The 56,340-nt window shown below is 68.0% G+C and carries 54 protein-coding genes, 2 tRNA genes and 1 riboswitch (1 of these 57 only partly in view); of the genes, 19 read left to right on the top strand and 37 right to left on the bottom strand.

What is annotated here, in order from left to right:
* On the top strand, positions 1-1,033 hold the 3' portion of the coding sequence (locus ACH413_RS43055; protein WP_360048543.1) for an acyltransferase. Its footprint begins 134 nt before the window's first position; only the last 1,033 of its 1,167 coding nucleotides appear in the window; its start codon lies beyond the left edge, outside the window; it ends in the stop codon at positions 1,031-1,033.
* On the opposite strand, the gene ACH413_RS43050 is transcribed toward ACH413_RS43055, so the two are convergent.
* Positions 955-1,770, bottom strand: a complete 816-nt coding sequence (locus ACH413_RS43050) for a hypothetical protein (protein ID WP_360048545.1) — start codon at positions 1,768-1,770, stop codon at positions 955-957. The two genes, ACH413_RS43055 and ACH413_RS43050, sit on opposite strands and share 79 nt — an antisense overlap.
* Entirely contained in the window at positions 1,710-2,486 is a 777-nt protein-coding gene (locus ACH413_RS43045) for a hypothetical protein (protein WP_360048547.1), read from the bottom strand. Before ACH413_RS43045 ends, ACH413_RS43050 begins: the two co-directional genes overlap by 61 nt.
* A 479-nt stretch (positions 2,487-2,965) precedes the next feature.
* On the opposite strand from ACH413_RS43045, the gene ACH413_RS43040 reads away from it, so the two are divergent.
* Positions 2,966-5,248 (top strand): RNA degradosome polyphosphate kinase, encoded by a 2,283-nt coding sequence (locus tag ACH413_RS43040; protein ID WP_360048548.1) that lies wholly within the window; start codon positions 2,966-2,968, stop codon positions 5,246-5,248.
* Entirely contained in the window at positions 5,248-6,165 is a 918-nt protein-coding gene (locus ACH413_RS43035; RefSeq protein ID WP_360048575.1) for an NUDIX hydrolase, read from the top strand. The genes ACH413_RS43040 and ACH413_RS43035 overlap by 1 nt, the downstream gene beginning before the upstream one ends.
* A gap of 598 nt (positions 6,166-6,763) precedes the next feature.
* Here the strand turns inward: ACH413_RS43035 and ACH413_RS43030 are convergent.
* From ACH413_RS43030 to leuC, 3 genes are all read right to left on the bottom strand, one after another.
* Positions 6,764-7,420, bottom strand: coding sequence for an HU family DNA-binding protein (locus ACH413_RS43030; protein WP_093593159.1), 657 nt, complete (start codon positions 7,418-7,420; stop codon positions 6,764-6,766).
* A gap of 187 nt (positions 7,421-7,607) precedes the next feature.
* Positions 7,608-8,210 carry a 3-isopropylmalate dehydratase small subunit gene (gene leuD / locus ACH413_RS43025; RefSeq protein WP_093593157.1) on the bottom strand — a complete coding sequence of 201 codons (603 nt, stop codon included), beginning with the start codon at positions 8,208-8,210 and terminating at the stop codon, positions 7,608-7,610.
* Between the two features lie 2 nt (positions 8,211-8,212).
* Positions 8,213-9,619, bottom strand: a complete 1,407-nt coding sequence (leuC, locus tag ACH413_RS43020; RefSeq protein ID WP_360048549.1) for a 3-isopropylmalate dehydratase large subunit — start codon at positions 9,617-9,619, stop codon at positions 8,213-8,215.
* Between the two features lie 73 nt (positions 9,620-9,692).
* Here leuC and ACH413_RS43015 point away from each other — a divergent pair, with 73 nt between their 5' ends.
* Positions 9,693-10,394 (top strand): IclR family transcriptional regulator, encoded by a 702-nt coding sequence (locus tag ACH413_RS43015; protein ID WP_053736944.1) that lies wholly within the window; start codon positions 9,693-9,695, stop codon positions 10,392-10,394.
* A 518-nt stretch (positions 10,395-10,912) separates the two neighbouring features.
* Here ACH413_RS43015 and ACH413_RS43010 read toward each other — a convergent pair.
* The 3 genes from ACH413_RS43010 to ACH413_RS43000 form a co-directional block, all read right to left on the bottom strand.
* Positions 10,913-10,985, bottom strand: a tRNA-Glu gene (locus tag ACH413_RS43010).
* Between the two features lie 142 nt (positions 10,986-11,127).
* Positions 11,128-11,199, bottom strand: a tRNA-Gln gene (locus tag ACH413_RS43005).
* Positions 11,200-11,349: 150 nt separating this feature from the next.
* Entirely contained in the window at positions 11,350-12,087 is a 738-nt protein-coding gene (locus ACH413_RS43000; RefSeq protein ID WP_360048551.1) for an HAD family hydrolase, read from the bottom strand.
* A 380-nt stretch (positions 12,088-12,467) separates the two neighbouring features.
* Between ACH413_RS43000 and ACH413_RS42995 the strand changes: the two genes are divergently transcribed.
* Positions 12,468-13,724: an FAD-dependent oxidoreductase gene (locus ACH413_RS42995; RefSeq protein WP_360048553.1), complete on the top strand. Its 1,257-nt coding sequence runs from the start codon at positions 12,468-12,470 to the stop codon at positions 13,722-13,724.
* On the opposite strand, the gene ACH413_RS42990 is transcribed toward ACH413_RS42995, so the two are convergent.
* The 6 genes from ACH413_RS42990 to ACH413_RS42965 form a co-directional block, all read right to left on the bottom strand.
* Positions 13,714-14,373, bottom strand: coding sequence for a response regulator transcription factor (locus tag ACH413_RS42990; RefSeq protein WP_093593145.1), 660 nt, complete (start codon positions 14,371-14,373; stop codon positions 13,714-13,716). The genes ACH413_RS42995 and ACH413_RS42990 overlap by 11 nt on opposite strands.
* A 67-nt stretch (positions 14,374-14,440) precedes the next feature.
* Positions 14,441-15,199, bottom strand: a complete 759-nt coding sequence (locus ACH413_RS42985; protein WP_360048555.1) for a fumarylacetoacetate hydrolase family protein — start codon at positions 15,197-15,199, stop codon at positions 14,441-14,443.
* A 17-nt stretch (positions 15,200-15,216) separates the two neighbouring features.
* The gene (cimA, locus tag ACH413_RS42980; RefSeq protein WP_360048557.1) at positions 15,217-16,800 is read right to left on the bottom strand and encodes a citramalate synthase; all 1,584 of its coding nucleotides are present in this window, start codon (positions 16,798-16,800) and stop codon (positions 15,217-15,219) included.
* Between the two features lie 660 nt (positions 16,801-17,460).
* Positions 17,461-18,438 (bottom strand): ABC transporter substrate-binding protein, encoded by a 978-nt coding sequence (locus tag ACH413_RS42975; protein WP_360048558.1) that lies wholly within the window; start codon positions 18,436-18,438, stop codon positions 17,461-17,463.
* The gene (locus ACH413_RS42970; protein ID WP_360048560.1) at positions 18,435-19,175 is read right to left on the bottom strand and encodes an ABC transporter ATP-binding protein; all 741 of its coding nucleotides are present in this window, start codon (positions 19,173-19,175) and stop codon (positions 18,435-18,437) included. The genes ACH413_RS42975 and ACH413_RS42970 overlap by 4 nt, the downstream gene beginning before the upstream one ends.
* On the bottom strand, positions 19,175-20,197 hold the full coding sequence (locus ACH413_RS42965) for an iron ABC transporter permease (protein ID WP_360048562.1): 1,023 nt from the start codon (positions 20,195-20,197) through the stop codon (positions 19,175-19,177). The genes ACH413_RS42970 and ACH413_RS42965 overlap by 1 nt, the downstream gene beginning before the upstream one ends.
* Positions 20,198-20,229: 32 nt before the next feature.
* Positions 20,230-20,362: riboswitch (cobalamin riboswitch) on the bottom strand.
* Positions 20,363-20,456: 94 nt separating this feature from the next.
* Between ACH413_RS42965 and ACH413_RS42960 the strand changes: the two genes are divergently transcribed.
* Positions 20,457-20,876, top strand: a complete 420-nt coding sequence (locus tag ACH413_RS42960; protein ID WP_360048563.1) for a YciI family protein — start codon at positions 20,457-20,459, stop codon at positions 20,874-20,876.
* A 71-nt stretch (positions 20,877-20,947) separates the two neighbouring features.
* On the opposite strand, the gene ACH413_RS42955 is transcribed toward ACH413_RS42960, so the two are convergent.
* The 3 genes from ACH413_RS42955 to serA all read right to left on the bottom strand — a co-directional run bounded on the left by ACH413_RS42955 (position 20,948) and on the right by serA (position 27,374).
* Entirely contained in the window at positions 20,948-21,985 is a 1,038-nt protein-coding gene (locus ACH413_RS42955; protein WP_191301032.1) for a 3-isopropylmalate dehydrogenase, read from the bottom strand.
* A gap of 276 nt (positions 21,986-22,261) precedes the next feature.
* On the bottom strand, positions 22,262-25,537 hold the full coding sequence (locus ACH413_RS42950; RefSeq protein ID WP_396425917.1) for a S8 family serine peptidase: 3,276 nt from the start codon (positions 25,535-25,537) through the stop codon (positions 22,262-22,264).
* Between the two features lie 241 nt (positions 25,538-25,778).
* Positions 25,779-27,374 (bottom strand): phosphoglycerate dehydrogenase, encoded by a 1,596-nt coding sequence (gene serA, locus ACH413_RS42945; RefSeq protein ID WP_396425894.1) that lies wholly within the window; start codon positions 27,372-27,374, stop codon positions 25,779-25,781.
* 995 nt (positions 27,375-28,369) lie between these two features.
* On the opposite strand from serA, the gene ACH413_RS42940 reads away from it, so the two are divergent.
* Positions 28,370-28,945: an AAA family ATPase gene (locus tag ACH413_RS42940; protein ID WP_360049111.1), complete on the top strand. Its 576-nt coding sequence runs from the start codon at positions 28,370-28,372 to the stop codon at positions 28,943-28,945.
* Here the strand turns inward: ACH413_RS42940 and ACH413_RS42935 are convergent.
* From ACH413_RS42935 to ACH413_RS42920, 4 genes are all read right to left on the bottom strand, one after another.
* A complete protein-coding gene (locus tag ACH413_RS42935; protein ID WP_089925599.1) occupies positions 28,878-29,141 on the bottom strand; it encodes a DUF397 domain-containing protein in 264 nt (87 codons plus the stop codon). The genes ACH413_RS42940 and ACH413_RS42935 overlap by 68 nt on opposite strands.
* 79 nt (positions 29,142-29,220) lie before the next feature.
* Entirely contained in the window at positions 29,221-30,234 is a 1,014-nt protein-coding gene (gene ilvC, locus ACH413_RS42930) for a ketol-acid reductoisomerase (RefSeq protein WP_360049109.1), read from the bottom strand.
* A gap of 23 nt (positions 30,235-30,257) precedes the next feature.
* A complete protein-coding gene (ilvN, locus tag ACH413_RS42925) occupies positions 30,258-30,764 on the bottom strand; it encodes an acetolactate synthase small subunit (RefSeq protein ID WP_030479767.1) in 507 nt (168 codons plus the stop codon).
* Complete coding sequence (locus ACH413_RS42920) at positions 30,764-32,596, bottom strand: acetolactate synthase large subunit (RefSeq protein WP_360049108.1); 1,833 nt, start codon at positions 32,594-32,596, stop codon at positions 30,764-30,766. The genes ilvN and ACH413_RS42920 overlap by 1 nt, the downstream gene beginning before the upstream one ends.
* Before the next feature lie 232 nt (positions 32,597-32,828).
* Between ACH413_RS42920 and ACH413_RS42915 the strand changes: the two genes are divergently transcribed.
* From ACH413_RS42915 to ilvD, 3 genes are all read left to right on the top strand, one after another.
* Positions 32,829-33,266, top strand: a complete 438-nt coding sequence (locus ACH413_RS42915; protein ID WP_360049106.1) for a PH domain-containing protein — start codon at positions 32,829-32,831, stop codon at positions 33,264-33,266.
* Entirely contained in the window at positions 33,263-33,688 is a 426-nt protein-coding gene (locus ACH413_RS42910; protein WP_360049104.1) for a vitamin K epoxide reductase family protein, read from the top strand. Before ACH413_RS42915 ends, ACH413_RS42910 begins: the two co-directional genes overlap by 4 nt.
* 77 nt (positions 33,689-33,765) lie before the next feature.
* On the top strand, positions 33,766-35,610 hold the full coding sequence (ilvD, locus tag ACH413_RS42905) for a dihydroxy-acid dehydratase (protein ID WP_360049103.1): 1,845 nt from the start codon (positions 33,766-33,768) through the stop codon (positions 35,608-35,610).
* Positions 35,611-35,639: 29 nt separating this feature from the next.
* Here ilvD and ACH413_RS42900 read toward each other — a convergent pair whose 3' ends face one another.
* The 4 genes from ACH413_RS42900 to ACH413_RS42885 all read right to left on the bottom strand — a co-directional run bounded on the left by ACH413_RS42900 (position 35,640) and on the right by ACH413_RS42885 (position 38,783).
* Positions 35,640-36,692 (bottom strand): hypothetical protein, encoded by a 1,053-nt coding sequence (locus ACH413_RS42900; RefSeq protein ID WP_360049101.1) that lies wholly within the window; start codon positions 36,690-36,692, stop codon positions 35,640-35,642.
* 84 nt (positions 36,693-36,776) lie between these two features.
* Positions 36,777-37,019, bottom strand: a complete 243-nt coding sequence (locus ACH413_RS42895; protein ID WP_360049100.1) for a hypothetical protein — start codon at positions 37,017-37,019, stop codon at positions 36,777-36,779.
* A gap of 10 nt (positions 37,020-37,029) precedes the next feature.
* Positions 37,030-37,758, bottom strand: a complete 729-nt coding sequence (locus tag ACH413_RS42890; protein ID WP_360049098.1) for a DoxX family protein — start codon at positions 37,756-37,758, stop codon at positions 37,030-37,032.
* An 80-nt stretch (positions 37,759-37,838) separates the two neighbouring features.
* Positions 37,839-38,783, bottom strand: a complete 945-nt coding sequence (locus tag ACH413_RS42885; RefSeq protein ID WP_360049097.1) for a 2-hydroxyacid dehydrogenase — start codon at positions 38,781-38,783, stop codon at positions 37,839-37,841.
* On the opposite strand from ACH413_RS42885, the gene ACH413_RS42880 reads away from it, so the two are divergent.
* Complete coding sequence (locus ACH413_RS42880) at positions 38,782-39,684, top strand: alpha/beta hydrolase (protein WP_360049095.1); 903 nt, start codon at positions 38,782-38,784, stop codon at positions 39,682-39,684. The two genes, ACH413_RS42885 and ACH413_RS42880, sit on opposite strands and share 2 nt — an antisense overlap.
* 10 nt (positions 39,685-39,694) lie before the next feature.
* The gene (locus ACH413_RS42875) at positions 39,695-40,855 is read left to right on the top strand and encodes a PQQ-dependent sugar dehydrogenase (protein WP_360049093.1); all 1,161 of its coding nucleotides are present in this window, start codon (positions 39,695-39,697) and stop codon (positions 40,853-40,855) included.
* Here the strand turns inward: ACH413_RS42875 and ACH413_RS42870 are convergent.
* Positions 40,845-41,792, bottom strand: a complete 948-nt coding sequence (locus ACH413_RS42870; RefSeq protein WP_360049091.1) for a LysR family transcriptional regulator — start codon at positions 41,790-41,792, stop codon at positions 40,845-40,847. The two genes, ACH413_RS42875 and ACH413_RS42870, sit on opposite strands and share 11 nt — an antisense overlap.
* Before the next feature lie 146 nt (positions 41,793-41,938).
* On the opposite strand from ACH413_RS42870, the gene ACH413_RS42865 reads away from it, so the two are divergent.
* The 3 genes from ACH413_RS42865 to ACH413_RS42855 are packed head-to-tail and all read left to right on the top strand — an operon-like array spanning position 41,939 to position 43,187.
* On the top strand, positions 41,939-42,463 hold the full coding sequence (locus ACH413_RS42865) for a hypothetical protein (protein WP_360049089.1): 525 nt from the start codon (positions 41,939-41,941) through the stop codon (positions 42,461-42,463).
* A complete protein-coding gene (locus tag ACH413_RS42860; protein WP_360049087.1) occupies positions 42,460-42,828 on the top strand; it encodes an SgcJ/EcaC family oxidoreductase in 369 nt (122 codons plus the stop codon). Before ACH413_RS42865 ends, ACH413_RS42860 begins: the two co-directional genes overlap by 4 nt.
* On the top strand, positions 42,825-43,187 hold the full coding sequence (locus ACH413_RS42855; protein ID WP_360049085.1) for a VOC family protein: 363 nt from the start codon (positions 42,825-42,827) through the stop codon (positions 43,185-43,187). The genes ACH413_RS42860 and ACH413_RS42855 overlap by 4 nt, the downstream gene beginning before the upstream one ends.
* A gap of 95 nt (positions 43,188-43,282) precedes the next feature.
* On the opposite strand, the gene ACH413_RS42850 is transcribed toward ACH413_RS42855, so the two are convergent.
* From ACH413_RS42850 to gatC, 7 genes are all read right to left on the bottom strand, one after another.
* Positions 43,283-45,784: a M14 family zinc carboxypeptidase gene (locus ACH413_RS42850; RefSeq protein WP_360049084.1), complete on the bottom strand. Its 2,502-nt coding sequence runs from the start codon at positions 45,782-45,784 to the stop codon at positions 43,283-43,285.
* Between the two features lie 210 nt (positions 45,785-45,994).
* Positions 45,995-48,529, bottom strand: coding sequence for a CHAT domain-containing protein (locus tag ACH413_RS42845; protein ID WP_360049083.1), 2,535 nt, complete (start codon positions 48,527-48,529; stop codon positions 45,995-45,997).
* Between the two features lie 120 nt (positions 48,530-48,649).
* Entirely contained in the window at positions 48,650-48,850 is a 201-nt protein-coding gene (locus ACH413_RS42840; protein WP_360049082.1) for a hypothetical protein, read from the bottom strand.
* Positions 48,851-49,056: 206 nt separating this feature from the next.
* Positions 49,057-50,559, bottom strand: a complete 1,503-nt coding sequence (gene gatB / locus ACH413_RS42835; RefSeq protein ID WP_360049081.1) for an Asp-tRNA(Asn)/Glu-tRNA(Gln) amidotransferase subunit GatB — start codon at positions 50,557-50,559, stop codon at positions 49,057-49,059.
* A complete protein-coding gene (locus tag ACH413_RS42830; protein WP_319977675.1) occupies positions 50,556-50,753 on the bottom strand; it encodes a hypothetical protein in 198 nt (65 codons plus the stop codon). Before ACH413_RS42830 ends, gatB begins: the two co-directional genes overlap by 4 nt.
* Positions 50,750-52,234 (bottom strand): Asp-tRNA(Asn)/Glu-tRNA(Gln) amidotransferase subunit GatA, encoded by a 1,485-nt coding sequence (gene gatA / locus ACH413_RS42825; protein ID WP_360049080.1) that lies wholly within the window; start codon positions 52,232-52,234, stop codon positions 50,750-50,752. Before gatA ends, ACH413_RS42830 begins: the two co-directional genes overlap by 4 nt.
* Entirely contained in the window at positions 52,231-52,530 is a 300-nt protein-coding gene (gene gatC / locus ACH413_RS42820) for an Asp-tRNA(Asn)/Glu-tRNA(Gln) amidotransferase subunit GatC (protein ID WP_030467875.1), read from the bottom strand. The genes gatA and gatC overlap by 4 nt, the downstream gene beginning before the upstream one ends.
* Positions 52,531-52,760: 230 nt before the next feature.
* On the opposite strand from gatC, the gene ACH413_RS42815 reads away from it, so the two are divergent.
* Entirely contained in the window at positions 52,761-53,414 is a 654-nt protein-coding gene (locus tag ACH413_RS42815; protein WP_177320452.1) for an ACT domain-containing protein, read from the top strand.
* On the opposite strand, the gene ACH413_RS42810 is transcribed toward ACH413_RS42815, so the two are convergent.
* Positions 53,411-54,094 (bottom strand): 3-keto-5-aminohexanoate cleavage protein, encoded by a 684-nt coding sequence (locus ACH413_RS42810; RefSeq protein ID WP_360049079.1) that lies wholly within the window; start codon positions 54,092-54,094, stop codon positions 53,411-53,413. The genes ACH413_RS42815 and ACH413_RS42810 overlap by 4 nt on opposite strands.
* Positions 54,095-54,154: 60 nt before the next feature.
* Here ACH413_RS42810 and ACH413_RS42805 point away from each other — a divergent pair, with 60 nt between their 5' ends.
* A complete protein-coding gene (locus ACH413_RS42805; RefSeq protein ID WP_360049078.1) occupies positions 54,155-54,277 on the top strand; it encodes a hypothetical protein in 123 nt (40 codons plus the stop codon).
* Between the two features lie 72 nt (positions 54,278-54,349).
* The gene (locus ACH413_RS42800; RefSeq protein WP_360049077.1) at positions 54,350-54,574 is read left to right on the top strand and encodes a hypothetical protein; all 225 of its coding nucleotides are present in this window, start codon (positions 54,350-54,352) and stop codon (positions 54,572-54,574) included.
* On the opposite strand, the gene ACH413_RS42795 is transcribed toward ACH413_RS42800, so the two are convergent.
* Positions 54,571-55,005, bottom strand: coding sequence for a GNAT family N-acetyltransferase (locus ACH413_RS42795; protein WP_360049076.1), 435 nt, complete (start codon positions 55,003-55,005; stop codon positions 54,571-54,573). The genes ACH413_RS42800 and ACH413_RS42795 overlap by 4 nt on opposite strands.
* 38 nt (positions 55,006-55,043) lie before the next feature.
* Here ACH413_RS42795 and ACH413_RS42790 point away from each other — a divergent pair, with 38 nt between their 5' ends.
* A complete protein-coding gene (locus ACH413_RS42790) occupies positions 55,044-55,460 on the top strand; it encodes a hypothetical protein (RefSeq protein WP_360049075.1) in 417 nt (138 codons plus the stop codon).
* Here the strand turns inward: ACH413_RS42790 and ACH413_RS42785 are convergent.
* Positions 55,449-55,640 (bottom strand): hypothetical protein, encoded by a 192-nt coding sequence (locus tag ACH413_RS42785; RefSeq protein WP_360049073.1) that lies wholly within the window; start codon positions 55,638-55,640, stop codon positions 55,449-55,451. The two genes, ACH413_RS42790 and ACH413_RS42785, sit on opposite strands and share 12 nt — an antisense overlap.
* Before the next feature lie 34 nt (positions 55,641-55,674).
* A complete protein-coding gene (locus tag ACH413_RS42780; RefSeq protein ID WP_360049072.1) occupies positions 55,675-55,980 on the bottom strand; it encodes a hypothetical protein in 306 nt (101 codons plus the stop codon).
* Positions 55,981-56,340 lie beyond the last annotated feature (360 nt).

Raw genomic sequence — 56,340 nt, 5'->3', positions numbered from 1 at the left:
TGTCCAGATGTTCTTCGTCCTCAGCGGATTCCTGATCACCACGCTGATGCTGCGCGAGGAGCACCGGACCGGCGAGATCTCGCTCGGTGAGTTCTACCTGCGGCGGGCGTTCCGGATTCTGCCTGTCTACTTCGTGATCCTGCTCGTGACGGTCGCCGCCTCGGCGCTCTACGGCACGTTCGTCAGCAACGGGATCGGCTCCGCGCTCAAGTACTTCCTCACGTTCACCAACGAGTTCGCCGGCGGCAGCCCGTACGGGCAGTCCTGGTCGCTGGGCATCGAGCAGAAGTTCTACCTGGTCTGGCCACTGGTGGCGATCGCGCTGGGCACCGTCGTGCTGCGCCGCCGCGCCGGTGCCGCCGTCCTGGGCATGCTGCTCGCGCTCGTGGTCGTGAACTTCACCGCGTCGCACAGCAACCCCGGCTGGCCGCTGCACTACTTCTCGATCCTGACCGGCGTGCTGCTCGCGATCGCGCTGCACAGCCCGCGTGGGTTCGCCCTGCTGCGCCCGCTCACGAACCGGGTCGCGCAGGTGATCGTCGCGATCGGATTCGTCGCGGTGCACCTGAGCGTGAAGCCGATCGCCGCCTTCCTCGACGGGATCAACGGAATTCCCGGTCACGTGCTGGTCATCCCGGTGTACGCGCTCGCGACGGCGGTGCTGCTGACCGCGATGATCGCGCCGGGACCGGCCACGACCTTCCTGTCCACGAAGCCGATGCAGTTCGTCGGCGAGCGTTCGTACTCGCTCTACCTGGTGCAGACGATCGCCGCGACGATCATCGCGTTCTTCTGGCCCGCGTTGTCCGGTCTCGGCCAGTCCGTCGTGGTCACGGCGCTGGGGCTGGCGCTGGCGAGTGTCCTCTACGCGACCGTGGAGATCCCGATGATCAACCTCGGCCGCCGCGTGATCACCCGCCAGCGCGCGAAAGCCGCCGTCGAGGCAGGTCTTGCTCAGCAGGGTGCGCCGCAGGCTCCCACTCCGCAGTCCGAGTCGTCGCGGCTCGCGACCATCGGGCAGGCCCAGCCGTAGAACGGGTTCGGGGCGAGCGGCACGGGTTCCCGGTCGCTCTCCCTGGCCAGTTCCCTGGCGTGGTGGGCGGTCAGCGTCACGGGAGTGCCGCTCGCCTGCGCCTCGTAGGCGCCCTTCTCCAGCTGCAGGATCTCGACGCCGCGCGAGATGTCCGCGACGAACACGGTGTCGCGGTGCCAGTACGGCGCCCACGAGGTCGCGGTGTCCGGCCGCCAGTACCCGATCTGGATCGGCTTGGCGGGGTTGGAGATGTCGAGGAACCTCGTGCCCTGGTTGTACCAGGAGTAGGCGACGATCCTCTTCTGCACGTCGAAGTAGTGCGCGGAACACGTGACGTCGCCGGGGATCGTGCCCTCCTGGTCGTCCGGGCTCCAGATGCCGACGGTCCTCATCTCCTTGGGCTGCTCGCCCCAGCCCTCACCGTTGTGCGTGCCCTGCAGCGAGGAGATGACGAACCGGCCCTCGGTCTTGCAGGTCGGCGAACCGAACGCCTCCTCGGTGTGCAGCAGCAGTGAACCGGCAGGGTTCTCCCGCGTCGGCTGCGGTCCATCGCTCAGAGTCCGGCCGATCGGGCGGAACGAGTTGTGCGTGAACGAGGTCGGCATGTCCGCCTTCGGCACCGTGCCGCCCGCGTACGCGACGGGATCCCACGCCTTCGCCTCGCGGTACTTGCCGCTCAACGGGTCCCGGTGCCAGCCCTGCGTGTAGTAGCCGCGGGTGCCGTCGTCGCCCGCCACCCAGGCGATTCCCTGCGCGTCGACCTGGACGTCGTGCGTGATCTTCCCCTCGCCGGCCTTGCCACGGACGTCGACGGAGACCGGAAGTTCCTTCGGGTCTTCGGATCGCGGATGTCGGTGACGAAGATCCGCCCGGTCTTGGCGTCCGACCGGTCGAGTCCCGCCGTCCAGAGGAACTGGCAGTCGTTGACGCAGGTGCTCGTGTGGCCGGTGTTCTGCCGGTGAAAACTGAGGATCTTGAGGTCGGCGGGGTCCACAGCGGACACGATGTAGTTGCCGGTCGGGCGGTCGCCGGGCAGTGCGCGCCCGAACGAGTTGACCTCGCGCGCCAGGAACGCGAGCTTGCGCTTGGGGTCGACGTTGATGTCCTCGTTCTCCCAGAAGCGCTTCGTCGGGTCGTCGCCCGGCAGCGCCATCTCCTCCTTGGTGAGGTGGTCGAGGAGCTTGGGCTTGTCGAGGTCGGTGACGTCGAACGTCTTGAGCCCGGTCTCCATGCTCACGAACGCCACGTCGCGCTTGCCGTACTGGGCGAACGCGATCGAGATGGCCCGTTCGGTACCGGGAAGTGAGGCTTTCAGGCGGACGTTCTTCGCCGCCGCCTGGAGTCGTGGTTTGTCCACCTGGGGAGTTCTGGGTTCGGCTGAGGCAGCCGAAGCCAGTCCTGCCGTGGTGAAGGCCAGCAGGGTCGCCGCGGTGATCGTGGCCATAACCTTCATGGATCGACCCTGGCAGCGGCGCGAATGAGACGTGTAGGTCCGAACGTCTGGTGCTGTGCCCGCTAACCCTTGCCGTACGCATTCGACGCTCAGACGGGTGCATCGCGTTACCGACCCCCGCCCCCCATATCGGGCATATGGGGGGCGGGGGTCGGTGGCGCGAGGTGCCCTGCTGAGTGCCGGATGCGGCCGGTGAGGATTGCGGGCACAGCACTAGGGTTCTGGTCCGTGCAGGCGACCGTGTCTACTTTTAACAGCGACGGCTCTGCCGTCGTTCTGCGTGATGACGGCGTTCTCGTCGACGTGAGTGCCGAAGCCGTCACGGCGGGTGGCTGGCGAATGCTGCGTCCGGGGCAACGGGTGACCCTCGAACGTAGTCCCGGCGGAGCCGTTACCGCTCTTCGCATGCCTGTTCTGTGACGAGGAGTTCACCAGACGGACGTCCTGCTTGGGGGCGCTCACGGCGATAGTGCGCCACAATGCGTGACGTGAGCAAGGACGACGGCAACGACGGTAAGGCGACCCCCTCGCGACGCCGCACCCCGCGTGCGAAAGCGGAAACGGCGACCCCGCGCAAGCAGCCTCGCGCGGCGACCCGGCGAGTGTCCACGACGCGGGCGAAGGTCGAACGGGGGCCCACGGCCGCCGCCCCGTTGCGCGGCGTGCCTTCCGCGCCGCCCGCCGTGACGTCGAGCGCGCTACCGACCGACCTGCCGGACGACCGGTATTTCAACCGTGAACTGTCCTGGTTGGACTTCAACGCCCGCGTGCTCGCACTGGCGGAGGACTCCTCGCAGCCGTTGCTGGAGCGCGCGAAGTTCCTCGCGATCTTCGCCTCGAACCTGGACGAGTTCTACATGGTCCGGGTCGCGGGCCTGAAGCGCCGCGCGGAGACCGGTCTCTCGGTGCGCAGCGCGGACGGGCTCACCCCGCAGGAGCAGCTCGTGTCGATCTCCAAGCGCTCGCAGGAACTCGTGGAGCAGCACGCCCGCGCGTTCCTCGACCACATCCGGCCGGGCCTGGAAGAGCACCGGATCAGCATCGTGACGTGGGGCGACCTCACGGACTACGACCGGCTGAGGCTCTCCAACTACTTCAGCGAGCAAGTGTTCCCGGTCCTGACGCCGCTGGCCGTCGACCCGGCGCACCCGTTCCCCTACATCTCGGGGCTGTCGCTGAACCTCGCGGTGACCGTGCGCGATCCCGAGGGCGGCGGTGAGCGGTTCGCCCGCGTGAAGGTGCCGGACAACGTGCCGCGTCTCGTTCGGGTGGAAGGGGACCGGTCGTCGTCGTCCGCGACCTTCCTGCCGCTCGAGGAACTCATCGCCGCGCACCTGGGCGAGCTGTTCACCGGCATGGAGGTCATCGAGTGCCACGCGTTCCGCGTGACGCGCAACGCGGACCTCGAGGTCGAGGAGGACCGCGACGAGGACCTGTTGCAGGCGTTGGAACGCGAGCTCGCGCGGCGCCGGTTCGGCCCGCCGGTGCGGCTGGAAGTCGCCGACGACATGACCGAGCACATGCTCGAACTGTTGCTGCGGGAGATGGAGGTCGACCCGCACGACGTCGTGACCGTGCCCGGCTTGCTCGATTTGTCGTGCCTGTGGCAGCTCTACGGCATCGACCGCAAGACGTTGAAGGACCCGGCGTTCGTGCCGGCGACGCACCCGGCGTTCGGGGAGCGCGAGACGCCGAAGAGCGTTTTCGCGACGCTGCGCGAGGGTGACGTGCTCGTGCACCACCCGTACGACTCGTTCTCCACGTCGGTGCAGCGCTTCATCGAGCAGGCCGCGGCCGACCCGCACGTGCTCGCCATCAAGCAGACGCTGTACCGCACCTCGGGTGACTCGCCGATCGTGGACGCGCTGATCGACGCGGCCGAGGCGGGCAAGCAGGTCGTGGCGCTCGTGGAGCTCAAGGCGCGCTTCGACGAGCAGGCGAACATCAAGTGGGCGCGGGCGCTGGAAAAGGCGGGCGTGCACGTCGTCTACGGCCTGGTGGGCCTGAAGACGCACTGCAAGACGTCGTTGGTCGTGCGCCAGGAAGGCTCGACGATCCGCCGTTACTGCCACATCGGCACCGGCAACTACAACCCGAAGACCGCGCGGTTGTACGAGGACGTCGGCATCCTGACGGCTGAGCCGACGATCGGCGCGGACCTCACCGACCTCTTCAACGTCCTGACCGGCTATGCCCGCCAGGACGAGTACCGCGCGCTGCTCGTCGCGCCCTACGGCGTCCGCAAGGGAATCGTCGACCGGATCAACCTGGAGATCGAGCGCGCGCAGGCGGGCGAGCCCTCCGGTGTGCGCATCAAGGTGAACTCGCTCGTGGACGAGCAGGTCATCGACGCGCTGTACCGGGCGTCGCAGGCCGGCGTGCCCGTCGACGTGGTCGTGCGCGGCATCTGCGGCCTGAAGCCCGGCGTCAAGGGACTGTCGGAGAACATCCAGGTGCGGTCGATCCTGGGCCGGTTCCTGGAGCACTCGCGCGTCTTCCACTTCGTCGCCTGCGACGAGTACTGGATCGGCAGCGCGGACATGATGCACCGCAACCTGGACCGCCGCGTCGAGGTCGCCCTGCGCGTGGCCGACCCGCGGCTGACCAAGCAACTGGCCGACATGTTCGAGTCGGCGCTCGACCCGCACACCCGCTGCTGGGTCCTGCGCTCTGACGGAGAATGGGAAGCCTCGCCCTCGGACGGCTCGTCCGTGCGCGACCATCAGATGGAACTGCTGCACAAGCACGGAGCTCTTGGGTGATCAAAGCTGCTGGGGCGGTGCTCTGGCGCGATGCGGACGGAAACGTCGAAGTCGCGGTCGTGCACCGTCAGCGTTATGACGACTGGTCGTTGCCGAAGGGCAAACTCGACCACGGAGAGACGATTCCCGCCTGCGCCGTGCGGGAGATCAAGGAGGAGACGGGCTTCTCCTGTGTCCTCGGCCGCCATCTGCGACAGGTGTCGTATTCCGTGAAGGGCGTGCCGAAGACCGTCGACTACTACGCCGCGCAGGCCGTTTCCGGTTCGTTCGTCCCCAACGAAGAAGTCGACGTACTGCGGTGGCTGCCCATCGCAGAGGCGACGGAGTTGCTGACCTACGGACCGGACCGGGACGTGCTGGCGGAGTTCGCGCGCCTGCCCGCCGACCTGCTGCTGGTCGTGCTGGTGCGGCACGCGAAGGCCGGGAAGCGTTCCGAGTGGGACGGCGACGACGACCTCCGCCCGCTCTCGGACGCGGGCTGGCGCCAGGCCGCGGCGCTGCGCACGTTGTTGCCCCTGTGGGCACCGGTGCGCGTCCACACCGCGCCCAGGGTGCGTTGCGCGGACACCGTGCGGGCCGTGGCAACGGACCTGTCCGTGGAGATGGTCGAGGAGTATCGGCTGTCGGAGGAGGGCTACTGGCCCGACCCGGACGCCGGTCTCGTGCGCCTGCTGGAGGTCGCCGCGCTCGAAGGCAGGGCCGTCGTCTCCTCGCAGGGCGGCGTGATTCCGGCCGTCGTGCAGTCGCTGGCGGAGATGGGCGGGCTGCGGCTCGACGAAATCCCCTGCAAGAAGGGCAGCACGTGGGTGCTGGCCTTCACCAGGCCGTTCGGCACGTGGTCCACTTCGGACTCACCTTCGAGCTGGCCAACCCTGGTGTCGGCGCACTACCTGGCCTCGCCGCTGCCGCGTCCCTAGCCGCTGTTGCAGACGTTTTCAGCCGCCGTCTTCCCGCTCTGACGAAAGTTCGCCTGTGGCAACCAAGTCGGGCCGGAAGGCGGCGGTTTCGCTTGCGCCGGGGGCGTTCGCAGGCGTGCCGGCGTTATTTCTATTGGCGGGCCGGGGGTTCGGAGGAACCGTGCCGGGCAATCCTCCCGGCCGCGTTCCGGAATTCTGAGCGGCGCCTCAAAGTCGTGCCGCAGGTGGTCTGACTCCGGCTCGGCGGAACGTTTCCGGAGCCTCGGCACCGTCCTTCTCCCGGCTTCTCCCCGCCTTGTGGCGAATGCGGGACGGCTCTCCAAGCATGTGAACCACATGGGCACGCCGCGCGGACCCACCCCGTGTTCCAGGCGTGCCAGGCAGCTCCGCCACGCCTGTGGCGGCTTCCCGGACGCCCCAAGCGACTCCCCAGCCGCCTCCGGCGCATCCCAGGCGTGCCAGGCACCTCCGCGGCCCCTCGCTCGCCTTTCCCGCAGGCCAAGCACCTTTCCCCGGACACACGAAGGCCCCGGTGTGCGCACACCGGGGCCTTCCGCGTGGTTCTTGAAGTGACGCAGCCTCCCTGAGGAGGCCCGTCTCACTTCTTCTTGGCAGCCGTCTTGCGAGCAGCCGGCTTCGCAGCCGCGGTCTTCGCAGCAGGCTTGGCCGCAGCCGTCGTCTTGGCGGCAGCGGGCTTGCGGGCCGCGGGGGCCTTCGCAGCAGCGGCCGGCTTGGCGGCGGTCTTCGTGGCGGTCGCCTTCGCGGGCGCCTTGGCAGCAGCGGGCTTCGCCGCGGCAGCCGTGGTGGTGCGACGGGTCGCGGGCGCCTTGGTGGCGGCCGCGGCCGTGCGGGTGCGCGTCGTGGTCGTCGCGCGGGTCGTCGCGGCCTTGGTCGCCGGAGCCTTGGTAGCCGCGGGCTTCGCGGCAGCAGCGGCGGCGGGCTTCGCGGCAGCCTTGGCCGCAACAGCCTTCGGCAGCTTCTTCGCACCGCTGATGACGTCCTTGAACGTCGAGCCGGGGCGGAACGCGGGCACGTTGGTCTTCTTGACCTTCACGGTCTCGCCCGTACGCGGGTTGCGCGCGGTGCGAGCCGCACGGGCGCGCTTCTCGAAGACGCCGAAGCCCGTGATGTTGACCTTCTCGCCCTTGTTGACGCTGCGGACGATCACGTCCACGAGGCCGTCAACAGCTGCGCCGGCGGTCTTCTTGTCTCCAAGGCGCTCGGCGAGCGCCTCGATGAGCTGGGCCTTATTCACCGTCAGTCCCTCCCAGGACGCTCACGGCCCTAAGAGAGCGGGCCGACTAGAACGCAACGGTAGGCCCAAAACGCGAGAAATACCAATCGCCACGCCAGATTTTTCGTTGTGGCGTGGCTAATTGCGCCCCTTCGAGGGACAGGAGAGGCCGGATTCGCCCCTCTCAAGGGGAGAATCCGGCCCCCTCTCAGACCGCCGGAAGCGGATCCGTTGTGGGCAGCCAAGTCTGGCGATTGCCCTCGAATGCGCTGATCTCAGGCTCGTGGCGCAACGTCAAAGCGATGTCGTCGAGCCCTTCTAGAAGGCGCCAGCGGGTGTAGTCGTCGATCTCGAACGGGGCAACCAAGTCCTTGGCGCGAACGGTCTTGTCGGTGAGGTCCACCGTGACCGCCGTGCCGGGTTCGGACTCCAGCAACTTCCACAGGAGCTCGACATCGGACTGGCTGCACTGCGCCGCCACGAGACCCTGCTTGCCGGAGTTGCCCCGGAAGATGTCCGCGAACCGGGACGAGATGACGACCCGGAAGCCGTAGTCCATCAACGCCCAGACGGCGTGTTCCCGAGAGGACCCGGTGCCGAAGTCAGGGCCCGCAACGAGGACGCTGCCCGCCTTGAACGGCTCCTGGTTGAGGATGAAGTGCTCGTCGCCGCGCCAGGCCGCGAAGAGCCCGTCCTCGAACCCGGTGCGGGTCACGCGCTTGAGGTAGACGGCCGGGATGATCTGGTCGGTGTCCACGTTGGACCTGCGCAGCGGCACACCGACGCCCGTGTGGGTGGTGAAGGCATCCATGCTCAGACCTCCAGGTCTGCGGGGGCGGAGAGGGTGCCGCGCACGGCCGTGGCGGCGGCGACGAGCGGGGAGACGAGGTGCGTCCTGCCGCCCTTGCCCTGCCTGCCCTCGAAGTTGCGGTTGGAGGTCGACGCGCTGCGCTCGCCGGGCGCGAGCTGATCCGGGTTCATGCCAAGGCACATCGAGCAGCCGGCCTGCCGCCACTCCGCGCCCGCGTCGAGGAAGACCTTGTCCAGGCCCTCGTCCTCGGCCTGCTTGCGCACCCGCATCGAACCGGGGACGACCAGCATCCGTACTCCTGAAGCGACGTGCTTCCCCTTGATGACGTCCGCCGCGGCGCGCAGGTCCTCGATGCGCCCGTTGGTGCAGGAGCCGAGGAACACCGTGTCCACGCGGATGTCGCGCAGTGGCGTGCCGGGCTCGAGGCCCATGTACGTCAGCGCCTTCTCGGCGGCCACGCGCTCGTTCTCGTCCGCGATCTTCTCGGGGTCGGGGATGTTCGCGCTCAGAGGCAGACCCTGGCCGGGGTTGGTGCCCCACGTGACGAACGGAGTGAGCTCGGCCGCGGAGATGTGGACCTCCGCGTCGAAAGTCGCGTCGTCGTCGGTGCGCAGCGTCTTCCAGTACTCGACGGCCGCGTCCCAGTCCGCGCCGGAAGGCGCGTGCGGACGACCGAAGATGTAGTCGAAAGTCGTGTCGTCCGGTGCGATCATGCCGGCGCGCGCGCCCGCCTCGATCGACATGTTGCAGACCGTCATGCGCGCTTCCATCGACAGCGCCTCGATGGCGTCGCCGCGGTACTCGAGCACATAGCCCTGTCCGCCACCGGTTCCGATCTTCGCGATGACGGCGAGGATGATGTCCTTCGCCGTGACGCCTTCGCCGAGCGGCCCGTTGACGTTGATGGCCATCGTCTTGAACGGACGCAACGGCAACGTCTGCGTCGCCATCACGTGCTCCACCTCAGACGTGCCGATGCCGAACGCGAGCGCGCCGAACGCACCGTGGGTGCTCGTGTGGCTGTCGCCGCACACCACCGTCATTCCCGGCTGCGTGAGACCGAGCTGCGGGCCGACCACGTGGACGATGCCCTGCTCGAAGTCCCCCATCGGGTGCAGCCGCACCCCGAACTCCGCGCAGTTGCGCCGGAGCGTCTCAACCTGCGTGCGCGACACCAGATCCGCGATCGGCTTGTCGATGTCGACGGTCGGAACGTTGTGATCCTCGGTGGCGATCGTGAGATCGGCCCTGCGCAGCTTGCGGTTCGCAAGGCGCAGCCCGTCGAACGCCTGGGGGCTGGTGACTTCGTGCAGCAGATGGAGGTCGATGTAAAGCAGGTCCGGCTCCGCACCACTTCCGTGGCGCACAACGTGTGCCTCCCACACCTTCTCCGCGAGCGTGCGGCTCATCGCGACATCTCCCACATTATGGACGCGCCGACAGATCTGGACTTCTCACTGTCTGGGAAGTTAGTATCGGCTTGTGGGACAGCATAGCGGGATCGGCGTGCTGGACAAGGCAGTGGCCGTGTTGAACGCCGTAGCAAAAGATCCTTGTGGCCTGGCCGAGTTGTGCAACCGCACCGGCCTCCCGCGAGCGACCGCACACCGCCTGGCCGTAGGCCTCGAGGTGCACAGGTTGCTGCGCCGAGGCTCCGACGGCCGCTGGCGTCCGGGCGCCGCTCTGGCCGAACTGGCGGGCGGCGCGACAGACCCGTTGCTGGACGCCGCTTCCTCAGTACTGCCGCGCCTGCGCGACATCACCGGCGAAAGCGTGCAGCTCTACCGCCGCGACGGCATGCAACGAGTCTGCGTCTCCTCAGCAGAACCCCCGTCGGGCCTGCGCGACACGGTCCCCATCGGCGCCAGGCTCCCCATGACAGCGGGCTCAGGCGCCAAAGTCCTTGCCGCGTGGTCAGACCCAGGCACCCAAAGAGCAGTCCTGGCGGACGCCGTCTACGGCGAACGCACCCTCCTGGAAGTCCGCCGCCGAGGCTGGGCACAAAGCGTGGCAGAACGAGAACCAGGCGTGGCCTCGGTCTCAGCCCCGGTAAGGGACTCCTCAGGCGCCGTAGTGGCAGCCGTCTCAGTAAGTGGCCCCATTGACCGAATGGGCCGCCGCCCAGGCGCCCGCTGGGCAGCGGACCTACTCGCCGCAGCCGAAGCGCTGCAAAGCCGCCTCTAAAGCACCAACCGCACCCCACCGGCCGCTCTCCCAACAGGGAGGGCGGCCGCTCGCTTTCCCACCCGACACGCCGCCCATCCCAAACGACACGCGGCAAGCCCGTCTCAACAGGCCCAGGCCCATCCGGCCCAACGCACAGGAGGAAGGACCGCGCGAAGGCAGGCAGCGAGGAACGAAGGTGAGACACGGCCACGGCAAGCGGACTGAGGCGCTTACGAATGCGAGCAGCAGCCCGGACTATTGCTCGACACCGACGCGATAGGGGCCCCTACAAGGCCAGCAATGAATGCGCCCCGGTCCTTGGGTGATCGCCGTCACGCAAATCAAGGGAGACGAGCGAAGCGAGGCCAGCCCCATTCGCGAGCGAAGCGAAGCGCTAACCGAAAGGTCCGGGCAACACCCACGCCGGGGGTCCGGGGGCGGAGCCCGCCGGCTGGGGGTCTGGGGGCTCGGCCCCCAGAGGACACAGCGAAAGAGGCCTGTCTGCGCACTCCGCAGACAGGCCTCTAACACCTCTGTAGCCCCGAAGGGATTCGAACCCTCGCTACCGCCTTGAGAGGGCGGCGTCCTAGGCCGCTAGACGACGGGGCCCTAGAACTTCTTGCTGGCTTGAACCTTATCAGATCGCTCTGTCCGGTCCAAATCCGGCTATTCAGTTCTTTTCTTACCTACTGCACTTCTTGCTATTTCAGCAGCTCCGAAAGCTTACCCGAGGGCAGTTCTTCCGCAGCAGCTGGGGTACCAGGACTCGAACCTAGACTAACTGAACCAGAATCAGTCGTGCTGCCAATTACACCATACCCCATTGGCTTTCGCGATCGACTTCGTTGTCCCGAAGGAGTTCCGAGGTCCTCGTTGCTGCCGTGAGAAATACTAGACCACGCCCCCACCAGAAGTGAAATCGGCCCCCACCTGAACGCATATGCGCAGGTGGGAGCCGGTCTCGAGGCGCTTCTCAGGCGCTGGCGGTGGAGAGCTCGCAGACGAGGAGCTCCGGCAGTTCCGCGAGCGTCGTGATGGACGACAGGCCCGCAGGCAGCGTGCCACCGGTCGGGCCGGTGCGGTTGATCCAGACACCGTGCATTCCGGCGTCGCGCGCGCCGATGGCGTCGGCGTGCAGGCGGTCTCCCACGTGGACGGTGTCGCCGGGCGAGACGCCCAGGGCGAGGCACGCGGTGTGGAAGATCACGCGGTCCGGCTTGGCGCAGCCGACCTCGCCGGCGATGAGCACCGCGTCGAAGTACTCGGAGAGGCCGAGCTGGGCGATCTTCACGCGCTGGTGGCGGCCCGACGCGTTGCTGATCGCGGCGATCGGGAGACCTGTCGCCCGCAGCCAGTCGAGCATCGGGATGACGTCCGGGAACAGGCACCAGCCGGAGGTGAGGACCTCCTGGCGGCCGAGCTCGCGACGGGTGGCTTCCTCCAGCGTGAGCTCCTCGCCGAGTGCGGCGAAGAAGGCCTGGGTGCGGATGTTGCGCATCGACTCGTACTGGAGCTCACCGGCGAGCTGACGGGAGACGTGGTCGTCGGTGATTCGCTGCCACAACGACCAGGCGTCGGCGTTACCGACCATCGAGGCCAACGCGGCTCGCGATGAACTGCTGTAGTCGACAAGTGTGTCGTCGACGTCCAGGCAGACAGCGCGGATCTCGCCGGTTCTCTTACGCGTGAAAGTCGGGGACGCAGTTGTCACTCCGGAAGGTTAGGTGCGCGGGGCCCTCGTCCGATTCGGCTAACGAGGTGATTCCTATAGGTCCTTGCACGATCCAGCTGACCTTGAGGCCCCGAACGAACTAGTCACACTCCTCCGAGCGCCGAATGCAATCACCCGGTCGAGTGTTATTCGGCGGCGCAACGATCTCTGCCCGAGCGGGCGGTTCCAGGAGCGCGACACCCTAGCTCGCACAGCGACATTCCGCACCAGCCGCAACCTTTTCGGGGCCTGGGTCCCCAGACCGTCCACATTGGACCGACCCGAACGAGAGCCACGACACCGGGAATCCGGCTTGACGCACCTGGCGATCAAGAGCATGCTTGAGTTTATTCAACACCGGTTGAAAAGAGGGGATCGACATGGAGAGGACGACCTGTCTCGTCGTCGGCGGCGGACCTGCCGGAATGGTGCTGGGACTGCTCCTGGCCCGCGGTGGCGTCGAGGTCACGGTGCTGGAGAAGCACGGTGACTTCCTGCGCGACTTCCGCGGCGACACGGTGCACGCGTCAACGCTCACGCTGCTGGACGAGCTGGGGCTCGGTCCGGCGTTCGAGCAGGTGCCGCACCAGGACGTCGACAAGATCGAGGCCCTGCTCGACGGCGGCGCCAAGGCCACGATCGCCGACCTGTCCCGGCTTCCCGGCCCGAACAAGCGCATCGCGATGGTGCCCCAGTGGGACTTCCTGGACCTGCTGGCGGACGCGGGCAGGCTCGAACCGACGTTCACGCTGCGGATGAACACCGAGGTCACCTCGATCACCAAGAGCGGCAACAGGGTCACGGGCGTGAAGTACCGGGACCGCGTCGACGGGCACGAGGGCGAGATCGTCGCGGACCTCGTGGTGGCGGCGGACGGGCGGAGCTCGATCCTGCGCGCGGCCGTGGAACTTCCGGTCTACCGCTTCGGCGCGCCGATGGACGTGTGGTGGTTCCGCTTGCCGCGCAACGAAAGCGATCCGGTCAAGGGCGGCGGCGGCAGGTTCAGCGCCAGCAGCGGACTCGTGCTCATTCCACGCGGCGAGTACTTCCAGTGCGCTTTCCTGATCCGCAAGGGAACGGACCAGGCCGTGCGCGCCGAGGGTGTCGAGAAGTTCCGCGAACGCGTCGTGACGCTCGTCCCGTGGCTCGCGGACCGGGTCGAGCACATCAAGAGCATCGACGACCCGAAGCTCCTCGACGTGAAGCTGGACCGGTTGCGGCACTGGCACGTCGACGGACTGCTGTGCATCGGTGACGCGGCGCACGCGATGTCACCGGTCGGCGGCGTCGGCATCAACCTCGCCGTGCAGGACGCGGTCGCCGCGGCCACCGTGCTCGCGCGGCCGTTGCGGGAAGGCAAGGTCACGAGCGCGACGCTCGCGAAGGTGCGCGGACGCAGGCTGTTCCCGACCGTGGTGATCCAGACCATGCAGCGGGTCATCCACCGGCTGTTCCTGGGCCGCAAGCTCAACAGCACGGCGACGGTCTCGAGCACGGGCACGCCGTTCATGCTCAAGGTCGCGCAGAAGCTGCCGTTCCTGCAGGCGGTGCCGGCCTACATGATCGCGATCGGGCCCCGTCCCGAGCACGCGCCGGACTTCGCGCGCAGGGCACCGCAGACCATCGCTAGGTCGTGACGAAGGCCTCGGAGCTCTCGCCGAGCACCAACGCCACGGCGTGGGCGCGGTCACGGGCGCCCAGCTTGCGCAGGATCGCCTTCACGTGGGTCTTCACGGTGTCGTTGCTGATGAAGAGCCGCTGGGCGATGCGCGCGTTGTCCATCCCCTTCGCCATCTCGGCCAGCACGTCGAACTCCCGTGCCGACAGCCTGCCGAGCGACGCGGGTGGCGGCATCCGCGACGGCAGGCGCGCGAGTGACCCCACCCGCGCGTCGATCGTGGCGGGAGCACCCCGCACCGCGGCCGCGATCAGCGGTAACAGCTCGGCCACGGGCGAGGTTTTCAGCAGGTAGGCCACCGCGCCGGCGTCGAGAGCCGCGCGGGCCCAGCTCGGACTGTCCGCATTGGACAGCACGACGACGCGGGCGCTCGGCCGGTACTGCGCCGTGTCCCGCACGGTGCGCAGCGGTCCGGCGCCCGGGACGTCGAAGTCCGTGACGACCAGATCCACCAGAGTGCCGCGCAGGCTGCGCGCAGCCTCGGCCACGGTGTGGGCGATGCCCACAACGCGGAAGCAGTGCGTGCGATGCAGCGAAAGCCGCAGCCCTTCGGTGATGAGCTGCGATCCGTCGACCAGCAACACACGGGTGGACGCCAGGTCCGTCATGACACCGGGAAGTTACTCGCGGGTACCCGGATGCGTAACCTGCCGGACGCCGGATTGCTCCGTACGGCTACCTATTTGCGACCGGATTGGTGAGCGTGCCAAGGCCGTCCACAGTCACGGAGACCGTCTGTCCGGCCCTCATCGGCCCGACACCGGCCGGCGTGCCGGTCAGGATCAGGTCGCCCGGCAGCAGCGTCATGATGCCGGACACGTACTCGACGAGTGACGGAATGTCGTGCACCATCAACGAAGTACGGCCGTCTTGTTTGACTTCCCCGTCAACTTCGGTGACGACGCGGACGTCGGAGGGGTCGAACTCGGTCTCGATGAACGGACCCAACGGACAGAACGTGTCAAAACCCTTGGCACGCGTGAACTGCACGTCCTTCTTCTGCAGGTCGCGCGCCGTGACATCGTTGGCGATCGTGTAACCCATGATCACACTCGCTGCCTTGGCCTTGGGCACGTCGCGGCACGGCTGGCCGATGATGACGGCCAGCTCACCCTCGAAGTCGACGCGCTCGGACACGGCCGGGAGCTTGATCTCCACGTTCGGGCCGACCACCGACGTGTTGGGCTTGAAGAACAGCAACGGCTCCGCGGGAACCTCGTTCCCCATCTCCTTGGCGTGGTCGGCGTAGTTCCGCCCCACACCGATGATCTTGGTCGGCAGGATGGGAGCGAGCAGCCTGACGTCGGCCAACGGCCACTTCCGGCCGGTGAACGTGGGCGTGCCGAAGGGGTGTTCGGCGATTTCCGCGGCCTCGTCGCCGTGAACGGCGACGAAGGCCACGCCTTGGGGATGAGCAATTCGGGCGATGCGCACGGCCCCAGTTTACGAGGTCAGCTGGACCTCATGGATTTGTGCACGAGCGCGTCACACAACGCCAGCCAACTCGCCTCGACGATGTTCCCGTGCACACCCACAGTGGTCCACTCGCGCTCGCCATCGGTCGACTCGACCAACACCCGCGTCACGGCATCCGTACCGGGATGCTCCGTCAGGATGCGCACCTTGTAGTCGGCCAGCTCCACAGTGTCCAACCAGGACAGGTGCGGCAACAACGCCTTGCGCAGCGCCGCGTCCAGAGCGTGCACCGGCCCGTTTCCTTCAGCGGTCGCGATGACCCGCTCCCCGCCCACGTGCACCTTGACCGTGGCCTCGGACACGATCTCGCCGTCCGACCGGTGATCGAGGACGACCCGGTAGGACTCCAGGGTAAAGGGCGGTGTGTCCAGTTCGGACAGCTCGGAGCGCAGCAGGAGCTCCATCGAGGCGTCGGCGGCCTCGAACGACCAGCCCTTCGCCTCCAACTCCTTCACGCGCTTCAACGCGCTGCCGACCTCGGTCCCCCGGCCGGCCAGGTCGAGTCCGAACTCACGTCCCTTGAGTTCGATGCTCGCCCGACCGGCCATCTCGGTGACCAGCACCCGCATGTCGTTGCCGACGGTGTCCGGATCGATGTGGTTGTACAGCTCCGGATCCACCTTGATCGCGCTCGCGTGCAGACCCGCCTTGTGAGCGAATGCTGACGACCCGACATAAGCCTGGTGGGTGTCGGGTGCGATGTTCGCGATCTCGGCCAACGCATGGGAGACACGGGTGAGCTCGGCCAGTGCTCCGATCGGGAGCACCTCCATGCCGAGCTTGGTCACGAGGTTTCCCACGACGGCGAACAGGTCCGCATTGCCTGCCCGCTCGCCATAACCATTGGCGGTGCACTGAACGTGCGTCGCGCCCGCCTGAACGGCCGCGAGTGTGTTCGCCACCGCACAGGACGTGTCGTCCTGGCAGTGAATTCCAACGCGGAAACCGGTCTTCTCCACGATCTCCGCGACCGTCTCCGCAAGACCCAACGGCAACTGACCACCGTTGGTGTCACACAGCACAACGACGTCCGCGCCACCCTCCACAGCGGACTCCAGCACACGCAACGACGTGTCCGGCGAGAACGCATACCCGTCGAAGAAGTGCTCAGCGTCGAGAAAAACCCGCCTACCGTGGTCCTTCAAGAACCGAACGGTGTCGCGCACCATCTTCAAGTTCTCGTCGGCGTCCGTGCGCAACGCCCGCTCGATGTGCCTGAGGTCCGACTTGGCCACCAACGTGACCACCGGCGCCTGACTGTCAACCAGCGCCTTGACCTGCGGGTCTTCCTCGACCTTGACCCCGGCCTTGCGCGTGGCCCCGAACGCGACCAGCTTGGCGTGCTTCAACTCCAGATCCCCGGCCGCAGCACGAGCGAAGAACTCCGTGTCCTTGGGCAACGCGCCGGGCCAGCCGCCCTCGATGAACCCGACGCCGAGCCCGTCCAGCAGCCGCGCGACCGCGAGCTTGTCCGTGACGGAGTACGAAATGCCCTCACGTTGTGCGCCATCGCGCAACGTCGTGTCGTAGACGTGGAACTCGTCGGTCGGGCCGGCCATCGGGGTCATCTCCTCATCCGGGCAAACAAAAAGACCCCCCGCGGGATGCGAGAGGTCTGCGCGTCGGGTGCCAGGGGCGGCAACTACCCGACGCGCTCGTCAATAATGATGGCGACGTACTGAACCATGTCGGCGATGCTGCCACAGCTCAGCACGGCGTACCAAGCGACGGGAGGAAATCTCCCACTATCTGGTCACGGGTTCACGCCTGTGACTGGACGCAAGGCAACCACCCTCGCAAGGCGACAAACGCACGCAAGGCGCCCCCTCCGCTGGAACAGGAACCAGCCACCGCAAGCCCACCCGCGCGGTGCCAACAGGCACGGCCCCTCACAAGGCAACCACGTACGAAGCCTGGCGGCGCAATGCCGAAGGCGAGCCGTCTGAACCTAGACCGCCGGGTAGCGGTGCACCCCGCTCATGGCGATTGGGGCTTGACCTTGAGGGGCTGGGTGCCACCCTGTCTGGGCTCGGCCGGGGCGCTTTTCACCCCGGCTTTGAGGCCGACTACGCGCCCAGCTAGAGGCTCAAGGTCAAGCCCCAATCGCAACCCCGCACTTCGTCACTGCCTGATGGACCACCCTCGCAAGGCGACCGCCCGCACGGAACGCGACCAACCCCGCTGGAACAGCAACAGCCCGCACGCAACCCGCACCGACATCACCCCTGGGACAGGAACTTCGCGAACGCCTCAATCGAAGCCGCGTTCCGAGGCGACTCCACCAACGCCGCATACGGCAACGAGAAGAACCTCTTCCCCTTAACCGCAGGCGAGTTGGCCAGCGGAGCGAAGCCCTCCAGGAACGCCTGCTTCTGCTCGGGAGTGTTCGCCTCCCCATCCGCATAGTCCACGATCAACACCACATCAGGGTTCCGCTGCACCACGGTCTCCCAGTTGACAGTCGTCCAACTGTCGTTGAGATCCCCAAAAACATTCTCCCCGCCGGCCTTGGCAATCACATCCTGAGGCGCAGCGTTCTTCCCGGACGTGAACGGCTGATCCTGCCCGCTGTCGTACAGGAACACCTTCGGCCGAGGCTTCCCCTCCATCAACTTCCCGGCACGAGAGATCTGCTCCTGGTACCCCGCAACCAGCTCCTCAGCCTTGGCCTCGACCCGAAAAATCTTCCCCAGGTTGCGAAGATCCGTGTAAAGCGCATCCAACGCAGGCATGATCCCGCGCTGCTTCCCCACCCCGTTCCGGCAGGCCTCGGTCAGCTGGTACGTCCCGATCCCCAAAGCCTTCAACGAGTCCGGCGTGAACCCGGTGCTCTCACTGAACCCGTAGTTCCACCCGGCGAACACCAGATCCGCGTTGACCCCCTGCACGACCTCCTTGGAGATCTTGTCCGACAGGTGCTTCACACTGCCGAACTCGGCCTTCCAGGGCGAGGTCCGCACGTCGACGGTGTCGACACCGGAGACCACGTAGCCGGCCATCCGATCCTTCAACCCCAGAGCGAACATCAACTCGGTGATCCCGGTGTCGTTGGTGACCACTTTGGACGGAATCTTGTCGAACGTGACCTGCTGACCGCAGTTGGTGACGGTCACCGGGTCGGACGCGGAGGTGTCCTGGGCGACCGTGGCACCGCAGCCGGAAACCAACAGCACAGCGGCAAGGACAACGGTTCTCAAGGGGTGACCTCCTGGTCGAACAGGAGCTGGGGAACTCCCGTGGTCGGATGCCGCACGACGTGCGCGGTGACGTGGAAAACCTTGGCGATCAGCTCGGGGACCAACACCTCGACCGGTGTGCCGGACGCAACGATCCGCCCTTCGTCCAACACGTAAAGGCGGTCACAAAAAGATGCGGCGAGGTTCAGATCGTGCAGAACCGTCAGCACCGTGATCCCCAGCCCACGCGTGAGCCGGAGAACGTCGAGCTGATGGCGAATGTCGAGATGGTTCGTGGGCTCGTCCAGCACGAGCACCCGCGGCTCCTGGGCGATCGCACGGGCGATGAGCACGCGCTGGCGCTCACCACCGGACAAACTGAGGAAGCTGCGCGAAGCGAGATGCGAAACGTCCACAGTGGCCAATGCCTCGGCCACCACCCGGACATCACGCGAAGGATCGCGGTCGTGCGGCAGCCGGCCCATCTCCACGACCTCGGTGACCGTGAAGTCGAACTCGACCTGCGACTCCTGCGTCAACGCCGCGAGGTGGCGGGCGACATCGTGTCGTTTGTGGACGTTCAAGCCGTCGAGCAGCACAGTTCCGGCGTCCGGCTTCAACGCCCGGTACACGCAGCGCAGCGTCGTGGACTTGCCGCTGCCGTTCGGGCCCACGATGCCGACGACCTCGCGAGAGGCGTGCAAAGAAACGTCGGAGATGATGTTCCGGACAGCGACGTCGTGCAGCTCGACGCGCATCAGCGGCCTCCGAAGACGTAGGACTTGCGACGCATCAGGAAGATGAAGCAAGGCACGCCGAGTGCGGCCGTGATGACGCCGAGCGGGAGTTCCTCCGGCGCCGCGAGCATCCGCGCGGCCACGTCCACCCAGACCAGGAACGACGCTCCGGCCAGCGGTGCGAGCGCCAGGACCTTGCGGTGGTCGGCGCCCACGACCATGCGCGTCAGGTGCGGCAGCATCAGTCCGACGAACCCGACGGCACCGCTGACCGCCACCAGCACACCGGTCATGGCCGCGGTGACGACGAACAGGTGCGTGCGGAACCGGTTGACCGCCACGCCGAGCGTGGTCGCGGTCTCGTCGCCCATCGCCAGCGCGTTGAGCTGCCGCGCCTTGGTCGCCAGGTAGACGATGCCGGCCGCGGTCACCACGGCGGCGACGGGCAGCGACTGCCAGTTCGCCCCGCCGAGGCTGCCGAGCAACCAGAACATCGCGGCCCGCGCCGCCTCACCGCGCGGTGCCTGGAACACCAGCAGCATCGCCACGGCGGAGAACCCGTACGCGAGCGCCGTCCCGGTCAACACGAGCCGCAACGGTGTGAGCCCTCGGCTCGTGCGTGCGGTGATGTAGACCAGGGCGGTAGCGCCAAGACCGGTCAGGAACGCTCCCACCGACAACGCGTAGACGCCGAGACCGGACAGGATGCCGAGCGTCGCCACCGCCGTCGCGCCCACGCTCGCGCCCGACGAGATGCCGAGCACGTAAGGGTCGGCCAACGCGTTGCGCACCATCGCCTGAATCGCGACGCCGACCGTGCTCAGGCCGGCGCCGACGACGGCCGCGAGCAGAACGCGGGGAAGCCGGATGTCCCAGACGATGTGGTACTGCCCGGCGAGGTCGGCGGGGATCGTGCCGCCGGTCAGCGCCGCCCACAGCAGTTCGAGCGTGAGGCCGAACGGAACGGAGACGGGGCCGAGCGCGACGCCCGCGACGAGACTGACGGCGAGCACGCCGACGAGCACGCTGATCTTGGAGAGCACTGGGTCCTTCCCGCAGTCCACGGCGGAGTCGGAACTTCTCGGTCACCGTGAGCGGGTGTTCGGGCTCGTCTCCTGATCAGGAGACCTACCGTTGCGGGTCAGCGCCGGACTTCGACCGGTCTTCCCCCACGCACGACTGAGGCGACCCTACCTGCGGAAACAGAAAGTTCGAAAATTTTCGGGTGTGATGTCGATCCGGCCCACGGCCCGTTCGACCTGTGGACGTCACCGAGAAAGACACCGAGCGAGGAGATCCACCGTGAAGTACATCCTGATCATGCGCGCCACCGACGAGGGCTTCGCCAACATGGGCGAGGTCGACTTCGACAAGATGCTGGAGACGGTCGGCGCGTTCAACGAGGAGCTGATCCGCGCCGGTGTGCTGCTGGCCGCCGAGGGTCTCTCCGAGCCGTCCGAGGGCGTCGTCGTGGACTACTCCGCCGAGCCGCCGGTCGTCACGGACGGCCCGTACGGCGAGACCAAGGAGCTGTTCAACGGCTTCTACCTGCTCAACGTCTCGTCGAAGGAAGAAGCGATCGAGTGGGCCAAGCGCATGCCGCTGGCAGGCCCGGGGTTCAAGACCGAGATCCGGCGCGTGCCGACGATCGACGAGTTCCCGCAGGACAACGAGTGGATCAAGAAGGAGCGCGCGTGGCGTGAGGCCAACGGCCAGCTCTGATCGACGCGCGGAAACGCCGAAGCCCGGCCGGAGAAATCCGGCCGGGCTTCAAAACGTCGAGCGGATGAACCTCAGCCAGTGCGGACGTTCGACGACACGAGTGCCGCGAGACGATCGCCGATGGCGTAGGTGGCCCCAGGCGACTGGTGGTCCCTGGTAGCGAGATCAAAGGCCACGGAGGCCTCGATCCGGCGGGCCGACTCGTGCTCGCCGAGGTGGTCGAGCAGCAGCGCGACCGACAGCACGGCGGCCGTCGGGTCCGCGATGCCCTGGCCCGCGATGTCCGGCGCCGAACCGTGCACCGGCTCGAACATCGACGGGTTGCGACGGGTCACGTCCATGTTTCCCGACGCGGCCAGGCCGATGCCACCCGTGACGGCGGCGGCGAGGTCGGTCAGGATGTCGCCGAACAGGTTGTCGGTGACGATCACGTCGTAACGGCCCGGGTCGGTGACCATGTGAATGGTCGCCGCGTCCACGTGCTGGTAGGCCACGGTGACGTCCGGGTGCTGCAGCGAGACCTCCTCCACGACGCGCGACCACAACGAGCCGGCGTGCGTGAGGACGTTCGTCTTGTGCACCAAGGTCAGGTGCCGGCGCTGACGGTTCGACGCACGCGCGAAGGCGTCCCGGACCACGCGCTCGACGCCGAACGAGGTGTTCAGCGAGACCTCGGTGGCGATCTCGTGCGGCGTGTCCTTGCGGAGCAGGCCGCCGTTGCCCGCGTACGGGCCTTCCGTGCCCTCGCGGACCACCACCATGTCGATCTCCGGCGGGTCCGCGAGCGGGCTGCGGACACCGGGGTAGAGACGAGCCGGGCGGAGGTTCACGTGGTGGTCGAGTTCGAAGCGCAGCCTCAGAAGCAGGCCCCGCTCCAGAATTCCGCTCGGCACCGACGGGTCGCCCACCGCGCCGAGCAGGATCGCGTCGTGCTGGCGAAGCTCTCCCAGCACCGACTCGGGCAACAACTCTCCCGTGGCGTGCCAGCGCGCCGCGCCGAGGTCGTAGCGAGTGATCTCGGCCGCCGGAACGACCTCTCCGAGGACCTTCAGGGCCTCAGCGATGACCTCGGGCCCGATCCCGTCTCCTGGGATCACTGCGAGCCGCATCCACACACCTCCCAGGTGTCAGTCCCCAATTGGTGGGACTACTTTCCTTCGCGAAAGGCTACCGGCATCCAGGCCGCCCGCCGCATGCCGGACACCCCATCGGGGTGTTATCTCCCGTACTGCGGGACACCCACACGGCCCATATCCCACTTTCGAGTGTCACTCGACCGCAGGAACGGGGTCGCGTCAAGGGGTGACGGGAGGCAGTTCCTGGCCGTGACATGCCGAGAGGCCCGGTTCCAAACGAAGAACCGGGCCTCTCGTGAAACATCCGATCTAGTAGGCGCTGCCCCGGCCACTCGACTTCACCAGGACGACCGACGCGCGGTCACCGTTGGCGTTGTGGTGGTTCAGGACCAGCAGACCCTCGGACTTGTCGGCCTTCAGCGAGGCCTCGTTCTTGTTCACCACGAGCGCGGTACCCGGCTTCGCGAGGTACGAGAGCGCCGCGTCGCCGCCGCCCTGCGCCCACAGACCCGGCTTGAGCGGGTCGTAGGACAGGTTGCGGTCGATGACGTCGACGAGCTTGTTCGCGTTGCCCGGCGCGGCGTAGTAGCCACCGACGCCCACGACGTACGAGAGGCGCGCCGTGTCCTTCGTCGCGTCGATGCCCAGTGCGCTGAGCAGCACCGGCAGGACGACGACGTTGGTGTCCTGGACGTTCGCGTCGACGTCGCCGAACAGGCCGTTGACGCCCTGGATGTCGACGGTCTCGCCCGTCTTCAGGTCCACCGTGGACGCGACCAGCAGGTCGGTGTCGGTCAGGCGGGTCGCGAACACCTCGAAGTCCGCCGTGCCGTCACCGTTGGTGTCGATGTCGACGAACGGGATGGTGTTCTTGCCCAGGTTGTACCAGTTGCCCCAGGTCGCGACACCGAACGCGAGCAGCGCCTCCTCGGGCTTGCCCTGCGCCTTGGCCAGCGGGGCCGTGGAGGCCGCGCCGACGTAGCGGAGGTCGCCGCCCTTGGCGGTCTCGTTGAGCGCGCAGTTCTCGGTGACGTTGCGCTTGCAGTCGCGCAGCTTCGGCGACTGGGCCTGCAGCTCGAGAACGCTGATCAGCGAGCGGTAGGCCTGCGAGCCCGTGCCCTGGTCGATGCCCTTCCCGGTCACGTTCAGCACGGCCTGCTTGCTGTTGCCGGAGAACTTGAGGCTGGACGCGGTCTTGATGTCCGCGACCGGCTTCGGCGCCGAGTAGACCGACAGGCGCAGCGGCACCGTGGCACCCGCGGTCGGCGTGAAGGTCACGCGACCGGAGGCGTCCGCGAGGAACTGGCGCGGCACGTCGAGCTGGTTCGGCTCGACGGTCGAGTCGACCGTTTTGCGCAGCGCCTTCGGGTCGGTGATCTTCAGGGTCACCTTGACGCGCGCGACACCGCGCGGGCTCAGCTTCACCTTGTCCTGCGAGAGCACGTAGCTCACGCCGGGGATCGTCGTGGCCGCGGTGTAGCCGACCTTGTACTCCACGGACTTCGTGGACTTGTTGACCAGCTTGATGGTCTTGGACTTCTCGACCGGCTTCGAGACCTCGACGACGCCGAAGTTCGCGCTGACGTAACCGTTGTCCTCCTCGACGTACGCGAGGACCTGGTTGTCGATCGCGGACTTGCCGTCCACGCGGCCGGTGCCGACCCGGTTGGGAGCGAAGGTCTTGCCGTCTTCCTTCACGTCCGCACCGGCGGTGTTCATGATCGAGGCCTTGACCTCTTCCAGCGTCCAGTCCGGGTGCGCCTGGCGGACCAGGGCGGCGATGCCGGCGACGTGCGGGGACGCCATCGACGTACCCGAGATCACCAGGCGGTCGTTGCCGGAACCGACGGCGGTCGACGAGATCGTGTCACCGGGGGCCGCGACGTCCGGCTTGATGGACTGGCCGCGGGTGCCGCGGCTGGTGAACGCGCTCGGGGTGTCCGAAATGGACTGGTCGTACGTCGGCGTCGAGGTGCGCAGGTCACCCGCGAGGCGGACGACCAGCGTGCCCGCGTTCAGCGCCGGGCGGATCGCCGCGGTGGCGGAGCCGGTGAACTGGAACATCGGGATGCCCGCGTTGCCGGCGATGCCCGCCGCGAAGTTCTCCAAAGTGGACGAAAGGAGCACGCCCTGGCCACCGGCGGCCTGCACGTTGTTCGCGCGGACGGCCGAACCACAACGGCGCGTGGCGTCGTTGTCGTCCCACTCCAGCCACACGAACTTGCCGGCGACGTTGTCGGTGATCGCGACGCAGCCGTCGGCGTTGCCCGCCTGCGACAGCTTCACGACCGGCAGTTCCTTGTTGTAGCCCAGGTAGCCGGTGAAGCTCTGGCTGTACTGACCGGGCTTGAGGCCCTGGCCCTTCACCTCGGCGCCGTCGCGCAGCACGAACGAGTCGCGCACGGACGCGACGGTCAGCGCCTCGGGCGTGTTGCCCGGCGAACCGCCGATGTCGTAGAGGTCGCCGCCGTTGCCCGCGGAGAAGACCGGCATGACGCCGACCTTGTACAGCTTCTTCACGAACAGGCTGTCGGGGTCGTCCGGTGCGCCGTAGTCGGAGCCGAGCGACAGGTTGACCACGTCGAGGTGGTCGGAGAAGTCGCCGTCACCGTCGGGGTCGAGCGACCAGTCGAGCGCCTGCGAGGTGACGTTGGTCGAGCCCTCGCAGCCGAAGACCTTCAGCGCGAAGATCTGGGCCTTCGGCGCGGTGCCGGGGCCGATCTTCATCTCGTTGAGCTTCGCGGCGTCGAGCTTGGTGTAGTCACCCTTGAACGTGCTGCCGTCGGCGTTCTCGCCGAAACCGGCCGTGGTGCCCGCGACGTGCGAGCCGTGGCCGTTGCAGTCGATGGGGTTCGGGTCCGGCTTCGGCGTGTTGATCGCCGGGTCGGTGCTCTCCCCGTCGTAGTCCTCGCCCACGAAGTCGTAACCGCCGACGACCTTCGCGGTCGGGAAGTTCGGGTCCTTCGCGCGCGGGTCGACGGCGCGGAACGCGTCCACGGTGCCGGGGCCGCCGAAGTTCGCGTGCGTGTAGTCCACACCGGTGTCGATGATGCCGACGCGAATGTCGTCGCCGAGCTTGCCGTACTGCTGCCAGACGTTGAGCGTCCTGGTGAGCTGGACGGCGTTCGAGTTCTGGCGCTTCTTCGGCACGACCGGGTAGACCGCGAGAACGTCCTGGCGCTGGGCCAGTTCGCGGACCTTCTGAGCGTCGGCCGTCACGACGACGCCGGGGACGCCGTTGGAAGTGCGGTAGAGCTCCTTGGTCTGCGTGTCAGCGCTCTTGAGCTGGCCGACGACCTGGTCGACCGCGGCCGACGTGTCGTTCTTGGCCTGCTTGGCAGCCTGCTTCGCGACCTCTTTGCCCTGGCTCTTCTTCTCGTCGAACGCGTCGACGGCGGGCTTGCGATCCAGCGCGACGAACGCGGTGACCGAACCCGCGGCGTTCAGCCTGGGAGAAACCTTGAGGTGCAACGCTTTCGCGTCCAACCCGTGCGCACCCTTGACCGGCTGCGCGAGCGGTTCGCTCTGCGCCTGTGCCGTGGCAGGTGCGATCAGCAGTGTGGTGATGGCAGAGAACACCACCAGACTCGATCGTCTCTTCACAACGTTGCCCCAACCGAGGTGTGTGCCTTCGACCCGAAATGACAGTGCCGTGCCCTCTACGGCACCGGGTCAACCTCGTGGGGACGCTAATCGCTGATCGTGTGTCTGCGACTGCCCCGAAAGTATGAATGTGGTCTACAGATAGTTGCCTGTTACGACTTCGTTGTGAACGACGATGAACACGGGAAGGGGACTTTGCCGTCCCCTTCCCGGTTTGTCGTGACTATCCGAAGTCGACAGACCTGACCGTGCGCGCACCGACGGCCGCGCCGATCGGGTCGAGCACCTGGGTGTCGACCGGGCGGTCGACGCGCAGCACCATGACGGCGTCGCTGCCGGTCTGGCTGATCTGCGCGGCCTCGATGTTCACGCCGGCCTCGCCGAGCAGCGTGCCGACCGTGCCCATGACACCCGGACGATCCGGGTACTCCAGCAGCAGCACGGTGCCTTCGGCCCTCAGGTCGAAGTTGCGGCCGTTGATGTTCACCAGCTTCTCGACCTGCGCGATGCCGCTGACGGTGCCGGACACGGTGTTCGTCGCGCCGTCCGCGTACACGGCCTTCACCGTGACGAGGCTGCGGTGGTTCGGGCTCTCGGTCTCCTTGACGAGCTCGACGCTGACGCCCAGGTCCGCGGCGAGGCTCGGCGCGTTCACGAACGTCACCTGCGACTCGACGACCTTGGAGAACACCCCGCGCAGCGCGGCGAGCGGCAGGATCGCGACGTCCTCATTGGACAGTTCGCCGCGGACCTCGACGGTGACGCTGGTCGGGGCCTTGGGCGACAGTGCACTGAGGACGGTGCCGAGCTTCTGCACCAGCGGCAGGTACGGGCGGACCTCTTCGCCGACCGCACCGCCCTGGACGTTGACGGCGTCCGGCACGAACTCGCCGGCCAGCGCGAGGATGGTGCTCTTCGCGACGTCGGTGCCCGCGCGGTCCTGCGCCTCGGCCGTGGACGCGCCGAGGTGCGGGGTGACGACGATGCCCGGCACGTTGAACAGCGGGCTCTCGGTCGTGGGCTCGGTGGAGAACACGTCGATGCCGGCGCCGCCGACCTGGCCTTCCTTGACGGCCTCTGCGAGGGCAGCCTCGTCGATGAGGCCACCGCGGGCCGCGTTGACGATGATGACGCCGCGCTTGGCCTTCGCCAGTTGCTCGGCACCGATGAGGCCCTTGGTCTCCGGCGTCTTCGGCAGGTGGATGCTGATCGCGTCCGCCTTCTCGAGCAGTTCCTCGAGGCTGACGAGCTCGATGCCGAGCTGGGCGGCGCGGGCGGCGCTCACGTACGGGTCGTAGGCGATGAGCTCGACGCCGAACGCGGCGATGCGCTGCGCGAACAGCTGGCCGATCTTGCCGAGGCCGACGACGCCGACCGTCTTGCCGTTGAGCTCGACGCCGTTGAACTTGGAGCGCTTCCACTCGTGGTTCTGCAGCGTCTCGTGCGCGGCCGGGATCTGACGCGCGACGCTCAGCAGCAGCGCGACGGCGTGCTCGGCGGCGCTGACGATGTTGGACGTCGGCGCGTTGACAACCATCACGCCGTTCTGCGTGGCAGCCGGGACCTCGACGTTGTCCAGGCCGACACCCGCGCGGGCCACGACCTTCAGCTTGCGCGTGGCCGCGAACACCTCGGCGTTCACCTGGGTGGCGGACCGGACGAGCAGGGCGTCCGCGTCGGCGACTGCGGTGAGGAGGGCTTCGCGGTCGGTGCCGTCTACGTGGCGCACTTCGACGCCGTCACCGAGAGCGTCCAGAACGGACGGCGCGAGCTTCTCGGCGATGAGGACAACAGGTCGGCTCGTGTTGCTCACGGACATCGCTCCCAGGAAGGGTCGGATCGTGGGGCGCGGGCGTGGTCGGGGGCGGCTGGCCCGCGCCGACCGGAGCACCGCAATGTGTCCGGACTGTTAACGAGCATAGACACCGGCCTTGCGCGCGCATTCCGCCGGGTGGCTCAGGTCACCGCCCGCGTCTTGCAGTATGGGACGAAGCATGGGTGGACGTGGTGTTCACCCATCAGTGTCGGGTCCACTGCCTGGGAACTGGTGGGGTGTTGACGTAGGGCGGGTGGAGGGGCTGGTGGGGGCGGGCGGGCGCCACGCGGGGGCGGGCGACGGCCGCACGAGGGCGGGCCGGTGCCGCATGAGGGCGGGCCGGTGCCATACGAGCGCGGGCCAGGGCCGGGCGGGTGCCGTGCGAGAGCGGGCCAGGGCCGGGCAAGAGGCGGGTTGGTGCCGTGCGCGGGCCGGGTGGGTGCCGTGCGGAGGCGGGCAAGGGCGTGCGTTGGCGTGCCGGGGGCATTCGGGGGCGAGCGAGGGCCGCGCCGGGGGCATTCGGGGGCGTTCCAGGGCCGTGCGGGTCGGCTTGCGGGCGTTTGTCGCGTTCCAGCGGGGTTGGTCGCGTTCCGTGCGAGAGGTCACCTTGCGAGGGTGGGCGCGTGGGTAGTGACGAAGAGCGGGGTTGCGATTGGGGCTTGACCTTGAGCCTCTAGCTGGGCGCGTAGTCGGCCTCAAAGACCGGGGTGAAGAGCGCCCCGGCCGAGCCCAGACAGGGTGGCACCCAGCCCCTCAAGGTCAAGCCCCAATCGCCATGAGCGGGGTGCACCGCTACCCGGCGCCCTAGGTTCAGACGGCTCGCTTCGCATCGCCACGCCCGGACTCGTACGAGGTTGCCTTGCGAGGGGCCGCGCCTGTTGGCACCGCGCGCCGGGCGTGCGTCGTGGGCGCCTTGCGTTGGCGAGTGCGGGTGACAGCGTGCGCCTGGCATGCGTCATGGCGCTTTATCGCGTTGCCTGCCGTGGGACGCTTCGACTGTGCCGCTCGTGTGGATCACCGGGGCGTCGGGGGCCGGGAAGTCTGCGGTCTGCTCGCTGCTCAAGAGCAAGGAAGAACTGGCGGTCGACGCCGACTGGGAGGGTTTCAACCGGTGGGTCGACCGGGTGAGCGGGGAGATCGTCGCCGACCCGCCTGATCCTGTGCCGCAGGGGTGGCTCGACCGGTTCGGGTGGCGGATCAGCCGCGCTCGGGTCGAAGGGCTTGTCGAGGAGGCCGGGGAGCGGGATGCGTTCCTCTGCGGCTGCGTCGAGAACGAGGCGGAGGTGTGGGACCTCTTCGACCTGGTGGTGTGCCTGGTGATCGACGACTCGACGATGCTCGAGCGGTTGCGGACCCGCACTTCGAACTCCTTCGGCAAGCATCCGGAGGAGTTGGCGGCGGCGTTGGGGCACAACGTGCACGTGGAGGCCACTTATCGGGGGCTCGGTGCGGTGATCGTCGATGGCACGCGGCCCCTGGAGGAGGTCGTCGGTGCCGTGCTGGCGGCTACCAGGGCTCGTCGAACTCCCCGTCCTTCGCGCCCAGCACGAAGGCGTCCCACTCCGCCATCGTGAAGGTGAGGACGGGTTCGAGCTGCTTGGAGTTGCGCATGGCGACGTACGTGGCGCCGTCGGTGTGCTCGATGAAGGCGATCTCGACGTGGCCGTCTTCCGGTTCCGGCTCCGGCGGGCGCTTCCACTGCGCGTTGCGGAGGTCGAGTTTGCCGCGCACGTGGGCCTTGTCGTCGTAGATCGGCGCACTATCCGTCATGCGGGAAAAGCTAGCGGAAAGGCCCGCGGAGCGTCACACACGCTCCACGGGCCTCCCTTGGAGAAAGCCTTCAAGAAGGTCAGGCGGTCTCGGTGATCGGGCGGTCGACCCACGACATCATGTCGCGCAGCTTCTTGCCCGTTGCCTCGATCGGGTGGTTCTCACCCTCCTGCTGCAGCTTCTTGTAGTTCGCGCGGCCGTTGTCGTCCTCGGCCACCCACTCGTTGGCGAACGTGCCGTCCTGGATCTCGCCCAGGATCTTCTTCATCTCTTCCTTCACCGAAGGAGTGATGACGCGCGGGCCGCGGGTCAGGTCGCCGAACTCCGCCGTGTCGGAGATCGAGTAGCGCATGCGGGCGATGCCGCCCTCGTACATGAGGTCGACGATCAGCTTGAGCTCGTGCAGGCACTCGAAGTACGCGACCTCGGGGGCGTAGCCCGCCTCGGTGAGGACCTCGAAGCCCGCCTGGACGAGCGCGGAGGCGCCACCGCAGAGGACGGCCTGCTCGCCGAAGAGGTCGGTCTCGGTCTCTTCCTTGAACGTCGTCTTGATGACGCCGGCGCGCGTGCCGCCGATGCCCTTGGCGTAGGACAGGGCGAGGGCCTGCGCGTTGCCGGAGGCGTCCTGCTCGACCGCGATGAGCGCCGGGACGCCCTTGCCGTCGACGAACTGGCGGCGCACGAGGTGGCCGGGGCCCTTCGGCGCGACCATGGCGACGTCCACACCGGACGGAACCGTGATGAGGCCGTAGCGGATGTTGAAGCCGTGGCCGAAGAAGATCGCGTCACCCTCGTTGAGGTTCGCGGCGATCTCGTTGGCGTAGATGTGGCGCTGCGCGGTGTCCGGCGCCAGGATCATGATCACGTCGGCCCACGCGGAGACCTCGGCCGGGGTGCCGACCTCGAGGCCCTCTTCTTCCGCCTTGGCGCGGGACTTGGAGCCCTCCTGCAGGCCGATGCGGACCTCGACGCCCGAGTCGCGCAGGGACAGCGCGTGGGCGTGGCCCTGGCTGCCGTAGCCGATCACGGCCACCTTGCGGCCCTGGATGATGCTCAGGTCGGCATCGTCGTCGTAGAAGATCTCGACGCTCACAGTAATTCCCTACTTTCTAGTTTCTATCGAACCGCGGTGGCGGTGATGGAACGAGCGCCACGGCCGATGGCGACCATGCCGGACTGGACGATCTCGCGAAGCCCGTAGGGCTCCAGCATGCGCAGCAACGCGTCGAGTTTTTCAGACGTGCCGGTGGCCTCGATGGTGACGGCCTCCGGGGAGACGTCGACGACCTTCGCGCGGAAGAGCTGAACGGTCTCGAGGACCTGCGACCGCACTGTCGCGTCCGCGCGAACCTTGATCAACACCAGCTGTCGCTGAACGGAAGCGCTCGGCTCCAGCTCCACGATCTTGATGACGTTGATGAGCTTGTTGAGCTGCTTGGTCACCTGCTCCAGCGGCAGCTCGTCGACCGACACCACGATCGTCATGCGCGAGATGTCGGGGTACTCGGTGCGGCCGACCGCGAGCGACTCGATGTTGAAGCCGCGGCGGGAGAACAGGCCGGCGACGCGTGCGAGCACACCGGGCTTGTCCTCGACCAAAACGCTCAGCGTGTGCCTGGTCATCACAGGTCCTCATCGAACAGGGGGCGGATGCCGCGGGCGGCCATGATCTCGGAGTTGCCGGTGCCCGCCGCGACCATGGGCCACACCTGGGCGTCCTTGCCGACGACGAAGTCGACGACGACCGGGCGGTCGTTGATCTCCAACGCCTTTCCGATCACCTCGTCCACCTCCTCGCGCGACTCGGCGCGCAGGCCCGCACAACCGAGGGCTTCCGCCAGAAGCTTGAAGTCTGGGATGCGGTGCTTGTGCGTCCCCAGATCCGTGTTGGAGTACCGCTCGCCGTAGAACAGCGTCTGCCACTGGCGGACCATGCCCAGGTTGCCGTTGTTGATCACGGCGATCTTCACCGGCAGGCCCTCGATGGCGCAGGTGGCGAGCTCCTGGTTGGTCATCTGGAAGCAGCCGTCGCCGTCGATGGCCCACACCGTGCGGCCCGGCTCACCGGCCTTGATGCCCATCGCGGCGGGAACGGCGAAGCCCATCGTGCCGAGGCCGCCGGAGTTGATCCACGTGCGCGGGTGCTCGTACTTGACGAACTGCGCGGCCCACATCTGGTGCTGGCCGACGCCCGCCGTGTAGATCGTGTCGGCCGGCGAGAGCTTGCCGATCCGCTCGATGACGTACTGCGGCGACAGCGTGCCGTCCTCCGGCCAGTCGTAGCCCAGGGGGAACGTCTCGCGGATCGAGTTCAGCGTCGCCCACCACGGCGCGAGGTCGACCTTCGTCGCGGTCTCGCGCTCGGTGCGCAGCGCGTCGATCAGCTCGGTGATGATCTCCTTGCAGTCGCCCACGATCGGGACGTCCGCGCGGCGGTTCTTGGAGATCTCGGCCGGGTCGATGTCCGCGTGGATGATCTTCGCGTCCGGCGCGAACGAGTTCAGCTGGCCGGTGACGCGGTCGTCGAAGCGGGCGCCCAGCGCGATCAGCAGGTCCGACTTCTGCATCGCCGCGACGGCCGCGACGGTGCCGTGCATGCCGGGCATGCCCATGTGCTGCTCGTGCGAGTCCGGGAACGCGCCGCGCGCCATCAGGGTCGTGACGACCGGGATGCCGCTCTCCTCGGCGAGGCGCAGCAGTTCGGCGTGTGCGTCGGCCTTGATGACACCGCCGCCGACGTACAGAACGGGCTTGTGGGCGGCCACGATCAGCTTGGCGGCTTCGCGGACCTGCTTGCCGTGCGGCCGGGTCGTCGGCCGGTAACCGGGCAGGCGCATCTCGGGCGGCCACGAGAAGCTGGTCTGCTCCTGCAGCACGTCCTTCGGGATGTCGACGAGGACCGGGCCGGGTCGGCCGGTCGACGCGATGTGGAACGCCTCCGCGATCGCCCGCGGGATGTCCGCCGGGTCGGTCACGAGGACGTTGTGCTTGGTGATCGGCATCGTGATGCCGCAGATGTCCGCCTCCTGGAAGGCGTCCGTGCCGATGAGCGGCCGCGACTGCTGGCCGGTGATCGCGACGATGGGGACGGAGTCCATGTTCGCGTCCGCGATGGGGGTGACGAGGTTGGTCGCACCCGGTCCCGAGGTCGCCATGCAGACCCCGACCTTGCCGGTGGCCTGCGCGTATCCGGTCGCCGCGTGCCCTGCGCCCTGCTCGTGGCGGACGAGGATGTGCCGGACCTTCGTGGAGTCGAGCAGCGGGTCGTACGCGGGAAGGATCGTCCCGCCGGGAATGCCGAACACCACTTCACACCCGACCGCCTCAAGCGAGCGGACGAGGGACTGGGCCCCGGTCACTCGAATCGGCGCGCCGGTGGGCGGAGCCGGTTTGGGCCGCGGACCTGGACGTGGCGACGAGGGCTCGGAAGCCTGTCGCGATGGTGCGCTGGTCATTGGTTTGCCTCGTGGGTATCGGGGTCCGGACACGAAAAAACCCTCGACAACCCGAAGTTGGGTCGTGCGAGGGTCGCGCGTCGACGCAGGCTGTTCGGCTCAGGCGTCGACGCGCCTGAGAAGTACGAGAACGAGCGTGCGCTGCATGAAGCGGACGTTATCGCCTGGCGCAAGAGTGCGTCAACTCTGCGAGATGGAATTCCCGGATCGTGGACGTGGAACAATCGTCCGAGTGAAGAAGCTGGTCTTTCGCATCCCGGCAACGGCCCTGCTCGCAGCGGGTTTGATCGCCATCTGCGTCACCCCTGTGGCGTGGCTCGCTCCGGGACTGCAAGCGCTCTACGTTCTCCCGCTCGGCTACGCGTACTGGGTCGTCCGCAACCGCACGACGGTCACCGAGGACGAGCTCGTCGCCCGCGGCGTGTTCGGCACGACGACGCTGAAGTGGTCCGAGGTGAAGTCGATCCGGCTGGTCCAGAAGGGCTGGCTGCGGGCGGTCAAGGAGGACGCGTCCGAGGTGACGCTGCCCGCGGTGCGGTTCATGCACCTGCCGGCGCTGTCGCTGGTCAGCGGTGGCCGCGTGCCCGACCCGACGGTCAAGGAAGAAGTCGTCGAGGAGGAAGTGGCTCCCGAGGAAGTCGCGGATGAGGTCGTAGAGTCGGAGAAGTGATCAAACGAGTTCCGCTGCTGAGCCTGCTGCTGTCCGTCGCGGGCCTGCTGACCTCGGCTTATCTGACGTACACGCACTTCAACGCGAACGCGCTGCTGTGCTCGGCGGACGCGGTCATCGACTGCGAGACCGTGACCACGAGCGAGCAGTCCGAGCTCCTGGGCATCCCCGTGGCGTTCCTCGGCCTGGCCTTCTTCGCGTTCCTGACCGTGATCTGCCTCCCGTTCGCGTGGCGGATCGACGCACTGAAATGGATGCGTCTCGGGGCGGTCGGCGCAGGCGTGCTGATGGTCGTCTACCTGGTGGCGGCCGAGTTCCTGATCATCGGCAAGATCTGCCTGTGGTGCACCGTCGTGCACGTGATCACGCTCGCACTGGCCGCTCTGCTGGTCTCGGCGAGTCTGCGCACAAGTAACCTTTGAGGCACCGCTCCCAGACTGATGGACGCCTCACCCCCGCGTCCCGCGCGCCTTTTTCTTGAACTGAATCTGGAGGAGCAGTGCCTCAGCTCCGCTCTCGCACCACCACGCACGGTCGCAACGCCGCAGGAGCCCGCGCCCTCTGGCGCGCGACCGGCATGACCGACAGCGACTTCGGCAAGCCGATCATCGCGATCGCCAACTCCTACACGCAGTTCGTGCCGGGCCACGTGCACCTGCGCGATCTCGGGGACATCGTGGCCGAGGCGGTGCGCGAGGCGGGCGGTGTCGCACGCGAGTTCCACACCATCGCCGTCGACGACGGCATCGCCATGGGGCACAGCGGGATGCTCTACTCGCTGCCCAGCCGCGAGATCATCGCCGACTCCGTCGAGTACATGGTCAACGCCCACCAGGCCGACGCGATCGTCTGCATCTCCAACTGCGACAAGATCACGCCCGGCATGCTCAACGCGGCGATGCGGCTCAACATCCCCGTCGTGTTCGTGTCCGGCGGCCCGATGGAGGCCGGCAAGGCCGTCGTCGTCGAGGGCGTCGCCGTCGCGCCGACGGACCTGATCACCGCGATCTCCGCGTCCGCCTCCCCCGCCGTGAGCGAGGACGGGCTGTCCGAGGTCGAGCGCTCCGCGTGCCCGACCTGCGGTTCGTGCTCCGGCATGTTCACCGCGAACTCCATGAACTGCCTCACCGAGGCCCTCGGCCTGTCGCTGCCGGGCAACGGTTCGACGCTGGCCACGCACGCCGCGCGCCGCGAGCTGTTCTCCGAGGCCGGTCGCGTGGTCGTGGAGCTGTGCCGTCGCTGGTACGGCGAGGACGACGAGACGGCGCTGCCGCGGACGATCGCGAACCGCAAGGCGTTCGAGAACGCGATGGCGCTCGACATGGCCATGGGCGGCTCGACGAACACCGTGCTGCACATCCTCGCCGCCGCGCAGGAGGGCGAGATCGACTTCACGCTGCAGGACATCGACGACCTGTCCCGCCGCGTGCCGTGCCTGTCGAAGGTGTCACCGAACTCCGACTACCACATGGAGGACGTGCACCGGGCGGGCGGAATCCCCGCGCTGCTGGGCGAGCTCTACCGCGCCGGCCTGCTGAACGACGACGTCACGTCGGTGCACACGCCGACGCTCGCGGAGTGGCTCGGCAAGTGGGACATCCGCGCGGAGAACCCGTCCGCGGAGGCTTTGGAACTGTTCCACGCCGCTCCCGGCGGCGTCCGCACGACCGAGGCGTTCTCGACGTCGAACCGCTGGTCCTCTTTGGACACCGACGCGGCCGGCGGCTGCATCCGGGACGACGAGCACGCCTACACCCGTGACGGCGGCCTGAACGTGCTGCGCGGCAACCTGGCCGAGCGCGGCGCGATCATCAAGTCCGCGGGCATCGACGAGGAGCTGTGGCACTTCGAGGGCCCGGCACGCGTCGTCGAGTCCCAGGAGCAGGCCGTCTCGGCGATCCTGAACAAGGAGATCCAGCCGGGCGAGGTCCTGGTCGTGCGCTACGAGGGCCCCTCCGGCGGCCCCGGCATGCAGGAGATGCTGCACCCGACGGCGTTCCTCAAGGGTTCCGGCCTGGGCAAGAAGTGCGCGCTGATCACGGACGGCCGGTTCTCCGGCGGTTCGTCGGGCCTGTCGATCGGCCACATCTCGCCGGAGGCGGCGGGCGGCGGCACGATCGGTCTCGTCCAGAACGGCGACCGGATCCTGATCGACGTGCACGAGCGGCGCCTCGAACTGCTGGTGGACGCCGACGTGCTGGCCGAGCGCCGCGCCAAGATGGAGGCCTCCGAGCGTCCGTGGCAGCCGGTGGACCGGATCCGTCCGGTGACGGCGGCGCTGCGGGCCTACGCGCGGATGGCGACCGACGCGTCGACCGGTGCCGTGCGCAACCCGGACCTCTAAAGAACGCCTGTGCTGCCCTGACTTCCGGGTCAGGGCAGCACGGTGAAGATCCCGCGCGCCCACTGGCCGCCGTCCTGGCACTGCCCGACCACGTCGTAGTCGTTCGGCCCGGCGCCCTGCGGAATCGTGAACTGCGCGTCGAACGTGCCGTCCGCCTTGATCGACGCGGTGGTGTTGAGCCCCATCGCGCTGATGCTCACGTTCACCGAGCCGCTGCCGTAGTCGGGACATCCGTCGTAGTTGGTGCCGCGCACACTGAGCACCTGACCTGATCGCAGCTTGTTCGGGCTCGCCGTGACGACGAGCGGCGGGGACACGGTGAAGGTCGCCTGCCCGGTCAGAGCCGCGTCGTCGGTGCACTGCCCGGAGAGCTGGTGGTCGCCGGTCGACGAGTTCTCGGGCACCGTGACCCGCACACCGAACCTGCCGTCCTGCTCGATCGGCACGGCGGACTCGACGACACCGCCGTCCCACAGGACGTTGACCGTGCGACGTCCAGGACAAGCGTTGTAACCCGTTCCGTAGAAGTTCACCGACGTGCCTGGAAGTCCGCGAGTCTGGGACATCGTCGCCGCCAGCGGGGACGCGGGTCCCGGCGTCTTCGCCGCCGGCGAGGTGGACGTCCTGGGCGGCAGGGTGAGTGGCGACGAAGGCACGAGAGGCGGCGGCAACAGCTGTGCGTTGCTGCCCGTCGGCACACCAGACTCACTGCTCGGTGACTGCGGTGCGACGGCGGCCGGCTTCGTGCCGTCCGGTCCCCGCCCGGGATCGCGGCCGGGCAGGAGCGTGAACAGGCCGGCGCTCCCGGCCGTGACCAGCACCGCGACGACCACGATCGTCGTCTTCCTCTTGTTGTTCTTGCGCGACTCGCGGAGAACCTCGCGCAGCAGCTCGGTGAACTCCGCGTCCTTCGCGGCGCGCGCGGCCAGCTCGTCCGGACCCGCGTCCTCGCCCACGATCTCGACGAGTCGCCGCAGCCGAGGCGGCACCGGTCCGTCCTTCGCCTCCGCGATGAGTCTGACGACCTCGCCCAGTTCGACCGGGCGTGTCACCTCGATCTTTATGTCGCCGTCCGTCGCCACGGAATCCCCTCGCCTTGCCGTCTTTCACCGAGATGTCGGCGTTCACGACGGGCGGCTTGAAGGAGAAAACGTGCCAATACAAAGTCAAACGGCGAACGACAACGCCAGGCAGGCGCCGAAGACCAGCCAGCCCGTCAGCGGACCGCTGACGGGCTGGTTCGTTCTCTTGACCAGGACACCGCTGACGATGAGGCCCGCGAGCAGCCCCAGCGGCGGTAGCAGGGATTTAGCGGTGAGACCGAACGGGAACGCCACCAGGTAGACGACCGGAATCCCGATCACCAGCAGGGCGATCTGGAGCACAGCTCCCGTCAGGTTCTTCCGCACAGGGCTGTTCTTACCGGAAGACGAAGAACGTGACCGCCGCGCCACCCGCTCCGAGCAGGAGTGCGATGAAACCGGCCGCCAGCGGGTGGCGGAACCAGCTGCGGTTGTAGTCGAGCGCGGCCCGGCCGGGTCCGGCGAACAGTGCCGCGAACGCCATGCCCGCGAGCGCCAGTTCGAGCTCCACGCCGTTGGGGCCGAAGAAGCCGCCCTTGTACTGGAGCGCGATGACGTTGGCCATCACCGCGAGCAGGCCCGCCGCGGCAAGCGGCGTGAAGAGGCCGAGCACGAGCAGGCCACCGCCGGCCAGTTCGGTGACGCCGGTGACCCAGGCGAGGACCACGGACTCGCGGTAGCCCATCTTCTCCAGCGACTGCGCGAAGCCGTTGATGCCGGGGCCGCCGAAGAGCCCGAAGACCTTCTGCAGGCCGTGCAGCACGAAGATGCCGCCGAGCACCGCGCGCAGGCCGAGCAGGCCGATGTCGGGTCCGGCCGTCCAGCCGAACTTCTTGCGGTCGTCGCCGAAGATGTCGTCGTCCCGGTCGTCCACAGTGGACGTCTCCAGCGGCGTGTAGCCCGAGTTGTCGAACGCCTTCGTCGACGAGTCGTACGACTGGACGGTGTCTCCGTCGACTCTGGCCGTCCCGTCGTCGAAGTGGTGCACTCCCCCTCCGCTGCTCGAATAGAACGAGTCGTCGGAGAAAGCGCTCGAACTCGTCGAGCCTTTGTCGTGAGTAGCCACGCCCGCACGCTAGGAGACCTCGTGCGGGCGCGCGAGAGCCGAACGGCAGCTCAGGTTCACCCGGACGGACTAGTGCACTCCTAGTACAAGCCGTTCACGAGGTTGCGAGGGCGCTCTCCTGCACCGTACCTGGAGATTTCCGAGGCGGCGATCGCGTAGGCGCGTTGTGCATGCCCCGTGCAGGATCCGGCCACGTGCGGGGTCAGCAGCAGGCCCGGTGCGGTCCACAGTGGATGATCGGCCGGCAGGGGTTCGGGGTCGGTCACGTCGAGGGCTGCGCGCAGTCGCCCGGAATTCAGTTCGGCGAGCAATGCGTCCGTGTCCACGACGGGGCCGCGCGCGCCGTTGACCAGGATCGCGTTGTCCTTCATCGCGGCCAGGAACTTGGCGTCGACGAGGTGGCGGGTCTCCTCGGTCATCGGCGTGAAGATCACGACCGCGTCGAACTCCGGCAGCAACGACGGCAGCTCGTCCTGACCGTGCACTCCCTCGCGAGCGGTACGGCCGACCATCGTCGCCGTGGCGTCGAACGGTTCGAGCCGCTTCCGAAGCTGCTCACCCAGGTCGCCGGCGCCGACGATCAGGACCTTCTTGTCCTGCAAGGTGTCCGTGAGGTGGTAGTCCCAGCGGCCCTCGGCGCGAGCCCGTTCGAAAACGAGGAAGTCTCGGTATATCGCGAGCAACGCGCCGATGGCCCACTCCGCGGTGCTGCCGCCGTGCGCGCCCCGGCACGTGGAAAGCATCACACCTTCCGGCACCTTGCCGACGAAGTTCTCGGCGCCGGCGCTGAGCAACTGCACGAGTTTGAGGTTCGGCAACTGCGCGAACACCTCGCGCGGGTCGGTGCCCGCGAGGAACCTGGGCACCAGGACCTCGGCGTTCAGCGCGTCGGACGGCAACGGCTCCCCCGGCACGTAACGAACCGGCCGGACACCGTCCACCTGGGACAGCGCTTGAACTCCGAAATCATCTGGCACGAGCACGGTGAGCGTCACCAGAGCAAAGTACGTCAGAATGTCTGTCATGCGGGAGCACGACGTCATCGCGTGGGACGGCACGAAGATCCGAGCGTGGCAGGGACCGGGTGAGGGAACACCGGTGCTGCTGTGCCCCGGCGTGGGCTCCGGACCCGAGTCGTGGCCGTCGCTGACCGACCGCGGCGGCCTGCTCAGCTGGTACATGCGCGGCACGATGGGCTCCGACCGGCCGGTCGACGAGCGCAGCATCTCGCTGGACGACCACGTGTCGGACGCGCTCGCCGTGCTGGACGACGCGGGCATCGAACGGTGCGTCGTCATGGGCTGGTCGATGGGCGTGACGATCGCGGCCGAGCTGGCGTTGCGTCATCCGGAACGCGTGGCGGGCCTGCTGCTCGTCGCGGGCGCGCCGGGCGACTCGTTCGACGCCATGCTGCCGCTGGTCCCCAAGAACGTCCGGCGGCTCGTCGGGCTCACCAGCGCGAAGCTGCTGCAGCAGGCCGGTCCGGTGCTGGACAAGGTGCTGCACCGCCTCCCGGTGACGGACGCGACGACGTTCCTGTTGCGGCACAGCGGCGTGATCAAGCCGAGCAGCGACCCGAAGGCCGTAACGCACGCGGTGAGCCGGTTCCTGCAGCACGACTGGCGCTGGTACTTCACGCTGGCGCTCGCGCTGGGCGAGACACCGCGCCAGGACCTCGCCCCGATCGTGTGCCCCGTCACACTGCTGGCCGGTCGCGACGACCTGCTGGCGACGACGGAGAGCATGTCCGGACCCGTCGGCGCGCTGCCCCAGGCGCGGCTGCGCGTGCTTCCGTGCAGCCATTACCTGCCGCTGGAGGCGCCCGAGGTGGTGGCCGCCGAACTCGATCTCCTGCTCGACCGGGTGCGGTCGGTCGACTTCGCCACTTCCGAGGCGTTCACTTCGGGCTCACGGTCGCGCACCTAACCTGGGAGCCGTGGTTCGTTCCGTCGCGTTGCTGACCGCCGTCTGCCTGCTGGCAGGGGGCTGTGCGAGTTTTCCCGACGAGCCGGCGCCCACCCAGTGGAGCGCCCAGCCACAGCTGACCCCGCAGGCAGGCCCGAAGCCCGAGCTGCCGGGCGAGTACCGCCCGACGCCGGGCGATCCCGGCCGCAACCCGGCGCCGCAGAGCGTGCCGCCGCCGCAGGGCTGCAAGGACTACCACCCCGCCGTCGTGGCCACGTGCCTCAACACCGTCACGGGGGTCGCCCCGATCGGCGCCGACGCCCAGGGCGGCGTCGCGGCGTACGCGACCGAACGTGGCGGGCGCCTGGTCAAGGTCACCAAGGACGTCGACCCCGTCGTGATCGCCCAGCTGGAGGTCGACGCGTCGACCGACGGCGGGCTGACGGGGCTCGCGTTGTCGGCGACGTTCGCCGAGGACCAGCTCGCGTACGTCTACGTGACCACCGCGACGGACAACCGGGTGCTGCGCATCGCGCCCGGCGACACGCCCAAGCCGATCCTCACCGGCATCCCCAAGGGGCCTTCCGGCAACCGCGGTGTGCTGGCGAGCGACCGCAAGGGCGCGATCCTCGTCGCGACCGGTGACGCCGGGAACCCCGCGCTGGCCGCCGACCCGAACTCGCTGGCGGGCAAGGTGCTGCGGATCGACGGCTCCGGCCAGCCGGCCCAGGGCAACCCGACGGCCGGCAGCACGGTCGTCTCGTCCGGGCTGCGGCTGCCCGGCGGTCTGTGCGTCTCGGCCGACACCTCGAAGATCTGGGTGACGGACTGGGCCACCAGCGGCGACGTCGTCTACCGCGTCGTCCCCGGCAAGCTCGGCGAGGTCGCGTGGGCGTGGCCGGACCGGCCCGGTGTGATGGGCTGCTCGTCGTTCTCGGACCAGCTGTCCGTGGCGACGTCCAAGACGCCCGGCTACCAGTCGTTGTCGATGAACTCCGCCGGTGCCTTCACCGGGAAGCCGGAGGTCGCGATGGCGGAGGACGGCTTCGGCCTGCTCGGCCCGATGGAGATGCTGAACGAGTCGGCGTCGCTGGTCGGCACGGTCAACAAGAACGGTGGCCAGCCCGTCTCGTCGGACGACCGGGTCGTCATCATCGTGCGTCCGAACAACGGCGGCGGCACTAAGGACTGAGGGCGAACGCCTCTCCTCCCGCACGCCACCAGCGCGCGTAGACCTCGCTCTCCTCGACCAGCTTCAGATATCCCGTGGCGACCTGTTCGCACAGGTCGTCGATCTCCTCGGCGACCGGCGCGTCCGTGCGCCAGGCCAGCACGACCTCGCGCACCAGCGGGTTCCCGGTGATCGGCAGGCGGGCAACGCCGGGCGGGGTGCCGCCGACCGGGTAGAGCGGGCACACCGCGCCGGACTCCCTGATCAGCGTCAGCACGACGTGCGCCTCGCTGCTGAAGTGCGCGATCCGTTGCTCGAACCCGACGGCCGCGCACTCACGGGCGAAGTGGGCGTTCATGCCGCTGTCGTCGGGCTCGGGCATGACCCACTTGTCGTCGGCCAGCGCCTCGAGTCCGATCTCGGCTTCCTGTGCCCGGGGATGCTGTTCGGGCACGCCGGCGAACAGCGGTTCGCGGGTGAGCAGGCGGTGTCCGACGTTCGGCGGCAGCGTCAACGGGGTACCGGGAAATTGACGCATCACCGCGATGTCGAGTTCGCCGGTGGTGAGCAACGCGGTGAGCGTGCCCGTCTCCTTGATGGTGCGGCTGGTGACGTTGTCCTTTAACGCGCCGACGAGTAGTCCGAAGTGATAGGCGGGGATTCCCGCGAGCCTGGTGGGGGCGCTGGAGCTTTGCGTGTTACGGCGCGTTACGCGTTCGAGCGTGACGAGCTGAGTGAGCATCGAGCGCGCCTCCTGCACGAAATCCTGGCCGGTCGGCGTGAGCTTGACGCCATCGGCCGTGCGCAGGAACAACGTGCCGCCCAGGTGGTCCTCGATGCGTTTGAGCTGCGTCGTCACCGCGGGCTGGGTGAGGTGCAGGCGGGCGGCGGCCTTGCGCAGGCTGCCGCAGTCGGCGATCGCCACGACCAGTTCGAGATGCCGCACTTCCAGACGCATGCGCCCGATGTTATCGCTCAATGTAATAGGGCCAATACCCTTCGCTATCTCGCGTGAGACGTGACGGTCTCGATACGTTCGGTCACGTGATGGAATTGGCCGAGCGCCCGACGCGCACCGACGCGGTGCTGTTTTCGGATCGCGCTGTGAAAACGTTTTTGGAGGCCGCGTCCGCCGAATACTCGTTCATCACCGAGGATGAGCCGAGACCGTGTTTCGCGGTGCTGCTCGGCCGGTCCGCCGGCACCGAGGCCGTGGTGTCGGAGGTGGCGTTCGGCCGCAACGCGCGGCTGACGGACCCCTCGGCACGCGAGGAGTTCGCGTCGACGATCGTGCCGCGGTTCGGCACGGCGTACGAGAACCCGGTGCGCGCCTGGTGGCTGGATCCGGCCGACCTGCTGACGATCACGCGCGCGGCGGACGCCAGGGACCTGGACGTGCTCGGCTCGATCCACCTGCACCCGGACTGGCACCGGCTCGGGCCCGAGTGCGAGCGGAACAAGCCGTTGAGCGACAGCCCGACGCCGATGGACGAGCACATGTTCCGCAACAGCGGGTGGCCCGTGAACGTCGTCTGTTACCTCGAACGCCGCCATGGCGGTCTCTACTACTCGCTTGCCGCATGGGACTCCGAGTGCCTGCGCCTGCCGTTGAGGACGAACCACTCATGACCGAACAGATCTACTCGTTGTGGCAACGCATGGAGCAGGGCTGGGCCGTCGGTGACGGCGCCGCGTTCGCGTCCGTCTTCGCCGAGGACGTCGACTTCGTGACCGTGCGCGGTGAGGAGCTGTTCGGGCGGCGCGCGGTGGCTCTGGGGCACTCCCAGCTCTTCGCGGGGCCGTACCGCGACACCAAGCTGACCGCGGAGATCAGCCTGATCAGGCCGTTGACCGACACGGTCTCGGTCGTGCACGTCACGTCGTCCATCGCCCCGGCGGGCATCACCACCCACGCGCAGGCCGTCGTCGTGCGGCGCGAGGACGGGTGGGAGATCGCCGCGTTCCACAACATGATCCCGAAGGGACTGTCATGACCAGGCCACGGTTGCGGCACATCGCGTTCGTCGTGCAGGACGCGAAGGAGATGGCCGACTTCTACACGTCGAAGTTCGGGATGTCGTTGTTCCACACGGATCCCGACGGCAGCCACTTCGTCACCGACGGGTACCTCAACCTGGCGTTGATCCAGCAGCGGCTCGACGGCGACGTGCCGACCGGCTTCAACCACTTCGGGTTCCAGGTCGAGGACGTGGCTCCGTTCCTGGAGACGCTGGAACCGCGGCCTGCTCTGCGGGGCGGGGACCGGCCGTTCGCGGAGTACCGGGCGATCGACCCCGAGGGCAACTGGTTCGACCTGTCGGCGCACGGCTTCCTGCCGCCCGGGGTGTCCTGACCAGGGGTTTCCGAGATCGCTCACCGGGAACCCTCATGTGGGGTACAGCGAGTGGGGCGGGGAGGTCTTGTCGGGGCTCCCCGCCCCGTTCTCCGCTAGCGCGTGCCCGTCCAGAAGAGGGCCCGCGCGACCTGGGCGTACAGGCCCTTCGGGTGGTTGCGGAACATCGGTTCGGTGCCGAAGAGGACGACCTTCGCCCCGTTGGCCGCCGTGCCCGACACGACTGCCGCCTGACCCGCCGCCGCGTCCTGGCCGCCGGTGCCGTTGTCGCGTGCGTGCCAGTGGCCCGAGGCGATCACCGTGCTGCCGTAGCGCTGTTCGACCGTCACGCCCGTGCCGAGGTTCGTGAACCACTGCGGTGCGTAGACGAACGAGTGCGGCAACGCGTTGGTGCCGATCGGACCCGTGCCGTTGACGACGTTCACCACGCCGTTGGCGTCCTCCCAACCGGCGGTGGGCGTGGCCTGCAGGAGCTTGGCGTCGGTGTTGAACCTGCTGCCCGTCGCGCCGCGCGTGACAACACCACCGCGCTTGAGGAACTCGTCCAGTGAGGCCTTGGCTGTGGGGTTGAGCTGCGTGTAGTTCAAGCCCGCGCCCACGTACAGCGCGTCGATCCGCGACCAGTCGAAGCCCGCGTTCAGCACCGCTGTGGAGATCGTGCGGACGTCGAACCCGGACTCGCGCAGCACCTGCAGTTCGTCGGCGGACACGGCGGCCGCGATCACCTTGCGCTGCAACGCCTGACCACCTGGCTTGGCGGTCGTGAAGCGCACGCCGTAGCGGTCGGCGACCTCCTTCGCGGCGGCCCTTTCGTTCGCCGGGACGACGATCGTGCCGTCGTCCTGGCGGCGCAGGCCGAGACCGCGCGACAGCAGGTCGTTGACGGCGCTGACGTCCTTCTGGTCGGTCAGCGCGAGGGCGAGGTCGGCACCCGGTGCGGCGTCGACGTTCCCGGTCGGCGCGGCGGCCACGACCGGCTTGCCGTCGAAGCGGAACTGGCCGTCCTTGAAGATCTCGACCGACGCGCCCCAGAGCAGGCGGTGGCTCCAGCCGGAGATGTCGTACATGACCGGCGCCTTGTCGGAGATGTCGCTGCCCTGCTCCAGCATCACGTTCGCGAGGCCGCGCTTGGGCTGGTGCATGTCCACGACGTACGACCCGGCCGGATAACGCTTACCGCCCAGGGTGAAGGGCTTTTCCGCCCGTTCGACCCGCACGTCGTGCCGGACCAGCTGGTCGACGAGCCGGGCGGCGGCGGGTGCCGACCGTTCCGCGGTGATCACGTAGGCGCGCGGGAACTCCGTGCTGAAGCGGTCTTCCGGCCCGAAGCCGGGCACGAAGCCGTCCGGGATGTAGCGCTGCTTCTCACCGGCCGCGCCGCGGCGGAACATCTCCGTCTGGTTCGCGATCAGGCCGCGCCGGTTGTCGTCCACGTAGTCGAGCGTGGTCTTGATGGTGGCCTCGACGACGTCGGTGTTGATCTTCGAACGCCGTTGCAACTCCGTCGCGGGCAGGGTCTCGTAGGCCTGCCGGTTGACCTGCTGCGGGATCTCGATCGTGTACGAGACGGCACCGTGGTACATCGAGTACTGCGCGGTGTAGATGGGCGCCCAGCCGTCCCACTCGCCGACCGGGTAGTCGCGGAACGGGATCTCCGGCTTAGCCGTCTCGGGATGCCCGAGCGCCTGCACGGCCTTCTCCATCTGCAGGCCGCCCGCGTAACCGTGCTTGATGTACAGGTCGAAGTCGTAGTTCTGGCCGTGCGGCGGCGTGGTCGGCTCGATCAGCGTGTTCGTCACGTAACCGTGCTCGTCCAGCATCATCAACGGCTGGGTGCGCTCCACCATGTCCTGCATGGCCCGGTTCTCGGGCTGGGAGCTCGTGACGAAGTCGCGGTTGAGGTCGAACCCGGCGTTGTTCACGCGCGTGCCGGCGACGCGGCCGTCCGGGTTCGCCGTGAGGTTGAAGTAGACCCTGCTGCGCTGCAACAGGTTCCTGGTCTCGGCGTCGTTGCTCGTGGCGAGGTGCTCGATGACGCGCAGCGCGCCGTCCGTGCCCTCCCACTCGTCGCCGTGGATGTTGTTGTTGATCCAGATCGGCGCCTTGTACAGCCCCGCAGGAACGTTGCGACCCTCTTCGATGGTGGCGCGGAACCGTTCCTGGATCCGGGTCTCCGTCGCGCTCTCCGGCGCGGTCAGCGTGACCAGGTACAGGTCGCGCCCGAGCCCCGACTGGCCGACGACCTCGACGGAGATCCTGTTGCTCTTCTGCTGCAACGCGTTCAGCTTCGGCGCGAGCGAGTGGTACGGCGCGAGGCCGAGCTTGATGGACTTGTCGGCCGTGTTCTCCGGATACGTCCGCAGCTTCGTCCGGCGCGGATAACCCTGGTGTCTGTCGGCCTGGTTCTCCCCCTGAGCCAGCACGGACCGCGCTTGGAAAGCGTTGTCCAGAGTGGCGATCTCGTTGCGCTCAGGCCCGTTGCCCGGTTCTCGATCGTTGACCGAAGGTGTTGGTGCAGTCGGTTGCGCTGTTCCGGTTGCGGGCGCGGCCACCACCGCGGTCACCGCCAGGAGAACAGCGAGCAGAGTTCTGCGCATGCGGTCGTTTCTCGCACAACGGCCCGCGTATCGACTAGAGCCGATAGGCGGGCCGTTGTATCCCCTCGGTCAAGACCTGTGCCGTCGAGAGTGGCACAGCTCCAGACGTGCGGCGAGAAAAGTTCACCAACCTCACCGGCCAGATGGGGCACAAATAACCGCTGACCAGCGCGTTCATTTCACCGAACGACGCACAACCACTCGAACGGCCTAGCCAGAACCCAGACAGAGGAACGGCCGCCGGAACGGGTCCTTCGCCATCGCCTCGGCCAACGCCACCGCAGGCGCGGCCCCGGCGACCAACGCCCGGTGGTAGTCGGCCATCGCCGCCGCGCTCACCTCGTCCCCGACCTTGCTGGCCGCGGCGATCACCGTGCGGGTACCGCCCGCCAGCATCGCCCCCGCAAAGCCGAGCGCCTCGTCCCCCGGCCGGATCCGGTTCAACGCCAGCGAGCACGCGGCCAGCACGACGTGCGCCGGAGGCGTCCGGAGCCGGCCGAGTTCGTGCGCGAACAACGGGCCGTCCGCCAGTTCGAGCCGCGAGAACAACGCGTTCTCGTTCTCGTGCTCACCATGCGCCGCGACGTGCACGAGGTCTGCGCCGTCGAGGTGCGCGAGAACCTCCGCCGCGGTCGCGTCCTCCCCCGACAGCACGGTCGCCTTGTCGTGGTGCGCCACCAGACGGTCCAACTCCCCGTTCCCGAGCTGCAGACTGGGCCCGCGCACCAGCAACACCTTGTCGGTCTTGGATCTGTCGGACTGTGCCGCCGTCAGCCAGGTCGTGGCACTGGGGGCCGTGACGACGGGCCTGCCGTGCAGACTCGGAATCACACCCCACGGCACCGCGTAGAGCGTGCCCGTCGGCACCACGACCAGCTCGCGTTCGCCGATGAGGCGGACCAACGGCTTGATCAACATGGCGTCGAGGGCATCTGCCTGCTTGCGCGCGGAAGCCCCGATCACCTGTGCCAGAGGCGGCGGCAGGTAGTCCGGCGCCAGCGCGTTGAGGTCGAAGTGCAGCTTCTGCGCGCTCTCCAGGGCTTCCTTGGCGGCGCCGAGCCGGACCATCCGAACCTGGCCGCCCGCGATGACGACGGCGACCATCCCGCCGCCCGACACCACGAAGCTCACCATCGCCCGCTCGCCCAGTTCGGCGATGACCTCACCGAGGCTCGCCATCGGCCGAGGCCTGCCCCAGTGCTGGGCGTTCCACCCCAGCCTGTTCGCTTCCCGCTGGGCCTTCGCGAGTTGCGACCGCAACTCCGCCGTCGGCCGTCCGTCAAGACCCGCCCGCATCAGATCGCGACCGAGGCCTCGGACCTCGGCGATCCGGGCAGCCAGTTCGGAGTTGTCGACGTGCTCCAGCGGTTCGTAGCGATAAGCCTGTGCCCTGGTGCGTTCGAGCCAGACGAACAACTGCCGCGCGTCGTCGCTCTCCAGCACCAAGCGAATCGCCAGCTCCCCGAGCTCACGTCCGTGCACTGCGGCCGCGGACACGAGTTCCAGGCCACCGAGCTGATCCCGCACTTGTCCCAGTTCCTCGAGACCTTTGCGCGTGTGCAGCAGGGCGGAACGGCGATTCCCCTTGGCCAGCGCCAGTTCAGCCAGGACGAGACGGCGCTGCATCCGGTGATCGATCGGGGTGACAGCACGAGGGCCGGGCAACTGCCGCAGCAACGCCTCACCCTCGGCGAGCCTGCGGCGGCGAACCTCGAGGCGTGCGGCCATGAGCTTCGCGAGCCGGGCCTCGTCGACGAGGTGGTTGGCAGCGAGCTGGTCCGACAACGCCAGAGCCTTCTGGACGAGTGCGTTGGTCACGCGTTTGGCGTGCATGGCGTGCGCCCAGAGTTCGATCAGCGCGGCCATCATCCACCAGGTGCTGCCGCGCTTCTCCAGCTTGTGCTGAGATCGCCTCGCCATCCGCCTGGCGAGATCGAACTGCCCGTCCAGCAACGCGGCCGAGGCTCGGAACATCTCGACCTCGGCGACGTCCTGGCGCCGCTTCTCCTTGCGCATCACGGGGAGCGCTTCGTCGAGGTGCCTACCGGCCTCGTCGGACAGTCCGACCATGAGCATCAGCTCTGCCCTGTCGAGTTGCACCCCCGTGAGCAACGAGGTCTGCCCATGAGCGCGGAGGAAGCGTTCCGCCTCCTCGTACCTTCGCAACGCCTCGGCCAGGTCACCGCTTTGCTTGTAGGTGTTCGCCAACGCGTGCAGCGAGTACGGGTAAAGATCGTCGAGCTGGTACTCACGGGCCAGAGAACTCGCCCGCTCCAGATCGGCGATTGCGGTTTCGCGTCGGCGAACCGCCCCGTTGGCGAATGCGCGTGCGATGAGGGACGACGCGAGTCGCCACACGAGCTCGGAAGCGATCTCCGCAGATTCGTCGAGCATCTCCTGCTCGACGAAGGAGATCAGCGGGCCGAACCATCGCACGGCCTGTTCCGGTTGTCCCAGCCGAAGCACGATCATGCCCTGACTGTGGTCGATGCATCCGTTGAGCAGATTGCGAAGCTTCAGATCATTCAGAAGATCGGCTTCACGACGAGCGGCGTCGAACGTCTCGACCGCGACCGTCATGCCGCTCGTCTCACCGAGGCTGCGCCCCAGGTTGTAGAGAACCCGCACCCGCAGCTCTGTCCGTTCGGGACTGTCAGGTGCGCGGTCGGCGTGCACGAGGGCACGGTTGAACAATCGAATCGCGGCGGGAGCCCTATAGCTCTCCTGCTGTGCGAATCCGTTCATGTACAACTCGCGCGCTCTGTCCAGGGCACGAGCGGGCATGTGATCATCACACCACATGCCCCAGAACGGCGCTGTCCGCCAACCAGGCCAAGGCCGGTCGACGGACAACGCGGAGGGTGACTAGCCCACCTTTTCCGTGGTGGCGACGTTGTCCGGGTGGTTCGGGCAGTCCGCCTTGTGCGTCCACGCGACCAAAGGCTGGCCGGGAGGCTGGCCGCAGCACTGCGTCTCCAACGGCGGGTCTTCCGGCTCCGGGGTCTTGTCCTTGCGGTCGTCCCCGTCCAACAGGTCCTTGACCTTGTCGACGATGTTTGTGAACAAACCTTCGTGCTGGCCACTCATGAGGTTTCCCCCCTCGTTTGGACTATTTACTTCTCATCCCCCCAGATGAGTTGCAGCAAGAGAGTGGCACACACGGCTACACACATACGTCTCATTTAGCTAACAGCCACTCAGTCGGCCTAAGATCACAAAGGGCCACCTGCACGAACAGGTGACCCTTTGTGATTTTTATGGCGAATGTGTATCTACGAGCAGCGTGCGAGCACGATCTCGCGCACGCGGGCCGCGTCGGCCTGGCCCTTGGTGGCCTTCATGACCGCGCCGACGATGGCGCCGGCGGCCTGGACCTTGCCGTCGCGGATCTTCTGCGCGATGTCCGGCTGGGCGGCCAGAGCCTCGTCGACGGCCTTCTCCAGCGCCGAGTCGTCCGAGACGACCTTGAGGCCGCGCTTCTCGATGACGTCTTCCGGGGAGCCTTCGCCCTCCAGGACGCCGTTGACGACCTCGCGGGCGAGCTTGTTGGTCAGCGTGCCCGCGTTCACCAGCTCGATCACCTTCGCGACCTGGGCCGGGGTGATGGCGAGGTCGGTGACCTCGACGCCCTTCGAGTTGGCCTGCTGCGCGAGGTACGACACCCACCAGGAGCGGGCCTCGTCCGGCTTCGCGCCCGCCTCGACCGTCGCGATGATGACGTCCAGCGCGTTGGCGTTGACCAGGTCGCGCAGGACCTCGTCGGTGAGGTTCCAGTCCTTCTGGATGCGCGCGCGGCGTTCCCAGGGGAGCTCGGGCAGGGTGAGGCGCAGTTCCTCGACCCACTCGCGCGACGGCGCGATCGGGACCAGGTCGGGCTCCGGGAAGTAGCGGTAGTCCTCCGCCGTCTCCTTCTTGCGGCCCGGTGACGTGGTGCCCGAGGACTCGTCGAAGTGACGGGTCTCCTGGGTGACCTCGCCGCCGGACTCCAGCACCGCGGCCTGACGCGTCATCTCGAAGCGGACAGCGCGTTCGACGCTGCGCAGCGAGTTGACGTTCTTGGTCTCGGTGCGGGTGCCCAGCGCGCCGGTGGTCTTCGGCGAGAGCGAGACGTTCGCGTCGCAGCGCAGCGAGCCCTGGTCCATGCGGACGTCGGACACGTCGAGCGCCTTGAGCAGGTCGCGCAGGGCCGTCACGTACGCACGGGCGACCTCGGGAGCGCGTTCCTTGGTGCCCGGGATCATCTTCGTGACGATCTCGATCAGCGGCACGCCGGCGCGGTTGTAGTCGAGCAGCGAGTGCTCGGCGCCGTGGATGCGACCGGTGGCGCCGCCGACGTGCAGCGACTTGCCGGTGTCCTCCTCCATGTGCGCGCGCTCGATCTCGACGCGGATGACCTCGCCGTCGTCCAGCGTCACGTCGAGCCAGCCGTTGAACGCGATCGGCTCGTCGTACTGCGACGTCTGGAAGTTCTTCGGCATGTCCGGGTAGAAGTAGTTCTTCCGCGCGAACCGGCACCACTCGGCGATCTCGCAGTTGAGCGCGAGGCCGATGCGCATCGCGGACTCGATCGCCTTCGCGTTCACCACCGGAAGCGCGCCCGGCAGGCCGAGGCAGATCGGGCAGGTGTTCGTGTTCGGCTCGCCGCCGAAGACGTTGGCGCAGCCGCAGAACATCTTCGTGTTGGTGTGCAGCTCGACGTGCACTTCCAGGCCCAGGACGGGGTCGTACTTCTCGATGACCTCGTCGTAGTCCATCAGCTCAACCAGAGAGGTCATGCCAAGTCGTCCTTCCGCAGAGCGCGCGCGGCCAGCGCCGCACCGGTGACCGCCACGGCGATGGTGGCGATCGCGTTCGCCAGCATCAGCTTGTCGTTCTTCGCACGGGCGTTCCGGAAGCCGGAGAACGCTCCCACGGCTCCCGCGACGGCACCGGCGAGACCGAGGAGACCCCGTGCCTTCTTGATGTTCACAGCGACGGACCTCCGAACGCGCCGCGCGCGGCCTCGTAGGCCGCGGCCACCCGGTACATGCGGTGGTCCTGCAGCGCCGGAGCCATGATCTGCAGGCCGACCGGCATTCCGTCCTCATCGGACAGACCGCTCGGCACGCTCATGGCGGGGGTGCCCGCGAGGTTCGCGGGAATCGTGCAGAGGTCGGCCTTGTACATGGCCATCGGGTCGTTCGCGCGCTCGCCGATCTTGAACGCCGTGGTCGGCGTGGTCGGGGAGATGAGCACGTCGAACTTCTCGAACGCCTTGGCGAAGTCCTGCGTGATCAGCGTGCGGACCTTCTGGGCCGAGCCGTAGTACGCGTCGTAGTAACCGGACGACAGCGCGTACGTGCCGATCATGATGCGGCGCTTGACCTCGGGGCCGAAGCCGGCCTCGCGGGTCAGCGACATGACCTCCTCGGTGCTGCGCGTGCCGTCGTCGCCGACGCGCAGGCCGTAGCGCATGGCGTCGAACCGGGCGAGGTTCGACGAGCACTCGCTCGGCGCGATGAGGTAGTACGCCGGCAGCGCGTAGTCGAAGCTCGGGCACGACACGTCCGCGATCTCGGCGCCGAGCTCCTTGAGCTGCGACACGGCGGCCTCGAAGCTGCGCGCCACGCCCTGCTGGTAGCCCTCGCCGCTGAACTGCGTGACGACACCGATGCGCAGGCCGGACAGATCACCGTTGAGACCCTCGCGGGCCGCGGCGACGACCGGCGGCACCGGCGCGTTGATGGACGTGGAGTCCATGTGGTCGTAGCCCGCGATGACCTCGTGCAGCAACGCGGCGTCGAGCACCGTGCGCGCGCACGGACCCGCCTGGTCCAACGAGCTGGAGAACGCGACGAGGCCGTAGCGCGACACACCGCCGTAGGTGGGCTTCACGCCCACGGTGCCGGTGACAGCGCCGGGCTGGCGGATCGAGCCACCGGTGTCGGTGCCGATCGCGAGCGGGGCCTGGAACGCCGCGAGCGACGCCGACGAGCCACCGCCGGAGCCGCCGGGGATGCGGTCGAGGTCCCACGGGTTGTGCGTGGGGCCGTACGCCGAGTTCTCGGTGGACGAACCCATGGCGAACTCGTCCATGTTCGTCTTGCCGAGGATGACGACGCCGGCTTCCTTGAGCTTGCGCGTCACCGTGGCGTCGTAGGGCGGGATCCAGCCTTCGAGGATCTTGGAACCGACCGTGGTCGGCACACCCTCGGTCGTCATGACGTCCTTGAGCGCCAACGGCACGCCGGCGAGCGGGGACACCTGCTCACCGGCCTTGACGGCCGCGTCGACCTTGCGGGCCTGCGCGAGCGCGCCCTCGGTGTCGACGTGCAGGAACGCGTGGACCTTCGCGTCGGTCTCGGCGATGCGGTCCAGGTGGGCCTGCGTGACCTCGACACTGGAGATCTCGCCGCTGTGGATCTTCGCGGCGAGTTCGGCCGCGGTGGCGTGGATCAGGTCGTTGGTCATGCTTCCTCACCCAGGATGCGGGGCACGCGGAACCGGCCGTCCTCGGCCTCAGGAGCGCCGGAGAGCGCCTGCTGCTGACCGAGGCTCGGACGGACCACGTCCTCGCGGAAGACGTTGGTCAGCGGAACGGCGTGCGACGTCGGCGGGATGTCGGCCGTGGCGATGTCGCCAACCGAGGCCACCGACTGGAGGATCACGTCGAGCTGTCCGGCGAACAAGTCGAGCTCGTCCTCGGTAACAGCCAGCCTGGCGAGCTTCGCCAGGTGCGCGACCTCGTCGCGGGAGATGCTGGGCACTCCTGTCAACCCCCGTAGGGTCGGGATACGAATCGGGAACCCCGTGAGTCTATGGGCTGGTCAGGCGCGCCTTCGAACGGGTTACCGGGTCTACCGTTGACTGGCACGTCAACTTAACCGTTCCGCAACGCGGACAGCGGGTCATGCGTTGACGATGCGTCTGCGAGAATCACCGACCGGCAACGGCGCAAGACGCGGGGTCTCGCGCACGAGCTATGGAGGCGTTCACCTTGTCGTTCCTGATCCGGGTCCAGCTCCCGGACCGTCCCGGCACCCTCGGCGCGGTCGCAACGGCTTTGGGCGAGATCGGGGCGGACATACTCAGCGTCGACGTGGTGGAACGCGGTTCCGGCATCGCCATCGACGACCTCGTCGTGGAGCTGCCGTCCGGCCGCCTGCCGGACACGCTGATCACCGCGGCGGAGTCCATCGAGGGCGTCGAGGTCGACGCGGTGCGCCCGTACGCGGGCATCCTCGACACCCACCGCGAACTCGAACTCGTCGAGGAGATCGCCGACGCCCCGCACAAGGGCCTCGAGGTCTTCACCGAGGGCGTCCCGAAGATCATCCGCGCCGGCTGGGCCGTCGTGGTAGGTCCCGAAGGCACCGGCATCAACCGGCTGACCTCGTCGTCCGCCGCTCCGGAGACCCGGATGGCGAACGTGCCGTGGTTCCCGCTGGAGCGCGCGACCGTGCTCGACGGCGAGGAGGACTGGGTACCGGAGACCTGGCGCGAGCTGGGCACCGAACTGGCCGCGACGCCGCTGGGCAAGCCGGACCGCGTGCTCGTCGTGGGACGTCCGGGCGGCCCGATGTTCCGCGCGGCCGAGGTGGCCCGTCTGGCGCACCTGGCCGGCATCGTCGCGGTGGTGCTCCCCGACTAGCTCGGGGCCCTGGACCTCTGCCGCCTGCGGGCCATGGCGATCAGCTCGGCGTTGTTCTTGGCTTGGCGACCGTCCGGCATCTTCAGCGTGTCCTCCAGACCCATGCGCACGTGGTGCTCGAGGAGCGCGCCGTAGTCGAGGACGGACCAAGCCTCGGCGTCGCGGCCGTGCACCAGAACCGGCAGGCCGAGCGATTCCACTTGGGCGAGCAGGCTTTCCGCCGTGTCACGCGTCGCGCTGACCGTGATCCGGCTGACGCCTTCCGGCAGGTCTTGCAGGTCTGCCAGGCTTCCGACGACGAGCTCGACCTGAACGTTGACCCGGTGCAGCGCCTGCGCGAGATCCCGCCAGCCGGGCTGGTCCACGTGCACGCTCGCGATGTCCGGCCGCCCCGCCGCGAGCGGCGCCCAGCTGCCGATCAACGTGGCCTGGTTGCCGGGCACGTTCGTGGACACGCTGATCTCGATGCCCGGCACGGCGGCACGGACGGTGGCGATCGTCGTCGCCACCTCGGGCCCCACGAGCGTGAGCGCGCCGATGACGTCTCTCGGATGGATGTGCACCGACGTGACGCCGAGCGCGGCGACGTCGGCCGCGTCCTCGGCGAGGCGTTCGGGGGACAACGGCAGGGCCGGGTGCTCCTCGGCTGTGCGGGAGCCGTTCAGGCAGGCTTGCAGCACACCTCATACGGTCCCACACAATCCTTCTGGCGGCGTTGCTCCAAGGGTTACCGTGAGGACATGCGACTGGCCCTGGTGATCGCCCAAGGGAACGAGCTGGCGGTGGGCGATCTGGCGCTCGGGGTGGCCGGGTTGCTGGCGGTGGCCGGTGTCATCGTGGTCGCGCTCAAGCGGAAGCGATGACTCGCACTGCGGAATACCGGATCTGACTCCAGAATCTGCCGTGATCGCCCCACCTCTGGAGGTATGAAGATCATGGCCATCACCGTGAACCTCGACTCGCTCCTCGACAAGGCGTACGAGGACAAGCCGCTCACCGACATCCTGGACGCCCCGGTCGACGCGCTGCAGGGCGTGAGCCCCGGCGACGCGGAGAAGCTCAAGGCCGCGTTCAACATCAAGACCGTGCGTGACCTGGGCACCAACAAGTACTTCCGCGCGGCCGTGACGTTGCTCGACCTGGAGGCCACGGCTCGTTAGAGCACGATGCGGTAGTGGACGAACGGCGTCTTCTCCGCGACCTGGTCGTAGAGCTTGCGGGCGGTCTCGTTCCACTCGCTGGTGTGCCAGTAGACGCGGGCGCAATTCTGCTCTTTCGCCCATGCCGTCACCGCCTCGATGAGCGCGCGGCCGACGCCCCGGCCGCGCGCCCCTGGGGCGGTGAAGAGGTCCTGCAGGTAGCAGACGTCCGGGCCGGACGTGCTGGGGTGCTTGAAGAAGTGCGTGATGCCGACGACCTTGTCGTCGTCGCGGGCGCATAGGGCGTGGATGTTTTCGTTGGCTTGGAAGGCTTGCCACTTCTCGTCGTACGTTTCCGCTGGCAGCGTGCGTTCGTAGAACGTGTTGTAGCCCTCGAAGAGCTCCTGCCACGTGGCGCGGTCCGCGGGTTCGAGTGGGCCGATCGCGATCATGTTGATCCTTTCTGTGGTCACCCGGTTGGATGACCCTCGTGTCGACGACCCTCACCACCGAGCTGCTGCTGCACCGCGCGGGCACCAAGTCGTACTGGCGCGGCCTGACCTACCGCGAGTCGGTGCTGTCCCTGCGGGTGCACAGCCGGCACGTGGCGGCGCGGGTGCGAGGCGGTGACGACTCGGCGTACGCGGTGGAGCTGTCGTGGTCGGGGACGCATCTGATGGGGGCGTGCACCTGTCCGCACGGATCTGAGGGGTTCTTCTGCAAGCACTGCGTGGCTGTCGGGCTGGTGCTGCTGGACCGGGGTGAGACGGTGCCGCCACCGGACGCCGAGGACGTGGAGCTCAAGGACGTGCTGAGATCGCTGCCCGCCGAGGTCCTGCGGGAGCTGTTGTACGAGCAGGCGGCGGGCGACCCCCAGCTGCGGTCGCGGATCATCTCAGCACTCTGACGGCCGCTGGGTTTCCGGCAGCAGCGCACAGTGCTTGTAGTGGCCGAGTGCGACGTCGGCGAGCACCCAGCCCTCGCCCGTGCGACGGAAGGTGAGCAGGTGGGGCAGGCCGTAGCCGGTGAACGGCACGGTGCCAGCCTCGGCGAAGTACAGCTCGGCATGTTCGTAGACGTGTGCCACGACTGTCCGGCCAGTCTGGTCGACGTCCCACCGTTCAGCGCGCGTCTCGACCACCGCAGCCCGGTAGCGCGTGCGGGCCGACGCCCTGGCCGCTTCGAGCTTCGTCTCGTGCACGGCCAGTCTCGTGGCCAGCTCCGGGGTGACCGGGACGCCGAAGCCCGGCGTCTGCGACGCCGAAGCCCGGCGTCTGCGGCCCGGTGGTGACCTTCTGCGCCCTGGCGTGCAGGTAGCGCTGGGCGATGCCGAGGAGCTCGCCCTGGTCGGCCTCCGCCAACGCGACCGGCGTGGCCGAGGCACCCAGCAGCGCCGCAGCCACGAGCAGGACAGCCGTTGTTCTCACCAGCGAACCCCATTCGCGTGCTTTCGCAGGGGTACCCCCTGACTGGGAACCCCTACATCTCAACGTACTCAGGGGGTCTGACAGTCCAGGGACACCAGGAACACCAAGTCACACCAACCAAGCGCGAAGCCGAAGGCAAGCCGTCCTCACCGCGAGGCCGAAGGCGAGCCGTCCTTACCAAACGGGCTGGGCGGTGGGGTCCCGTCACGAGTCGCGCCATAGCTCTTGCTGCACCTGAGGAGGGGTGTCAACTCGACACGCTTTTCGTCGAGTTGACACCCCTCCTCAGGTGTGGGCCGCGCGTGGGGGGGCGCGGGTCGGGGCCCCCCCCCCCACCCAACCCACAAAACCACACGCACC

This window comes from Lentzea sp. NPDC020367 (assembly GCF_044387305.1).
In the GTDB taxonomy this organism is placed as follows: domain Bacteria; phylum Actinomycetota; class Actinomycetes; order Mycobacteriales; family Pseudonocardiaceae; genus Lentzea.
This window is presented reverse-complemented; position numbering and strand designations above follow the sequence as displayed.

Excerpts from the sequence above, each read along its gene's own strand:
- ACH413_RS43045 (WP_360048547.1), bottom strand. The coding sequence starts at position 2,486 with ATGAAGGTTATGGCCACGATCACCGCGGCGACCCTGCTGGCCTTCACC.
- ACH413_RS42885 (WP_360049097.1), bottom strand. The coding sequence starts at position 38,783 with ATGACAGACATTCTGACGTACTTTGCTCTGGTGACGCTCACCGTGCTC.
- ACH413_RS42880 (WP_360049095.1), top strand. The coding sequence starts at position 38,782 with ATGCGGGAGCACGACGTCATCGCGTGGGACGGCACGAAGATCCGAGCG.
- serA (WP_396425894.1), bottom strand. The coding sequence starts at position 27,374 with ATGTCCGTGAGCAACACGAGCCGACCTGTTGTCCTCATCGCCGAGAAG.
- ACH413_RS42870 (WP_360049091.1), bottom strand. The coding sequence starts at position 41,792 with ATGCGTCTGGAAGTGCGGCATCTCGAACTGGTCGTGGCGATCGCCGAC.
- ACH413_RS42800 (WP_360049077.1), top strand. The coding sequence starts at position 54,350 with ATGGCCATCACCGTGAACCTCGACTCGCTCCTCGACAAGGCGTACGAG.
- ACH413_RS42845 (WP_360049083.1), bottom strand. The coding sequence starts at position 48,529 with ATGAACGGATTCGCACAGCAGGAGAGCTATAGGGCTCCCGCCGCGATT.
- ACH413_RS42920 (WP_360049108.1), bottom strand. The coding sequence starts at position 32,596 with ATGACCAGCGCACCATCGCGACAGGCTTCCGAGCCCTCGTCGCCACGT.
- ACH413_RS42970 (WP_360048560.1), bottom strand. The coding sequence starts at position 19,175 with ATGCGCGTCGAGCTGCACGACGTCGCTGTCCGGAACATCATCTCCGAC.
- ACH413_RS42850 (WP_360049084.1), bottom strand. The coding sequence starts at position 45,784 with ATGCGCAGAACTCTGCTCGCTGTTCTCCTGGCGGTGACCGCGGTGGTG.
- ACH413_RS42990 (WP_093593145.1), bottom strand. The coding sequence starts at position 14,373 with ATGACGGACCTGGCGTCCACCCGTGTGTTGCTGGTCGACGGATCGCAG.
- cimA (WP_360048557.1), bottom strand. The coding sequence starts at position 16,800 with ATGGCCGGCCCGACCGACGAGTTCCACGTCTACGACACGACGTTGCGC.
- ACH413_RS42860 (WP_360049087.1), top strand. The coding sequence starts at position 42,460 with ATGACCGAACAGATCTACTCGTTGTGGCAACGCATGGAGCAGGGCTGG.
- ACH413_RS42995 (WP_360048553.1), top strand. The coding sequence starts at position 12,468 with ATGGAGAGGACGACCTGTCTCGTCGTCGGCGGCGGACCTGCCGGAATG.
- ACH413_RS42805 (WP_360049078.1), top strand. The coding sequence starts at position 54,155 with ATGCGACTGGCCCTGGTGATCGCCCAAGGGAACGAGCTGGCGGTGGGC.
- ACH413_RS42795 (WP_360049076.1), bottom strand. The coding sequence starts at position 55,005 with ATGATCGCGATCGGCCCACTCGAACCCGCGGACCGCGCCACGTGGCAG.
- leuC (WP_360048549.1), bottom strand. The coding sequence starts at position 9,619 with ATGAGCCGCACGCTCGCGGAGAAGGTGTGGGAGGCACACGTTGTGCGC.
- ACH413_RS43040 (WP_360048548.1), top strand. The coding sequence starts at position 2,966 with ATGCGTGACGTGAGCAAGGACGACGGCAACGACGGTAAGGCGACCCCC.
- gatA (WP_360049080.1), bottom strand. The coding sequence starts at position 52,234 with ATGACCAACGACCTGATCCACGCCACCGCGGCCGAACTCGCCGCGAAG.
- gatB (WP_360049081.1), bottom strand. The coding sequence starts at position 50,559 with ATGACCTCTCTGGTTGAGCTGATGGACTACGACGAGGTCATCGAGAAG.
- leuD (WP_093593157.1), bottom strand. The coding sequence starts at position 8,210 with ATGGATGCCTTCACCACCCACACGGGCGTCGGTGTGCCGCTGCGCAGG.
- ACH413_RS42855 (WP_360049085.1), top strand. The coding sequence starts at position 42,825 with ATGACCAGGCCACGGTTGCGGCACATCGCGTTCGTCGTGCAGGACGCG.
- ACH413_RS42955 (WP_191301032.1), bottom strand. The coding sequence starts at position 21,985 with ATGCGGCTCGCAGTGATCCCAGGAGACGGGATCGGGCCCGAGGTCATC.
- ilvN (WP_030479767.1), bottom strand. The coding sequence starts at position 30,764 with ATGACCAGGCACACGCTGAGCGTTTTGGTCGAGGACAAGCCCGGTGTG.
- ACH413_RS42935 (WP_089925599.1), bottom strand. The coding sequence starts at position 29,141 with ATGACGGATAGTGCGCCGATCTACGACGACAAGGCCCACGTGCGCGGC.